64 protein-coding genes and 7 pseudogenes (1 of these 71 only partly in view) are annotated in these 55,494 nt (G+C 43.7%); 32 read left to right on the top strand and 39 right to left on the bottom strand.

Annotation, left to right across the window (positions count from 1 at the left end; genetic code table 11):
* Nucleotides 1-92: 92 nt before the first annotated feature.
* The 7 genes and pseudogenes from K6984_RS32790 to K6984_RS06835 all read right to left on the bottom strand — a co-directional run bounded on the left by K6984_RS32790 (nucleotide 93) and on the right by K6984_RS06835 (nucleotide 5,241).
* Nucleotides 93-221 (bottom strand): hypothetical protein, encoded by a 129-nt coding sequence (locus tag K6984_RS32790; protein ID WP_263458600.1) that lies wholly within the window; start codon nucleotides 219-221, stop codon nucleotides 93-95.
* A gap of 100 nt (nucleotides 222-321) precedes the next feature.
* A pseudogene (locus K6984_RS32795) lies at nucleotides 322-567 on the bottom strand (MATE family efflux transporter); the annotation flags it as partial.
* Nucleotides 568-923: 356 nt separating this feature from the next.
* Nucleotides 924-1,166 (bottom strand): hypothetical protein, encoded by a 243-nt coding sequence (locus tag K6984_RS06815; RefSeq protein ID WP_221894839.1) that lies wholly within the window; start codon nucleotides 1,164-1,166, stop codon nucleotides 924-926.
* Nucleotides 1,167-1,435: 269 nt separating this feature from the next.
* Nucleotides 1,436-2,563 carry a sodium ion-translocating decarboxylase subunit beta gene (locus tag K6984_RS06820; protein ID WP_221894840.1) on the bottom strand — a complete coding sequence of 376 codons (1,128 nt, stop codon included), beginning with the start codon at nucleotides 2,561-2,563 and terminating at the stop codon, nucleotides 1,436-1,438.
* 98 nt (nucleotides 2,564-2,661) lie between these two features.
* Nucleotides 2,662-4,455, bottom strand: a complete 1,794-nt coding sequence (gene oadA, locus K6984_RS06825; protein WP_221894841.1) for a sodium-extruding oxaloacetate decarboxylase subunit alpha — start codon at nucleotides 4,453-4,455, stop codon at nucleotides 2,662-2,664.
* A gap of 251 nt (nucleotides 4,456-4,706) precedes the next feature.
* Nucleotides 4,707-4,955 carry an OadG family protein gene (locus tag K6984_RS06830; RefSeq protein ID WP_221894842.1) on the bottom strand — a complete coding sequence of 83 codons (249 nt, stop codon included), beginning with the start codon at nucleotides 4,953-4,955 and terminating at the stop codon, nucleotides 4,707-4,709.
* Nucleotides 4,948-5,241 (bottom strand): hypothetical protein, encoded by a 294-nt coding sequence (locus tag K6984_RS06835; RefSeq protein WP_221894843.1) that lies wholly within the window; start codon nucleotides 5,239-5,241, stop codon nucleotides 4,948-4,950. Before K6984_RS06835 ends, K6984_RS06830 begins: the two co-directional genes overlap by 8 nt.
* Nucleotides 5,242-5,532: 291 nt before the next feature.
* On the opposite strand from K6984_RS06835, the gene K6984_RS06840 reads away from it, so the two are divergent.
* The 8 genes and pseudogenes from K6984_RS06840 to K6984_RS06875 all read left to right on the top strand — a co-directional run bounded on the left by K6984_RS06840 (nucleotide 5,533) and on the right by K6984_RS06875 (nucleotide 17,559).
* Entirely contained in the window at nucleotides 5,533-6,822 is a 1,290-nt protein-coding gene (locus tag K6984_RS06840) for an IS630 family transposase (protein ID WP_221894844.1), read from the top strand.
* Nucleotides 6,823-7,093: 271 nt separating this feature from the next.
* Entirely contained in the window at nucleotides 7,094-7,978 is an 885-nt protein-coding gene (locus tag K6984_RS06845; RefSeq protein WP_221894845.1) for an RnfABCDGE type electron transport complex subunit B, read from the top strand.
* A gap of 234 nt (nucleotides 7,979-8,212) precedes the next feature.
* The gene (locus K6984_RS06850; protein WP_221894846.1) at nucleotides 8,213-13,237 is read left to right on the top strand and encodes a 2-oxoacid:acceptor oxidoreductase family protein; all 5,025 of its coding nucleotides are present in this window, start codon (nucleotides 8,213-8,215) and stop codon (nucleotides 13,235-13,237) included.
* 202 nt (nucleotides 13,238-13,439) lie between these two features.
* Nucleotides 13,440-13,649, top strand: a pseudogene (tnpA, locus tag K6984_RS06855) (IS200/IS605 family transposase); the annotation flags it as partial.
* A 213-nt stretch (nucleotides 13,650-13,862) separates the two neighbouring features.
* Nucleotides 13,863-15,191: a cobyrinic acid a,c-diamide synthase CobB gene (locus tag K6984_RS06860; RefSeq protein ID WP_221894847.1), complete on the top strand. Its 1,329-nt coding sequence runs from the start codon at nucleotides 13,863-13,865 to the stop codon at nucleotides 15,189-15,191.
* A 133-nt stretch (nucleotides 15,192-15,324) separates the two neighbouring features.
* Entirely contained in the window at nucleotides 15,325-15,912 is a 588-nt protein-coding gene (gene cobO, locus K6984_RS06865) for a cob(I)yrinic acid a,c-diamide adenosyltransferase (protein ID WP_221895136.1), read from the top strand.
* A 130-nt stretch (nucleotides 15,913-16,042) separates the two neighbouring features.
* The gene (gene pip, locus K6984_RS06870; protein WP_221894848.1) at nucleotides 16,043-16,984 is read left to right on the top strand and encodes a prolyl aminopeptidase; all 942 of its coding nucleotides are present in this window, start codon (nucleotides 16,043-16,045) and stop codon (nucleotides 16,982-16,984) included.
* Entirely contained in the window at nucleotides 16,981-17,559 is a 579-nt protein-coding gene (locus K6984_RS06875; RefSeq protein ID WP_221894849.1) for a UbiX family flavin prenyltransferase, read from the top strand. The genes pip and K6984_RS06875 overlap by 4 nt, the downstream gene beginning before the upstream one ends.
* A gap of 110 nt (nucleotides 17,560-17,669) precedes the next feature.
* On the opposite strand, the pseudogene K6984_RS06880 reads toward K6984_RS06875, so the two are convergent.
* The 3 genes and pseudogenes from K6984_RS06880 to K6984_RS30740 form a co-directional block, all read right to left on the bottom strand.
* Nucleotides 17,670-18,219: pseudogene (locus K6984_RS06880) on the bottom strand (mechanosensitive ion channel family protein); the annotation flags it as partial.
* A 294-nt stretch (nucleotides 18,220-18,513) separates the two neighbouring features.
* Entirely contained in the window at nucleotides 18,514-18,645 is a 132-nt protein-coding gene (locus K6984_RS32800; RefSeq protein ID WP_263458670.1) for a hypothetical protein, read from the bottom strand.
* A 163-nt stretch (nucleotides 18,646-18,808) separates the two neighbouring features.
* Nucleotides 18,809-18,925 (bottom strand): annotated as a pseudogene (locus K6984_RS30740) (mechanosensitive ion channel family protein); the annotation flags it as partial.
* Nucleotides 18,926-19,098: 173 nt separating this feature from the next.
* Between K6984_RS30740 and K6984_RS06890 the strand changes: the two are divergent.
* A complete protein-coding gene (locus tag K6984_RS06890; RefSeq protein WP_221894851.1) occupies nucleotides 19,099-19,254 on the top strand; it encodes a hypothetical protein in 156 nt (51 codons plus the stop codon).
* 276 nt (nucleotides 19,255-19,530) lie between these two features.
* On the opposite strand, the pseudogene K6984_RS36045 reads toward K6984_RS06890, so the two are convergent.
* The 6 genes and pseudogenes from K6984_RS36045 to pqqA form a co-directional block, all read right to left on the bottom strand.
* A pseudogene (locus K6984_RS36045) lies at nucleotides 19,531-19,659 on the bottom strand (membrane protein); the annotation flags it as partial.
* Between the two features lie 105 nt (nucleotides 19,660-19,764).
* Complete coding sequence (gene pqqE / locus K6984_RS06900) at nucleotides 19,765-20,889, bottom strand: pyrroloquinoline quinone biosynthesis protein PqqE (protein ID WP_221894853.1); 1,125 nt, start codon at nucleotides 20,887-20,889, stop codon at nucleotides 19,765-19,767.
* On the bottom strand, nucleotides 20,867-21,139 hold the full coding sequence (pqqD, locus tag K6984_RS06905; RefSeq protein WP_221894854.1) for a pyrroloquinoline quinone biosynthesis peptide chaperone PqqD: 273 nt from the start codon (nucleotides 21,137-21,139) through the stop codon (nucleotides 20,867-20,869). Before pqqD ends, pqqE begins: the two co-directional genes overlap by 23 nt.
* Before the next feature lie 129 nt (nucleotides 21,140-21,268).
* Nucleotides 21,269-21,997: a pyrroloquinoline-quinone synthase PqqC gene (pqqC, locus tag K6984_RS06910; RefSeq protein ID WP_221894855.1), complete on the bottom strand. Its 729-nt coding sequence runs from the start codon at nucleotides 21,995-21,997 to the stop codon at nucleotides 21,269-21,271.
* Between the two features lie 2 nt (nucleotides 21,998-21,999).
* Nucleotides 22,000-22,908, bottom strand: a complete 909-nt coding sequence (pqqB, locus tag K6984_RS06915; protein WP_221894856.1) for a pyrroloquinoline quinone biosynthesis protein PqqB — start codon at nucleotides 22,906-22,908, stop codon at nucleotides 22,000-22,002.
* 83 nt (nucleotides 22,909-22,991) lie between these two features.
* A complete protein-coding gene (gene pqqA / locus K6984_RS06920) occupies nucleotides 22,992-23,066 on the bottom strand; it encodes a pyrroloquinoline quinone precursor peptide PqqA (RefSeq protein ID WP_080524503.1) in 75 nt (24 codons plus the stop codon).
* Between the two features lie 272 nt (nucleotides 23,067-23,338).
* On the opposite strand from pqqA, the gene K6984_RS06925 reads away from it, so the two are divergent.
* Nucleotides 23,339-23,566, top strand: coding sequence for a hypothetical protein (locus K6984_RS06925; RefSeq protein ID WP_221894857.1), 228 nt, complete (start codon nucleotides 23,339-23,341; stop codon nucleotides 23,564-23,566).
* 525 nt (nucleotides 23,567-24,091) lie between these two features.
* Here the strand turns inward: K6984_RS06925 and K6984_RS06930 are convergent.
* The 3 genes from K6984_RS06930 to K6984_RS06940 form a co-directional block, all read right to left on the bottom strand.
* Nucleotides 24,092-24,967, bottom strand: a complete 876-nt coding sequence (locus tag K6984_RS06930; protein ID WP_221894858.1) for an IS110 family RNA-guided transposase — start codon at nucleotides 24,965-24,967, stop codon at nucleotides 24,092-24,094.
* A gap of 134 nt (nucleotides 24,968-25,101) precedes the next feature.
* On the bottom strand, nucleotides 25,102-25,323 hold the full coding sequence (locus tag K6984_RS06935; RefSeq protein WP_221894859.1) for a hypothetical protein: 222 nt from the start codon (nucleotides 25,321-25,323) through the stop codon (nucleotides 25,102-25,104).
* 196 nt (nucleotides 25,324-25,519) lie between these two features.
* A complete protein-coding gene (locus K6984_RS06940; RefSeq protein ID WP_221894860.1) occupies nucleotides 25,520-26,278 on the bottom strand; it encodes a HesA/MoeB/ThiF family protein in 759 nt (252 codons plus the stop codon).
* Nucleotides 26,279-26,418: 140 nt separating this feature from the next.
* On the opposite strand from K6984_RS06940, the gene groES reads away from it, so the two are divergent.
* Both groES and groL read left to right on the top strand, forming a co-directional pair.
* The gene (gene groES / locus K6984_RS06945; RefSeq protein ID WP_221895137.1) at nucleotides 26,419-26,706 is read left to right on the top strand and encodes a co-chaperone GroES; all 288 of its coding nucleotides are present in this window, start codon (nucleotides 26,419-26,421) and stop codon (nucleotides 26,704-26,706) included.
* A gap of 54 nt (nucleotides 26,707-26,760) precedes the next feature.
* Nucleotides 26,761-28,410: a chaperonin GroEL gene (groL, locus tag K6984_RS06950; RefSeq protein ID WP_221894861.1), complete on the top strand. Its 1,650-nt coding sequence runs from the start codon at nucleotides 26,761-26,763 to the stop codon at nucleotides 28,408-28,410.
* A 322-nt stretch (nucleotides 28,411-28,732) separates the two neighbouring features.
* Here the strand turns inward: groL and K6984_RS06955 are convergent, their stop codons facing one another.
* The 4 genes from K6984_RS06955 to K6984_RS06975 all read right to left on the bottom strand — a co-directional run bounded on the left by K6984_RS06955 (nucleotide 28,733) and on the right by K6984_RS06975 (nucleotide 30,866).
* Complete coding sequence (locus K6984_RS06955) at nucleotides 28,733-29,110, bottom strand: toxin-antitoxin system YwqK family antitoxin (RefSeq protein WP_338024471.1); 378 nt, start codon at nucleotides 29,108-29,110, stop codon at nucleotides 28,733-28,735.
* A 43-nt stretch (nucleotides 29,111-29,153) separates the two neighbouring features.
* The gene (locus tag K6984_RS06965) at nucleotides 29,154-29,369 is read right to left on the bottom strand and encodes a hypothetical protein (RefSeq protein WP_221894862.1); all 216 of its coding nucleotides are present in this window, start codon (nucleotides 29,367-29,369) and stop codon (nucleotides 29,154-29,156) included.
* A gap of 889 nt (nucleotides 29,370-30,258) precedes the next feature.
* Complete coding sequence (locus K6984_RS06970) at nucleotides 30,259-30,489, bottom strand: hypothetical protein (RefSeq protein WP_221894863.1); 231 nt, start codon at nucleotides 30,487-30,489, stop codon at nucleotides 30,259-30,261.
* Nucleotides 30,490-30,656: 167 nt separating this feature from the next.
* Nucleotides 30,657-30,866: a hypothetical protein gene (locus tag K6984_RS06975; protein ID WP_221894864.1), complete on the bottom strand. Its 210-nt coding sequence runs from the start codon at nucleotides 30,864-30,866 to the stop codon at nucleotides 30,657-30,659.
* A 70-nt stretch (nucleotides 30,867-30,936) separates the two neighbouring features.
* Between K6984_RS06975 and tnpA (K6984_RS06980) the strand changes: the two genes are divergently transcribed.
* Nucleotides 30,937-31,278, top strand: coding sequence for an IS66 family insertion sequence element accessory protein TnpA (gene tnpA / locus K6984_RS06980; RefSeq protein WP_221894865.1), 342 nt, complete (start codon nucleotides 30,937-30,939; stop codon nucleotides 31,276-31,278).
* Between the two features lie 29 nt (nucleotides 31,279-31,307).
* Complete coding sequence (gene tnpB, locus K6984_RS06985; RefSeq protein WP_221894866.1) at nucleotides 31,308-31,565, top strand: IS66 family insertion sequence element accessory protein TnpB; 258 nt, start codon at nucleotides 31,308-31,310, stop codon at nucleotides 31,563-31,565.
* Here the strand turns inward: tnpB and K6984_RS06990 are convergent.
* Nucleotides 31,555-32,191, bottom strand: a pseudogene (locus K6984_RS06990) (IS30 family transposase); the annotation flags it as partial. The gene tnpB and the pseudogene K6984_RS06990 overlap by 11 nt on opposite strands.
* The gene (locus K6984_RS06995) at nucleotides 32,178-32,402 is read right to left on the bottom strand and encodes a hypothetical protein (protein WP_221894867.1); all 225 of its coding nucleotides are present in this window, start codon (nucleotides 32,400-32,402) and stop codon (nucleotides 32,178-32,180) included. The gene K6984_RS06995 and the pseudogene K6984_RS06990, both read right to left, overlap by 14 nt.
* On the opposite strand from K6984_RS06995, the gene K6984_RS07000 reads away from it, so the two are divergent.
* The gene (locus K6984_RS07000) at nucleotides 32,359-32,565 is read left to right on the top strand and encodes a hypothetical protein (protein ID WP_221894868.1); all 207 of its coding nucleotides are present in this window, start codon (nucleotides 32,359-32,361) and stop codon (nucleotides 32,563-32,565) included. The two genes, K6984_RS06995 and K6984_RS07000, sit on opposite strands and share 44 nt — an antisense overlap.
* On the opposite strand, the gene K6984_RS07005 is transcribed toward K6984_RS07000, so the two are convergent.
* Nucleotides 32,542-33,591 (bottom strand): transposase, encoded by a 1,050-nt coding sequence (locus tag K6984_RS07005; RefSeq protein ID WP_221894869.1) that lies wholly within the window; start codon nucleotides 33,589-33,591, stop codon nucleotides 32,542-32,544. The genes K6984_RS07000 and K6984_RS07005 overlap by 24 nt on opposite strands.
* A gap of 453 nt (nucleotides 33,592-34,044) precedes the next feature.
* On the opposite strand from K6984_RS07005, the gene K6984_RS07010 reads away from it, so the two are divergent.
* From K6984_RS07010 to K6984_RS07020, 3 genes are read left to right on the top strand one after another with little or no spacing between them, the layout of a single operon-like run.
* The gene (locus K6984_RS07010; RefSeq protein WP_221894870.1) at nucleotides 34,045-34,803 is read left to right on the top strand and encodes an IS66 family transposase; all 759 of its coding nucleotides are present in this window, start codon (nucleotides 34,045-34,047) and stop codon (nucleotides 34,801-34,803) included.
* Entirely contained in the window at nucleotides 34,775-35,056 is a 282-nt protein-coding gene (locus tag K6984_RS07015) for an IS66 family transposase (protein WP_221894871.1), read from the top strand. The genes K6984_RS07010 and K6984_RS07015 overlap by 29 nt, the downstream gene beginning before the upstream one ends.
* A gap of 18 nt (nucleotides 35,057-35,074) precedes the next feature.
* Entirely contained in the window at nucleotides 35,075-36,619 is a 1,545-nt protein-coding gene (locus K6984_RS07020) for a transposase (RefSeq protein ID WP_230987969.1), read from the top strand.
* Here the strand turns inward: K6984_RS07020 and K6984_RS07025 are convergent.
* A complete protein-coding gene (locus tag K6984_RS07025; protein WP_221894872.1) occupies nucleotides 36,551-36,727 on the bottom strand; it encodes a hypothetical protein in 177 nt (58 codons plus the stop codon). The two genes, K6984_RS07020 and K6984_RS07025, sit on opposite strands and share 69 nt — an antisense overlap.
* A gap of 786 nt (nucleotides 36,728-37,513) precedes the next feature.
* On the opposite strand from K6984_RS07025, the gene ffh reads away from it, so the two are divergent.
* From ffh to rplS, 5 genes are all read left to right on the top strand, one after another.
* Nucleotides 37,514-38,869 carry a signal recognition particle protein gene (gene ffh / locus K6984_RS07030; protein ID WP_221894873.1) on the top strand — a complete coding sequence of 452 codons (1,356 nt, stop codon included), beginning with the start codon at nucleotides 37,514-37,516 and terminating at the stop codon, nucleotides 38,867-38,869.
* Nucleotides 38,870-38,975: 106 nt separating this feature from the next.
* Nucleotides 38,976-39,233 (top strand): 30S ribosomal protein S16, encoded by a 258-nt coding sequence (gene rpsP, locus K6984_RS07035; RefSeq protein WP_221894874.1) that lies wholly within the window; start codon nucleotides 38,976-38,978, stop codon nucleotides 39,231-39,233.
* A 2-nt stretch (nucleotides 39,234-39,235) separates the two neighbouring features.
* Nucleotides 39,236-39,739 carry a ribosome maturation factor RimM gene (rimM, locus tag K6984_RS07040; RefSeq protein WP_230987970.1) on the top strand — a complete coding sequence of 168 codons (504 nt, stop codon included), beginning with the start codon at nucleotides 39,236-39,238 and terminating at the stop codon, nucleotides 39,737-39,739.
* Nucleotides 39,739-40,491, top strand: a complete 753-nt coding sequence (gene trmD, locus K6984_RS07045) for a tRNA (guanosine(37)-N1)-methyltransferase TrmD (protein WP_221894875.1) — start codon at nucleotides 39,739-39,741, stop codon at nucleotides 40,489-40,491. Before rimM ends, trmD begins: the two co-directional genes overlap by 1 nt.
* Nucleotides 40,492-40,493: 2 nt before the next feature.
* Nucleotides 40,494-40,838, top strand: coding sequence for a 50S ribosomal protein L19 (rplS, locus tag K6984_RS07050; RefSeq protein WP_221894876.1), 345 nt, complete (start codon nucleotides 40,494-40,496; stop codon nucleotides 40,836-40,838).
* A gap of 91 nt (nucleotides 40,839-40,929) precedes the next feature.
* Here rplS and K6984_RS07055 read toward each other — a convergent pair whose 3' ends face one another.
* Nucleotides 40,930-41,958, bottom strand: a complete 1,029-nt coding sequence (locus tag K6984_RS07055; protein ID WP_230987971.1) for an ExeA family protein — start codon at nucleotides 41,956-41,958, stop codon at nucleotides 40,930-40,932.
* A 129-nt stretch (nucleotides 41,959-42,087) separates the two neighbouring features.
* On the opposite strand from K6984_RS07055, the gene K6984_RS07060 reads away from it, so the two are divergent.
* The 6 genes from K6984_RS07060 (at nucleotide 42,088) to sodB (ending at nucleotide 48,390) form a co-directional block, all read left to right on the top strand.
* A complete protein-coding gene (locus K6984_RS07060) occupies nucleotides 42,088-42,726 on the top strand; it encodes a hypothetical protein (protein ID WP_221894877.1) in 639 nt (212 codons plus the stop codon).
* A complete protein-coding gene (locus K6984_RS32805) occupies nucleotides 42,675-42,803 on the top strand; it encodes a hypothetical protein (protein WP_263458596.1) in 129 nt (42 codons plus the stop codon). Before K6984_RS07060 ends, K6984_RS32805 begins: the two co-directional genes overlap by 52 nt.
* A gap of 244 nt (nucleotides 42,804-43,047) precedes the next feature.
* A complete protein-coding gene (locus tag K6984_RS07065) occupies nucleotides 43,048-43,680 on the top strand; it encodes a transposase (RefSeq protein ID WP_221894878.1) in 633 nt (210 codons plus the stop codon).
* Nucleotides 43,681-44,031: 351 nt separating this feature from the next.
* The gene (gene rapA / locus K6984_RS07070; RefSeq protein ID WP_221894879.1) at nucleotides 44,032-46,782 is read left to right on the top strand and encodes an RNA polymerase-associated protein RapA; all 2,751 of its coding nucleotides are present in this window, start codon (nucleotides 44,032-44,034) and stop codon (nucleotides 46,780-46,782) included.
* A gap of 96 nt (nucleotides 46,783-46,878) precedes the next feature.
* Nucleotides 46,879-47,607: a hypothetical protein gene (locus tag K6984_RS07075; protein ID WP_221894880.1), complete on the top strand. Its 729-nt coding sequence runs from the start codon at nucleotides 46,879-46,881 to the stop codon at nucleotides 47,605-47,607.
* A gap of 201 nt (nucleotides 47,608-47,808) precedes the next feature.
* On the top strand, nucleotides 47,809-48,390 hold the full coding sequence (gene sodB / locus K6984_RS07080) for a superoxide dismutase [Fe] (RefSeq protein WP_221894881.1): 582 nt from the start codon (nucleotides 47,809-47,811) through the stop codon (nucleotides 48,388-48,390).
* An 85-nt stretch (nucleotides 48,391-48,475) separates the two neighbouring features.
* Here the strand turns inward: sodB and K6984_RS07085 are convergent, their stop codons facing one another.
* From K6984_RS07085 to K6984_RS07095, 4 genes are all read right to left on the bottom strand, one after another.
* A complete protein-coding gene (locus tag K6984_RS07085; RefSeq protein ID WP_221894882.1) occupies nucleotides 48,476-48,850 on the bottom strand; it encodes a ClpXP protease specificity-enhancing factor in 375 nt (124 codons plus the stop codon).
* Nucleotides 48,847-49,488, bottom strand: coding sequence for a glutathione S-transferase N-terminal domain-containing protein (locus K6984_RS07090; RefSeq protein WP_263458671.1), 642 nt, complete (start codon nucleotides 49,486-49,488; stop codon nucleotides 48,847-48,849). Before K6984_RS07090 ends, K6984_RS07085 begins: the two co-directional genes overlap by 4 nt.
* Nucleotides 49,489-50,100: 612 nt before the next feature.
* Complete coding sequence (locus K6984_RS32810) at nucleotides 50,101-50,229, bottom strand: hypothetical protein (protein ID WP_263458596.1); 129 nt, start codon at nucleotides 50,227-50,229, stop codon at nucleotides 50,101-50,103.
* Between the two features lie 242 nt (nucleotides 50,230-50,471).
* Entirely contained in the window at nucleotides 50,472-50,930 is a 459-nt protein-coding gene (locus K6984_RS07095; RefSeq protein WP_221894883.1) for a hypothetical protein, read from the bottom strand.
* On the opposite strand from K6984_RS07095, the gene K6984_RS32815 reads away from it, so the two are divergent.
* Complete coding sequence (locus tag K6984_RS32815) at nucleotides 50,887-51,009, top strand: hypothetical protein (RefSeq protein ID WP_263458672.1); 123 nt, start codon at nucleotides 50,887-50,889, stop codon at nucleotides 51,007-51,009. The genes K6984_RS07095 and K6984_RS32815 overlap by 44 nt on opposite strands.
* 344 nt (nucleotides 51,010-51,353) lie before the next feature.
* Here K6984_RS32815 and K6984_RS07100 read toward each other — a convergent pair whose 3' ends face one another.
* Nucleotides 51,354-51,512 carry a hypothetical protein gene (locus K6984_RS07100; protein ID WP_221894884.1) on the bottom strand — a complete coding sequence of 53 codons (159 nt, stop codon included), beginning with the start codon at nucleotides 51,510-51,512 and terminating at the stop codon, nucleotides 51,354-51,356.
* Between the two features lie 12 nt (nucleotides 51,513-51,524).
* Here K6984_RS07100 and K6984_RS07105 point away from each other — a divergent pair, with 12 nt between their 5' ends.
* A complete protein-coding gene (locus tag K6984_RS07105) occupies nucleotides 51,525-51,737 on the top strand; it encodes a hypothetical protein (RefSeq protein WP_221894885.1) in 213 nt (70 codons plus the stop codon).
* Here K6984_RS07105 and K6984_RS07110 read toward each other — a convergent pair.
* The 3 genes from K6984_RS07110 to K6984_RS07115 all read right to left on the bottom strand — a co-directional run bounded on the left by K6984_RS07110 (nucleotide 51,667) and on the right by K6984_RS07115 (nucleotide 52,292).
* Complete coding sequence (locus K6984_RS07110; protein ID WP_221894886.1) at nucleotides 51,667-51,831, bottom strand: hypothetical protein; 165 nt, start codon at nucleotides 51,829-51,831, stop codon at nucleotides 51,667-51,669. The genes K6984_RS07105 and K6984_RS07110 overlap by 71 nt on opposite strands.
* Before the next feature lie 27 nt (nucleotides 51,832-51,858).
* Nucleotides 51,859-51,987, bottom strand: coding sequence for a hypothetical protein (locus tag K6984_RS32820; protein WP_263458596.1), 129 nt, complete (start codon nucleotides 51,985-51,987; stop codon nucleotides 51,859-51,861).
* A 134-nt stretch (nucleotides 51,988-52,121) separates the two neighbouring features.
* Nucleotides 52,122-52,292, bottom strand: coding sequence for a hypothetical protein (locus K6984_RS07115; protein WP_221894887.1), 171 nt, complete (start codon nucleotides 52,290-52,292; stop codon nucleotides 52,122-52,124).
* A 169-nt stretch (nucleotides 52,293-52,461) separates the two neighbouring features.
* Between K6984_RS07115 and K6984_RS07120 the strand changes: the two are divergent.
* Nucleotides 52,462-53,043: pseudogene (locus K6984_RS07120) on the top strand (transposase); the annotation flags it as partial.
* A gap of 166 nt (nucleotides 53,044-53,209) precedes the next feature.
* Here the strand turns inward: K6984_RS07120 and K6984_RS07125 are convergent.
* The 3 genes from K6984_RS07125 to K6984_RS07135 all read right to left on the bottom strand — a co-directional run.
* Nucleotides 53,210-53,785 (bottom strand): VCBS domain-containing protein, encoded by a 576-nt coding sequence (locus tag K6984_RS07125; protein ID WP_221894888.1) that lies wholly within the window; start codon nucleotides 53,783-53,785, stop codon nucleotides 53,210-53,212.
* Nucleotides 53,785-55,083: a transposase gene (locus tag K6984_RS07130; protein WP_221894889.1), complete on the bottom strand. Its 1,299-nt coding sequence runs from the start codon at nucleotides 55,081-55,083 to the stop codon at nucleotides 53,785-53,787. Before K6984_RS07130 ends, K6984_RS07125 begins: the two co-directional genes overlap by 1 nt.
* A gap of 199 nt (nucleotides 55,084-55,282) precedes the next feature.
* On the bottom strand, nucleotides 55,283-55,494 hold the 3' portion of the coding sequence (locus tag K6984_RS07135) for an Ig-like domain-containing protein (RefSeq protein ID WP_221894890.1). The gene runs 289 nt beyond the window's last position; only the last 212 of its 501 coding nucleotides appear in the window; its start codon lies off the right edge, out of view — the gene reads right to left on this strand; its stop codon occupies nucleotides 55,283-55,285.

Consider the following 55,494-nt stretch of genomic DNA (forward strand, 5'->3'; position numbering starts at 1 on the left):
CCGTAGGGCCGTTGTTTTGTCGGAGTCTGAGCGTTAGCGAAGGTGGAGACAAAATAAAAGGCCATCCGACACGGCGTCAAGTCATTTGGAGCCTATGTTCCGACCCCTTGTTGGGTCGGGACGAGGTGACGAGGACGAATCGGGGCCGCCGGAGGCATAAGTGGTCGCGTTAAGTTTTTGCCGCTTGCTTGGGCTGGGATGCCCAAAACAAGCTTTCGCAAAAATAGCGACTCCCCGCAGGGGCTCAATATTTGCGTGACTATTAATCAGATGAAAGCTAAGCGTAGCGATAGGCTGCTGGCAGGCTAATATAATCAAGGATATGCACAAGGCAAGCATCATAGCCCGTACTAAAATAGCCCGTAACTCTACCGGATCATCAGCGCCAAATGCTTGGGCGCTAAGACCTGACGTGCCCATGCGCAAAAAGCCGAAGCCCCAGAAAAGGAAATTGAATATCAACCCTGCAAGTGCAACGGCACCAAGGTAATTGGCATTATCCAGATGCCCCATCACCGCAGTATCGACCAAGCCTAATAATGGTGTAGAAATATTGGCAATTATCATCGGTAAGGCAAGTTGCCAAACCTGTCGATGATTAAAGCACTGCTTATTCAAAGATCGGACAAGTAGTTGTGAGCATATGTTGAGTTATGACAACTTAAACCATCAGTGTTCCCATTATCTGAAGTTTCCCAATAACTATTTATGGTAAAATTGAAACTATGCTACAACTATATGAAAAAAATAGTCTTTTCATTCGTTTCAAATGCTATTGCCTAAGGGGAATTAAGTAGGGGTTTGCTATAAACATGGCAAAACCACCTAAAATAAACCTCGATACACCAGCATTGTGTATTTCAGCTACTCAATAATTGGGAAACTTCAGCCCATTAAAAGAAGAAGCACCTAAACAAAGCAGCCTATAACCTACCTGAAGGTAGCACCACTCGAACGCTGAAAATCATGGAAACGGAGCTTAGCGAAGTGGTGATTTTTAGTCCCTGATAGGCGACAGGGCAATTCGCTGATTCGACGTGTGCTAGCAGCACGCGAGAGGAGCAAGAATTGCATTCCGAATAGCCGTCCAGCCAGTGAGGTAGTAATGACGAAGCGGCTTTTGTGCGTAGTCGTTGCGGACGCAGGGCGTTCAGGGCATCTCCCATCCGCTGCGTAGGTGAACGAATTATGGCGACAGGAGTCCCGGAATTTCGTGAGGTAGCATGGCGCGCCTGGTGATTCCTTATTTTAGTTAAATTAATTTACCTTTGGTACTTAGGTAACTCGCAACAAATAATCCACCTACCTTGCTTGTCTTTTTGTCCGTCTTCTGTGTTGTAGAAATAGTTACGTAGCCTGCTATGCGCCGTGCCTACGCCTTGAAGGCGAACAAAAATCCTGCGCAATATTGGTAGGTTATTTATTGCGTGTTACCTTACTTCACTAAACTTAGCAACACCCCGGCAGCAACCGCAGAACCAATAACTCCGGCCACATTAGGTCCCATCGCATGCATTAACAGGAAATTATGCGGGTTATTTTCCAGACCTACTTTATTTGCCACTCGTGCGGCCATCGGTACGGCTGAAACGCCTGCTGCTCCAATCAGTGGATTAATAGGCGTATCGCTAAATTTATTCATTACTTTAGCCATGATGACACCAGATGCAGTGCCTATACAAAATGCAATCGCGCCTAAGACTAGAATTCCTAAGGTTGTTTCCTGAAGAAATTTATCTGCACTCATCTTTGAGCCTACGGCTAGCCCTAAGAAAATAGTGACGATATTGATTAATTCATTTTGCGAAGTTTTGCTTAAACGCTCTACTACGCCGCAGACATTCATCAAGTTACCCAGACAAAACATGCCTACCAAGGGAGCCGCTGAAGGCAATAATAAAGTACATAGCGTAATCAGCATCAGTGGAAAGATAATCTTCTCGGTATTACTGACAAAACGTAATTGTTGCATTTCTATGCAACGTTCTTCTGGTGTTGTCAGTGCGCGCATGATAGGTGGCTGAATCAAAGGTACTAGTGCCATATATGAATAAGCCGCAACGGCAATGGCGCCGAGTAAATCAGGGGCTAATTTAGAGGCTACGTAAATTGCAGTTGGTCCATCAGCACCACCAATAATAGCAATGGCCGCAGCATCGGACATGGAAAACTCCATGCCCGGAACCATATTAAGGGCTAAAGCACCGAGTAGGGTCGTAAAAATACCAAATTGTGCTGCAGCACCTAATAATAAGGTCTTAGGGTTAGCCAGCATGGGACCAAAGTCAGTCATCGCACCAACGCCCATAAAGATCAATAAGGGAAAAACCCCAGATTTAATTCCTTCATATAGGTAATACAATATACCGCCAGGCTCGGCAATTCCAGCGACCGGAATATTACTTAGAATCGCCCCGAAACCAATAGGAACTAATAATAAAGGCTCAAAATCTTTTTTTATGGCGAGAAAAAGCAATAAGAAGCCTACCAGCATCATAACTAGTTGTGGCTCCTCAAAATTATAAATCCCCGTGCTTTGCCACAGGCGAGTGAGATTTTCCATAGAATGTCTCTATTTGTAGTGTGTTGTAAAAAGAATTAAGCCCTCATCAACGCAGGTTGACAAGGGCTTTTAAGGTGGGATTTTAAAGCGCAGCTAATCTATAAGGAAACTAGAATATCACCGACAGAAACAGTATCGCCTTCTTTAATATTTATCGCGCTAACGGTACCTGCAACTTTGGTGCGCACTTCGGTTTCCATTTTCATTGCTTCCATAATTAGTATCACATCGCCTTCTGCAACTGCAGCACCGATATTGACATTTATTTTCAGGATATTTCCAGCTAGCGGGGATTCGACTATAGCACCGGTTGCTGATGGAGCTTCAGCAACCGGGGTTGATCCTGCTCCTGCTGGCTGAGGCATCTCTGCCGTGGAAATTGCCAGACCAACGCCGCCTGGGCCAACAGCAACATCAAAGCTCTGACCATTAACATCAACGGTATAACGTTCTACTTCAGCTTTCGGTGCATTTTTCGCTGCAAAGGCTTCCGGATTAGGTGCTGGCTCAAAAGCGTCAGGATTACCGCGATTCGCAATAAATTTCCAGCCAACCTGTACAAACAGGCCATTAATCAGCGCATCTTCTTCAACGTTTTTTGCTAAAGTCACACCTTCTTGTTTTGCTTTTGCTTGCACTTCGGCAATCAAGGCATCCATTTCTGGCGAGATTAAATCAGCGGGGCGACAGGATATAACTTCGCCACCCTCTTCTAAGACCAGCGCCTGTAATTCTGCATTAACCGGTGCCGGCGTTTTACCGTATTCGCCTTTTAGTACGCCTGCGGTTTCCTTACTAATTGATTTATAACGCTCGCCGGTCATGACGTTTAATACCGCCTGGGTGCCTACTATTTGCGAAGTGGGTGTTACTAAAGGCAGAAAACCTAAATCTTCACGCACACGCGGAATTTCTTTCAGTACCTCATCAAACTTATCTGCCGCACCTTGCTGTTTAAGCTGGCTTTCCATATTGGTCAACATACCACCTGGTACTTGAGCTAATAGAATTCGACCATCTACGCCTTTTAAGCTACCTTCATGCTCGGCATATTTAAGGCGTACATTTCTGAAATACGCGGCAATATCTTCCAGCTTTTCTAAATCCAGACCGGTATCACGCTCTTGTCCAGCCATGGTGGCAACAATTGTCTCTGTAGGACTATGTCCATAGGTCATACTTAGGGATGAAATCGCGGTATCAACATTATCAATACCCGCTTCAATTGCCTTAATTAAAGTACCCACACTTAGCCCAGTTGTTGCATGGCAGTGTAAATGCACAGGAATATCCACCGCACTTTTAAGCTGTGACACTAAGTCATAAGCGGCATAAGGCGTTAGCAAACCGGCCATATCTTTAATGCAAATAGAGTGCGCACCCATATCTTCAATTTTTCTGCCTTGCTCTATCCATTTAGCAGTCGTATGTACCGGGCTCAAGGTATATGAAATAGTCCCTTGGGCATGTGCATCAGTATTTAATACCGCTTTGACTGCATGCTCGATATTGCGCATATCATTCATCGCATCAAAAATACGGAATACATCAATCCCGTTAACGACGCAGCGTTCGACAAATTTATCGACTACGTCATCCGCATAGTGCCGATAACCCAGTATATTTTGCCCGCGGAATAGCATCTGCTGCGGTGTCTTCGGCATTGCAGCTTTTAATAAACGTAGTCTTTCCCAGGGATCTTCGCCGAGATAACGAATACATGCATCAAAAGTTGCGCCCCCCCAGGATTCTATAGACCAATAGCCAACCTGATCTAATTTCTCACAGATAGGCAACATGTCTTCAATACGTAAACGCGTTGCCAAAATCGATTGATGCGCGTCTCTTAAGACGACTTCAGTTATGCCTACCGGCATGCTTGGTTGTGTCATGATGTAATTATTTCCTCTGCCTTTGCAGCCGTAGATTCTTCTTACCTTGTGGGTAATAGTTCAATCTTTTTACCTTTAATGAGTAATACTCGATGTTCAAGTTTTTTAACTGATTGATTTTATTGATAATTTTACTGACAAAGAAAGCATCAACATCATTGTAAATCAATCACTTATAAAACAAAGCCGGAAAAATTTACTTTTCTTAGCCCAGTTATAGCTGAAAACTTGAACATCGAGTAATAGAATATTTATTTATGCTTTGCTCTATGCTTATGCACGGCTGCTGTTATTGCCGCAGTGATATTTGGCGAGACTGCACCTGGAGAAACTACCTGACTGGGTGACGTGCTAACAGGCGCTGCTTTCTCTTCAGGAACAAAAGTCGCGACACAATAAGCTATTAATTTTACTACTGCAATCAACATTACAAGAAAAAGAAAAACAATGCCCATACCAGTGAGCATCAGCTCAACCCCTTGCGTCATCGATTCATTCATAAGCACTAACCATTATTATTAAATTTCCAGCATTATCGCTAAAAATTGAGTACTTAACAACTTTCTCTACACTTTCGCTGAAAATCATGGAAACGTAGCTTAGCGAAGTGGTGATTTTTAGTCCCTGATAGGCGACAGGGCAATTCGCTGATTCGACGTGTGCTAGCAGCACGCGAGAGGAGCAAGAATTGCATTCCGAATAGCCGTCCAGCCAGTGAGGTAGTAATGACGAAGCGGCTTTTGTGCGTAGTCGTTGCGGACGCAGGGCGTTCAGGGCATCTCCCATCCGCTGCGTAGGTGAACGAATTATGGCGACAGGAGTCCCGGAATTTCGTGAGGTAGCATGGCGCGCCTGAAAATCACTTAAAAAACATCATGTTTTAAGCTGACAGTCAAGTATTACTAGTTTAATCCAGCTATTTCCATGCTAGAATGCAATGCTTACTAACGACCTAATCAGCTAAGCTAATAATTATTAGCTATAGACTTTCAGAAAATTAATTTTCGAACAAACAAAAACGACAGAGGGGAAACTGGCTTATAATTTTCGTCCCAACACTAACGGAAACAGTCAAAAATGGTATCCCTCACTTTTTCAAAGTCAATTGTAGACCGACTAAAAAAAAATATGGCGACAGCTCTCAAGCTAAGTAATATTTGTTTATATCGATTAACTCAAGCTCTACTCTGGTTCAGTGAATGCATGGGAATCAAAGAAATAGCACGCCTAATGGGAGTCTGTGAAAAAACCATTATAAATTGGCTGAAAACATTCATGCATAAAGGTGTCGGTTGGTTAATAGGGCAACACTATCAAGGACGTGGTCGGAAGTCAAAGTTAACTAAAGACCAGAAAAATAGATTGGTTGAGTTGATAAAGAAAGGCCCAGAAGACAATGGATTTCATTGTGGAATATGGAATACTGCGATGATTGCCGAGCTTATTTGGTTAAAATTTGAAGTTCGTTATAACTTGAACTATTTATCAAGCCTAATGAAAAAACTGGGCTTCAGTTATCAAAAAGCTCGTTTTGTGACTGATCGCCAAGAAGAAGAAAAGTACGAGCTTGAAAGAAAAACGTGGCTGGAAGAAACATTGCCTGCCATTATGGAAAAGGCGGTAGAAGAAAAGAGTGTCGTTTTATTCGGTGATGAGGTGTCATTTGCTATGTGGGGTTCATTGGCACGAACCTGGGCTCCAATAGGAGAGCAACCCACAGTGAAAACATCAGGGATTCGAAAAGGGTTGAAAATGTTTGGTACGATCGAACTCGAAGGAGGGAGTTTTCAATACCGAGAATCATTGGCTTATGAGATAAAACCAAAGTCACTTAGACTTTTAAAAGAGGCTGGGCTGCCTCAAGAATTTTTAGCTATTCTTAAAAGCTTAAAAAATGAGAAATATCCAACACAGAAGCTTTTTATGGAAGCGATATATTCTATTGCCGACAACGTCTTAATCGAGAGTTATAAGCCAATGATATTACAACACGCTGAAACATCTGGGCGTTTTAATGGTGAAAGCTATGTTGAGTTTTTAACACAATTGCTGGCTTATTATAAAGGCAAGATTATTCTAATTGAAGATGGTGCCCCGTATCATGGAAGCGGTGTTATTAAGGAATTTAAGTTAGCTAATGTAGATCGTTTGACAGTAGAACGTCTCCCTGCGTTCTCGCCGGATTTTAATCCGATTGAGAAATTATGGAAAAATACGAAACGCGATTCGACTCATATGAAGTATTTTAAAACTTTTGAAGATCTTCATGATTCAGTTGTGCAAACTTTTAACACTTATATGCATGATGCCAGTAAAGTGATTTGTGTTATGCAAAAATTGCGGGAAGATTTCGTTGTTACCGCCTAAGTTTAAGCGCTCCAAATTTGGAAATTATTTATCTGAGAAACTATATATTGAGTTGCATGAATTAGTTGTAAAATCAGTGTTTCATAAATAATTTTTATCTCCGCCAAGGACTGAAATGGAATGAAAACAACCCTTTTTGTCAAAACTAGTGTTGCACTAGCAGCATATCCCTTAACAAGTATAATAGCGCGAAGAGTTGCTCTTTGCTTGGCACAAGGCTTGAAACCAGTCTAATAACCTAATCTTTACTACCTAAGTAAATACCACAAACATGATTTCAACCATAGTCACTGCCGCAGTATTTATGATTGCCCTCGGTGCGGTACTTGCAATCATTCTGGCAATAGCCAATAAAAAACTATTTGTTTACGAAGACCCGCGCATCGAAGAGGTTGACGATATGTTACCGCAAGCCCAATGCGGCGCGTGTGGCACACCAGGCTGTCGCCCATTTGCGGAGGCCGTAGTGGAAGGCACAAAAAATCCTTCTGCCTGCACCGTTAACTCTCCGGAAGGCAATGCTGAAATTGCAGCATATCTGGGCGTGGGTATGGGCGACCATGAAAAAGTGGTTGCCCGGCTAGCATGCGCTGGCGGCTCACATGTTGCCTACACCCGCGCAAAATATGAAGGCTTAAAATCCTGTCAGGCCGCATCGGTGGTTTCCGGGGGTGGTAAAGGCTGTAGCTGGGGCTGTTTAGGCCTGGGTGATTGTGCCGATGTCTGTGACTTTGATGCGATTTATATGGATGAGCACGGCTTGCCCATCGTCATTGAAGATAAGTGCACCGCCTGCAATGATTGTATTGTTGTTTGCCCAAAAGATTTGTTTTCGTTGATGGCGGTCAGCCAGAAACTTTATGTTGCCTGTAAAAGCCTAGATGAAGGCGATACTGCGCAACAAGAGTGCGAAGTGGCCTGTACTGCCTGTGAAAAATGCGTAGTAGATGCGCCCCCAGGCCTGATAGAAATTAAAAATAATCTGGCGGTGATTGATTATACAAAATATCAGGATATTGATGTAGACCGTACACCTATTGAGCGCTGCCCAACAGGGGCAATCGTCTGGCTAGATAGCAAACTCGGCTCGACTCATGGAAGTAAGGGTAAAGAAGGCATGAAGCCCCGGCGTGAAACTGCGCTGCCTGTTGGATAATTACGTTAAATTTTCGTATTCAAGCTAATATTAATATAATATCTGGGTTAACCCATACAAATTAAAACGTCACTATTCGAATACCTCAAACACAGGCGTAGAGCGTGGCTTTAGCCCGCTAGTTTAATAAATGCGGGCTAAAGTCACATTCTACAAGGAAGCAATATTTGCGGACTATCAAATCAGGGACTGATTACACACTAAGACTGCATACCATTTTCAGAAGGAAACCAAATGGCTATTTTTGGCAAAAAAGACAAACACAAAAAATTTAAATACCCCGGCATACGCATGGCAATGGATGGTAATGCGGCAGTCATTATGTGTGAGCGCGAAGCTAGCGATGCCGCTGGTGCCTTTCCAATTACCCCATCGACTGATATGGGTGAAGGCTGGGCAGAACAAAAAAGCAAGGGCCATATTAATATTTCCGAGCGCCCACTGATATTTGTTGAGCCCGAAGGCGAACATGCGGCTGCGGCAATTACCGCAGGTATGTCGATGACGGGCTTGCGTGCGACAAATTTTAGCTCATCGCAAGGTATCGCCTATATGCATGAGTCTTTATATACTGCTGTCGGCAAGCGCCTGCCTTATGTTCTGAATATTGCCTGTCGCGCCATTACAAAAGCAACATTAAACGTGCATTGTGGTCATGATGACTATCATTGCATGGACGATACCGGTTTTATCCAGATTTTTGCCAAAGATAATCAAGAAATTGCCGATCTGAATATTATTGGCCGTAAAATTGCCGAGCTGAGTCTAAATCCGGCTGCCGTGGCTCAGGATGGCTTTTTAACCTCACACTTAATCGAAGACTTGCAGTTACCTGAGCGCGAATTAATCGAGGAATTCCTGGGACTGCCTGACGATATTATTAACTGCCCAACACCAGCACAACGTATTTTATACGGCGAGAATCGGCGCAGAATCCCTGAACCCTGGGATGTTGATAAACCGATGATGTCAGGCGTAGTGCAGAATCAGGATTCATACATGCAGTCGGTTGCCGGACAGCGCCCGTACTTTTTTGACCATGTGCAGAAATTTGCAGATGAATGCATAGACGAATGGTATGAGCTCACCGGTAGACGCTATCACCGGATCGGCCAATATCGCTGCAAAGATGCGGAGTACCTGATTATTGCTCAGGGCAGCGTAATTCACACCGCACAGGCAACTGCCGATTATTTGCGCGAAAAGCGCAATATAAAAGTGGGTGTCGTGAATATGACCTTTTTCCGCCCATTTCCAGGTGACCTGATTTCTGCTGTTGCCAAGGGACGTAAAGGTATTACCGTAATGGAGCGTACCGACCAGCCCTTATCCGAGGATTTACCACTGATTTCGGAAATCCGTAATGCCATGGCCAAGGCCTTTGAAAATGGCCATGCCAAAGAAACGCCATTCCCGGAATATGCTTCCTATAATAAAGTCACCGATACCTCACCGCTTTACTCTGCCTGTTTTGGTCTGGGTAGTCGTGACCTGCAGCCTGAAGGTATTATAGCTGCCATAGAAAATATGCTACCCGAAGGCAAGCGCAAGAAGTTCTTTTACCTGGGTATAGATTTTGTACGTAGCCAGGCATTTTCACCTAAACAGGAATTACAACAACAAGCCGTTCTAGATGCATACCCTGCGATACGTGATTTAGCGCTAAAAGGTTCAGAAAATCCGAATCTTATGCCGAAAGACTCACTGACAGTACGTATGCATTCAGTCGGTGGCTGGGGAGCAATCACCACGGGTAAAAATCTGGCGATGACCTTATTTGATTTGCTGGATTACAATATCAAGGCTAATCCAAAATACGGCTCTGAGAAAAAAGGCCAGCCGACCACCTATTATTTATCTGCAGCACCAGAGCCTATTCGTATTACCTGCGAATATACCCATGTGGATGTGGTTATCGCACCTGACCCCAATGTATTCACTTACTCGAATCCGTTGGCGGGGCTGAATGAAAATGGCGTATTTATTATTCAAAGCGACCTGGAAACCGCCGAAGAAGTCTGGCGCACATTCCCCAGAGCCTCACAGCAATATATCGTAGATAAAAATATTAAGGTCGCTTATCTAGATGGTTTTAAAATTGCTCGCGAAGAAACTGATCACCCTGACTTACAATTCCGTATGCAGGGCATCGCATTTCAGGGTGCTTTTTTTGAGTCTTCACCTATTGCCGAAAATGCAGGCAAGAGCAAAGATGATATTCTGCAAGCTATTCATGAAACCATCAAAAACAAATTTGGCAGTAAAGGTGAGCAGGTCGTCGAAGACAATTTCCGCACTGTAAAGCGTGGCTTTAGCGAAACCAGGCACCTTGCTGTAGAAGATATGAAAGTGGGCGATGTTGCTCCCTGGGCAGTTAAAAAAGAACAAACAGCGCCATTGATGTTACTGCAAAAGCCTGCGAACGACGATCCTTTATCGGACATTCATCGCTTTTTTGCACAGACAGGCACCAACTATATTAATGGTCGCGCCAATGATAGTCTGGCCGATCCATTTATGGCGATGAGCATAATTCCGGCAGCTAGTGGCATATACCGGGACATGACCCAGGTGCGCTTCGAGCATCCGGTATGGATACCTGAAAATTGTACCGCTTGTGGTGATTGCTATACCGCTTGCCCTGACAGCGCCATTCCAGGCCTGATCAATAGTGTAAACGAAGTGTTTGAAACTAATATCAAACGTATCGAAAAAACCGGTAAAACGGTTAAGCACTTACGTCGCGCGATTCGTACTGTGGAGAAAAAATACCATGCCTTAACCGCGGATAAATCCGAAGGTACGGTGTTAGATCCAATCTTTAACAAGTCTATCGGCGAAACTATCAAGGAATACCCTGATACCGACCAGGCCGAAGTTAAACAGGAATTTGAATGGTTTAAAGAGGCGATGGGCGACTTTAAATTCGCTATTACCAAACCTTATCATGATGCAGCAAATAAGCGCACACCAAATAATGGCGGCCTATTCTCGATCACTATTAATCCAATGACCTGTAAAGGTTGCATGGAATGTGTCGAGGTCTGCCCGGACGAAGCCCTGGAACCGGCCCCGCAAACAGTTGAAAGCATACAAACGCTACGCAATGGCTGGGAATACTGGAACGACCTGCCTACTTCCAATCCTAAATACAAGCGTATTAATGACCTGGATGAAAAAGCCGGTGCATTGACCACTATGCTGCTGGATAAGCACACTTATGCGTCAATGAACTGTGGTGATGGCGCATGCCTGGGTTGCGGTGAAAAAACCATTGTGCATTTATTTACCGGCACGGTAACTGCATTGATGCAGCCACGTGCCAAAAAACAAGTGGCTAAAATTGACCAGTTAATTACAGATATGGAAAAACATATCCGTCTGAAATTATCTGAGAAACTGGATATTAGCGATATAGAAGCGGTAGAAACTGCGATCGATGCGAATAAAAATGTCGATCTAACCTTAAGCAAACTCAGTAGCTCTTTAAGCGTAGGCAAAGCCAGCGACCCAATTGATGCCAAATGGTTAAAATGGGCATCTCAGACCGTCGCCAAACTGAAGCACTTAAAATGGCAATATACAGAAGGCGTCACGGGTAATGGCCGTGTAGAAATGGGCATTACCAATAGCACTGGCTGCTCTTCAGTCTGGGGTTCCACATTTCCGTTTAATCCCTATCCTTTTCCCTGGGCGAATAACTTGTTCCAGGATGCACCGTCTTTAGCAATGGGTATTTTTGAAGGGCATATGGTTAAAATGGCAGATGGCTTTAAAGCCATTCGCATGGCTGAGCTAGAAATTGCGGGCAAATATGACAAGCAGGAAAGCGCGCATTTCTTTAAATACTTTGACTGGCATCAGTTCAGCGAAGAAGAATACCTGCTATGTCCCCCTGTGGTCACAATTGGTGGTGATGGTGCGATGTACGATATAGGTTTCCAGAATTTATCACGCAGCATTATGTCAGGTATGCCACTGAAAATATTAATTCTGGATACGCAAGTATATTCCAATACTGGCGGACAAGCCTGCACCTCTGGCTTTACCGGGCAAATATCTGATATGGCGCCGTATGGTAAAGAGTGGAAAGGCAAAACCGAGCGGCGTAAAGAAATGAGCCTGATTTCGATGGCGCATAGAACGACCTACACGCTACAAAGCTCTATTGCCCATCCGAACCACTTAATCGAAGGCTATATCGATGGCCTAAATTATCGCGGCCCGGCTATTTTTAATATCTATGCTGTCTGCCAACCGGAACACGGCGTGGCTGATGATGCTGCGGATATGCAAAGCCGGCTGGCTGTAGAAGCTCGTGCATACCCGTTAATGACTTACGACCCACGTGAAGATGATACCTGGGAAAAAAGTATGTCCTTAAAAGGCAACCCGGATCTGGATAAAGACTGGACTAGCTACGAGCTTCAGTTCGTGGATGAATACGGTATCGAAGACACCATGACCGTGCCTTTAACCTTTGCCGACTGGGCCATGACGGAAGGCCGTTTCCAGAAGCATTTTACATTTATCGCGCCGTCACAATGGAGCGATGATATGGTGCCTCTGCATGAATTTATTGATTTAGGTCATGATGAAATGGCAGAAAATACCGCTTATGTGCATGCGGTGCATCCAGAGTCCAATACCCTGGTTCGCGTAGTCGTTGATCCTGAGATCGTGCATGCTACCATCGAGCGGCGTAATTTCTGGCGTACCTTAAAAGGCTTGGCTGGCGTAGATAAAATAGTGATTGATACCGATGCTATTGCTGCGCAGGCAAAAGCAGAAATGGCCTCTAGCATTGCCTCTAACTTAATGAATATGGTTGGCGAAGGCACATCCGATGGAAATGCTGATATCAGTGCACTTGCTGCAGTTTTAGCAGCACCACCGGCTGCAAATGCACCGCAAGTTCCAGTTCCTGCAGCTGCCAGTGCGACACAGGCCAGTGCAGCGCCACAAGCAGCAGCAAGCTCTGCTAAAGAAGAAGCACCAGCAGCCGGCGGACATGAGGCAGTCTGGATAGAAACACCAGATTGCACCACTTGTGATGAATGCGTGGAAATCAATCCTAAAATTTTCAAATACAATGAAGATAAAAAAGCCATCATCGTAGACCCGACTGCAGGGACATTTGAAGATATCGTCAAAGCAGCTGAAAAATGTACTGCAGTGATTATTCACCCTGGTACCCCATGGAACCCTAATGAAAAGAACCTGGAGAAATTAATCAAACGGGCGGAGAAGTTTCAATAGCTGAAGTTTCCCAATTATTGAGTAGCTGAAATACACAATGCTGGTGTATCGAGGTTTATTTTAGGTGGTTTTGCCATGTTTATAGCAAACCCCTACTTAATTCCCCTTAGGCAATAGCATTTGAAACGAATGAAAAGACTATTTTTTCATATAGTTGTAGCATAGTTTCAATTTTACCATAAATAATTATTGGGAAACTTCAGTTGTAAAAATACCCCCCAAGGTTTCAGTATCAGATTTAGTTGGAAGAGTAAAAGGAAAAACTGCAATTCAAGCTTTCCAGAAATTCCGGAGCTTGCGAACAAAGAAGTATTGGGGGAATCATTTTTGGTCGGCTGGTTACTGTGTTGATACCGTAGGTATGGATGCAGAAATGATAAGAAAGTATGTAAAGTTCCAAGAAAATAAATAACCACTAAAATATTGGGAACAACTTGATCTTATTTCAGCAAGGCCCCATAGGGGTTTTGCTGAGAACGGCCTTTTAGGTCGAATTTAAACCACGTTTTATAAGCGTGGTAGTTAATTTATCGACTTTAATGTTTTGCAGGCGGATAATATTTTGCTGAAACTGGAAAACTTACAAGCTGATTAACAATAGATGAATAAAAGGAACGGAAATGCAATGTTAAGTCAGCCGCTTGAGCAAGGCAGCGTGCCGTCGAGTGACGTAGGTGCGGCTCTGGCGCTGTTGGCTGGTACTCAGTCCGGCTGTGGCAAAACTACGATTATGCTGGCTTTATTGCAGTATTTAAGATCCCGGCAGCTGGATGTGCTATCTTTCAAGTCGGGGCCTGATTTTCTGGATCCATTATGGCATCAAGCTGTTACAGGTCGCTTATCTTATAATCTCGATACGCGTATGGTCGGTACGCAACACTCTAAGCAGATAATTGCCGAGCAGTCAGGCTCAGTTGATATTGCCTTGATAGAAGGCGTGATGGGCTTGTTTGATGGCCGTTCAGGAGTGGGTGGTAGTGGTTCTAGTGCTGAACTGGCTAAAGAATTGCAATTGCATGTGTTTTTAGTGGTTGATGCTAAAGGCATGAGTGGCTCGATTGTTCCTTTGGTCAGTGGCTTTGTCAGCTATGCATTGCAAATGGGGGTGACGATTGCCGGAGTCATTGCTAACCGGGTAGGCAGTCAACATCATGCAAGGTTATTGCGTGATGCATTGCAACAGCATCAACTGCCTCCGCTGATCTCCTGGATGGAAAAATCTGCACCTGGTTTACCCGAACGTCACCTGGGTTTAGTGCAGCCAGGTGAAGTGTCTGTGCCCGATTTTTTGCCTTATCTGCATATTGAAGTTGCTCACTTGCCCGACTTGTTTTCCAGGCTTTCGTTTACCCTGCCTAAAAAGCCAGTGCAAGGTTTATTGGTCAATAAGAAAATAGCAGTGGCACAGGACGCAGCCTGTTGCTTTATATATCCAGCCAATATAGATTTTTTATATCAGCAAGGTGCAGAGGTATTATATTTCTCGCCTATGGCGGGTGAACCAGTTCCAGACAAAGCCGACGGAGTCTGGTTGCCTGGTGGGTATCCAGAGTTGTACGCTGAATCACTCGCGCAATCAAAAACCTGGCAGTCACTTAAGCAATTTGTTGAGACAAGTAGGCCTGTGCTGGCTGAATGCGGGGGAGCAATGTTGTTGGGAGCAACCTTAATTGATCATGCAGGTACGGAATGGTCTATGGCAAATATATTACCCTATCGCTCGATAATGCAAACGAAACTGGCTGCTTTAGGTTATCGTGAAGAAGCATCGGGGATAAGAGGGCATGAGTTTCATCATTCAGTGCGTAAAACAGAACAGGTGTTTGAGCCGTGCGTTGATATAGAACGGGGTGATAAAGGAGTACGTTATAAAAATTTACGCGCATCTTATGTACACTGGTATTTTCCCAGTGCGCCAGATGTGATAGCGGAATGGTTTAGTGCAAACTGGTAGAGCGGACTTCAGTCCGCTAGTACAGTACCCCTTTATTTTTAAAACATCATTAAGCGATTGTTTAAATAAGCTAATAATCTTATTGTTTTATTGCTTACTTCGGGGGGGGGGCTGTACTAGTTTGTCAGAAATAATGGTGATTAGCGGACTGAAGTCTGCTCTACAAAGAAACAAGCAGGATATAATGAAACAAAGAGATCGTCGACAGGGTATTGTTCTGGTTAATACGGGTGAGGGTAAGGGTAAGTCGTCTAGTGCATTTGGCATGGTATTTCGTGCTGCTGGCTGGGGCATGAATGTTTGTGTGATTCAATATATTAAAGGTAAGTGGCAGACCGGTGAGCAGAAAGCATCGGAGCGCTTTGATAATATCGAGTGGCATGTATTGGGCGATGGCTTTACCTGGGACACCAAGAATCCGGAACAGGATATTAAAACCAGCCGGGAGATATGGGAGTTTAGTAAACAGAAAATTCTCTCAGAAGAGTATGATTTTGTTTTACTGGATGAGGTTAATTATTGCTGTGGCTATCACTGGATTTCAGGACAGGAAATTGCGGATTTTATCAGCAATGAAAAGCCACCCTGGATGCATTTAGTCTTAACCGGGCGTAATGCCGCACCTGAAGTAATTGCGGTTGCCCATACCGTGACTGAAATGACTAAGATAAAACATGCTTATGCTCAAGGTATTAAGGCAACGCAAGGGGTGGAGTTTTAAGCGATTTTTGAAACGATAATGGTAGGGCGTGGCTTTAGCCCGCCAGGCGTAATAAAATTAGACAATGCTGCACAATCTATAAAGCGGGCTAAAGCTATGCTCTATCAAGTGTGTACACGGCAGGAACTGAATGAAACCACTTTTTCCTGAAATAGAACCGTTTAATACTTTTTTTCTTGCAACGCATAGCCAGCATCAGGTGTATGTAGAGCAATCGGGCAACCCAAATGGCATTCCCGTAGTTTTTCTGCATGGTGGCCCTTGTTCAGGTACGCGACCAGAACAGCGCTGTTTTTTTGATCCAGGGCTATACCATATTATCTTGTTCGACCAGCGGGGTAGTGGTCAGTCTTTGCCCTTTGGCGAATTAGAAAACAATACCACGCAGGACTTAATAGACGATATGGAGCGAATTCGTACACAGCTATATATTAAGCAATGGTTATTATTTAGTGGCTCCTGGGGCAGTGCTTTAGCGCTACTATACGCCCAGCAGCATACAGCAGCAGTGGTAGGGGTGATTATTCGCGGGGTGTTTTTGGCACGGCAACAAGACCTAGACTGGTTTGTGCGCGAGGGAGCTAGTCGTATTTATCCCGAGCAATATCAATGTTTGCTGGATGCATTGCCAGACGGGGATATTGATTTGCTGTATTCCAGCCTATGGTCTGATGATGAAGAACAGGTACGACGCATAACAGCAGCATGGATGCAATGGAGTAGCCAGGTAGCCGTAGGCGCGGATTATCAAAAACCAGGGCAGGTGCAAGAAGTTACTCCTGAAATGGTGTTGCAAGTTAGAATGGAATTGAATTATGCGCGTAATCATTATTTTATTCGGGAAAATCAGATCCTAGAAAATTGTTCTCGATTACAAGGTATACCCTGCATTATTGTGCATGGACGCCATGATTTTGTTTGTCCTATGGCGGCGGGATATAGTTTATCCCGCGCTTTACCCCATGCTGAATATCGTGTGCTGGAACATGCCGGGCATATTGCTCAGGGTGAAGAAATGGTTGATGCGTTGGTTAATGCGAGTGATCAAATGGCTGTAAGGTTAGCGTTATGAGTGAGCAAAAGAAACGCCTGGTGATCGCGATGACTGGAGCAACCGGAGCCATTTATGGGGTTAGAATGTTACAGGTGCTACGCCAGCAGCCTGACTGGGAGTCACACCTGCTCATATCCAGTGCGGGTTTGTTAAATTTAAAATATGAGCAGCAGATGAAACGTAGCGAGCTTTATGCTTTAGCGGATGTAACACATGGCGTTAATGATATTGCAGCAAGCATTGCCAGTGGCTCATTTAAAACCGAGGGTGTGGTCGTTGCCCCATGCTCTATGAAAACACTCGCAGCTATTGCGCATGGCTTTGGGGATAACTTGATTTCCCGTTCTGCAGATGTGGCTTTAAAAGAACGCCGCCGAGTGGTAATTATGCCGCGTGAAACGCCGTTAAATCTAGCGCATATTCGTAATATGGCCAGCGTAACTGAAATGGGTGGAATCATCTTTCCACCGATGCCGGCATTTTATAATAAGGCTAATTCTATTGCCACCATGGTCGATGAAGGGGTAGGGCGTGTGCTGAATTTATTTGGGGTAAATGTTGACGGCTTATATACGCCCTGGGAAGGCTTGTAGCACTGATAGCTATCAGCAGAGATGGAGCCAGGAGCTGCTAACAATACATGCTTTTGTCTGGCAAGATTTTGACAGGGTGGCGGAGAATATCAGCCACCCTGTCAGCAGAACTATTGCTGTGCCTGCTGGTGCAAATGCACATCCATCTGCGGATAAGGAATATTCAAGCCTGCTTTATTGAAAGTGTTGTAAACATTCTCATTCATATCAAAGTATACGCCCCAGAAATCAGTAGCATTCACCCAGGCTCTAACCGTAAAGTTCACTGAACTGTCCGCCAATTCGGAGACTGCAATGAATACTTCCGGGTCTTTTAAGATTCTCGAATCGGCATCGCTCAACTCCCTGATAATTTGCCTTGGCTAAATCATCGCCATAACCCACACCTATAGTCCAGTCGACTCTTCTCTGGGCTTCAGTGGAAAAGTTAGTCATAGAAGACGTTGATAAACCGCCATTAGGGATAATAATGGTTTTATTATCAGGTGTTTTTAAAATAGTGTTGAATATCTGGATTTCCTTTACAGTACCGATAAACCCTTGAGCATCGATAACATCGCCTATCTTAAATGGCTTGAAGATTAAGATCATGACCCCGCCGGCAAAGTTCTGTAGTGTTCCGGATAACGCCATACCTACTGCCAAACCAGCCGCACCTAACCCATCTTCGTCACTCGCTGAAAATCATGGAAACGGAGCTTAGCGAAGTGGTGATTTTTAGTCCCTGATAGGCGACAGGGCAATTCGCTGATTCGACGTGTGCTAGTAGCACGCGAGAGGAGCAAGAATTGCATTCCGAATAGCCGTCCAGCCAGTGAGGTAGTAATGACGAAGCGGCTTTTGTGCGTAGTCGTTGCGGACGCAGGGCGTTCAGGGCCGCTGCGTAGGTGAACGAATTATGGCGACAGGAGTCCCGGAATTTCGTGAGGTAGCATGGCGCGCCTGTTTATCTTTCTAAGCTATTGATTCATCGGTTTGAGCGATTTTTTGTCGAAAAATTCTCTTTAAAATCAATGGTGTTTTTTTTGAAAGTTTTATAGTGCTATTTATATTATTTTTGTCGATAAATTCATTGACTTTTGTCAAAAAACCATCATTATTTGAGTGTAATTTACATGCGACAAAAATACTCTAAAAAATTCAACGTTTTATACAAAAACACAAAATCTGTAGTGCCAACTGGCTACTTTTCAAAATTTCAACCAATTGATTTATAACAACTACATCATCAATAGTGACGAAGATGGGCTAAGATAGCAATGAACGAGGTCATTTGTATGCCCAGCATACCTAGTACGCTGATTATTAGCATGACTTTCAGTAAGATGCGCACTATTCCGAGTAAGAACGGCTTTAGCGATGGGTCCGCAGACGCTGAAAATCATGGAAACGGAGCTTAGCGAAGTGATGATTTTTAGTCCCTGATAGGCGACAGGGCAATTCGCTGATTCGACGTGTGCTAGCAGCACGCGAGAGGAGCAAGAATTGCATTCCGAATAGCCGTCCAGCCAGTGAGGTAGTAATGACGAAGCGGCTTTTGTGCGTAGTCGTTGCGGACGCAGGGCGTTCAGGGCATCTCCCATCCGCTGCGTAGGTGAACGAATTATGGCGACAGGAGTCCCGGAATTTCGTGAGGTAGCATGGCGCGCCTGGCCTTCGCTGCCAGCCATGGAGAGCGAAAGCGAGGGCTGGTAGTCCCCAGAAGGCGTAGGGCCGTTGTTTTGTCGGAATCGTAGCGCTAGCGTAGGTGTAGACAAAATAAAAGGCATTCCGAAACGCCGTCCAGTCATTTGAGGGAGTGTTACGAAGCCAGCACCGAGTTTACGATGGTAATGGCGAAGTGGCACGTACGCAGGACGTCTGGGGCGCCGAAGGCATTAGTGGTCGCGTTAAGTTTTTGCCGCTTGCTTGGGCTGGGATGCCCAAAACAAGCTTTCGCAAAAATAGCGACTCCCCGTTGTCTAATGTTTTCGCGACACCCTTTCCTATAATCTTGATAACCCATGAACCGATAATCCAGACAGCAATTGCCCCGAGTACTTTGGGGCCATATTCCATGCCTAAATCTGTCATTTGTGAAATAAGTTCTTCTGTAGTCATAATGTTTCCTTTTTTAGTTGGCTTGCATTAAATTAGAGCAAGCGTCTATTTAATTTAAACACTTACCTTGATGGTTTTGTATGATGCGTAGAGTCATGCGTTTGACTAAAAGGTCTTTGAATTCTTGCTATTGCGGAATAGTAGTGGTTTTTCATCCGTGGATAAAGCACTGTCCCTAGCTGCGTCTATTGCGTCCTGAACAACTTGTCTGTCAGGTGATTTTCTACATACCGGGTCAGTTTTATACATATCACCCGTCAGCAAATAGGCCTGACAGCGACAGCCACCAAAATCTTTGTCTTTCTCATCGCAACTTCTGCAGGTTTCTTGCATCCATTCATTGCCACGGAAGAAATTAAAGGCTTTTGATTCGTGCCAGATATCAGTAACGCTGTAATCATTGATATTAGGACAATCCATGCCGGGTAAATCGCGTGCTGAGTGACAAGGTAGCGCAACTCCATCCGGGGCTATGGTTAGAAAGGTGGTTCCCCAGCCATTCATGCAGGCTTTCGGGCGGTCTTCGTAAAAATCAGGCACGACGTAATAGATTTTCATCTTGCCTTCTACTTTCTTTTTAAAATCTTGGGCAATTTTCTCTGCCTTTTCGAATTGCTCCCGGGTAGGCAATAACAAATCGCGGTTGGCATGCGCCCAGCCGTAATACTGGGTATTGGCAAGCTCTAGATAGTCAGCGCCCAGCTCTTCGGCCATGGCTAGAATCTCGGCCATCTGATGAATGTTTTTGCGATGAATAACTACACATAACACCATTGGGTAATTATGTTTTTTAACTAATCGGGCAGCTTCTTTTTTATGCTGAAAGGACTCGGTACCGGCAAGATGGTCATTCAGGTCTTTGCTGCTGGCCTGAATGCTCACCTGAATATGATCCAGCCCTGCTTGTTTAAGCTGGATGATTTTAGCTTCATTTAGGCCGTAGCCTGAGGTGATCAGGTTGGTGTAATAGCCCAGCTCTCGGGCATGTTTAACTAGTTCGGGCAGGTCTGGACGGGTTAAGGGTTCTCCGCCAGAAAAGCCGAGTTGTACTGCGCCCATTTTGCGCGCCTCAGACAGCACTCGCTTCCAGTCATCGGTGCTGATTTCACTGCTATTGTGTGCGTAATCCAGGGGATTAGAGCAGTAGGGGCATTGCAGTGGGCATTTATAGGTTAGCTCTGCAAGTAACCAGCGGGGAGGGGTGATGTTAGTTTTGTTGAATCCAGCCATTATTGAGTGCTACCTCTAAGAAACCCGTAATATCATTTTTTAAATCGGTGGTGGAGAACTTTTCCTCCAGATCGGCAACAATCTGATCCAGATTTCGTGTACCATCGCAGAGTTTTAAAATTTCCGCCGAACTCTGGTTTAGTTCAACCATACCTTCAGGGTAGAGTATAACATCTTTTTGCTGGGCTTCTTCCCATTGCAGACGGTGCATGGGAGAGAAGTTGATGGGTAATGCAGTGTTTATGGTCATATGTGCTTAGTGTAGGCAGGGTGGATTTTTGAACGTAGTGAAGAAGCGTAACCCGACAATATGCAGGATATCGGTCAATGGCGGGTTACGTTATCTCGCAATGCCCGATAATCTAACCCAGTCTACATTTTAGTTATTTTCAATATTAAAATAAGGAGGCATATCATTAATATAAGCTATATAGATAGCGTCAGCCATAGACCATAAAACATTTAATTTGAATCTTAAAATCTCTAGCATGCGCTCTTGTTGCTCGCGTGTTTTATAATAATCCAGAGTGATCTCCAGGCCATGTTCTACATCACGGCGCGCTTCTGAAAGACGTTTACGAAAATAGATATAACCTTCTTGTGTAATCCACGGGTAAAGTTCAGGCCAGTTATCTAGCCGTTGCTGGTGGATTTTAGGGGCAAATAACTCGGTTAAAGATGAGCTGGCGGCTTCATGCCAGTTTGAGTTGCGGGCAAAATTCACATAGGCATCCACGGCGAATTTTACGCCTGGTAATACATGTTCTAAAGAAATGACTTCTTCGCGACTCATACCCACCGCGATACCCAGTTGCACCCAGGCTTCGATGCCGCCGGGTTCGCCAGGTTGCCCATCGTGGTCAAGGATGCGCTGTGTCCAGATGGCACGAGTTTCACGATCCGGACAGTTAGCCAGTATATTGGCGTCTTTAATCGGGATCATAATCTGATAATAAAACCGGTTGGCTACCCAGCCCTGTAATTGTTTCTGCGTCAGCTTGCCTTCATTCATTAAGGTATGCATGGGGTGGTGGATATGGTAATACTTTTCCATGCCACGTAACTGCGCTTCAAATTCTTCTCGAGACCAGGGTGTTTGTTCAGTCATTTTTACAGCTCTATATTCATGTTATCGAACGATACTTCTATATCATGCTGGTTTAGTATATCGCGCTCTTTAGAATTATCGTCCAGAATTGGATTGGTGTTATTGATATGGATCAATATTTTACGAGGTTTTGGCAGAGTATCTAAAAATCCGATCATGCCGCCTTCACCTGACTGCGGTAAATGGCCAATTTTTCTGGCCAATAATGGCCGCCCGACCGAGGCAAGTTCATCGTCTGTCCAGAAGGTGCCGTCGACTAATACGCAGTCAGCAGTGGCCATTGCTTTTTCTACGTGGGGTTCTATCAGACCTAAGCCGGGTGCGTAAAAAACCGTTTTTCCGGTTGAAATCTGACGTATTACCATGCCTATATTATCACCTTCGTGAGGATCATCGCGGTGGGGTGAGTAGGGAGGTGCTTTGCTTTTAAGCGCCAGGGCAGTGAATTCCAGATCGCTAATATTAGGTATGCTAAATGAGTCACCATTGACTGGGATAGGGAAGTCATTCACGCCGCAGAAGTGCTGCAGAATATTAAAAATAGGGAAGCCAGTACTAAGATCCTGCTTGACCATTTCCGTGCAGTAAATATTTAGTGGATCGCCTTCGCGCAAAATAAGTAGGCCCGTAGCATGATCAATTTGCGAGTCGATCATGACAATTGCCTCGATACCTGTCCCTCGTACTTTATTTTTAGGGTGAATTTCGGGGAAATTTTCTAATTGCGCGCGCACATCAGGCGAGGCATTGAATAACACCCAGTGATCACCGTCTGATGAAATGGCAATTGAGGACTGGTTGCGTTTGCTTGCTTTAATGGAATTTGATCTGACGGCTTTGCAATTCGGGCAACTACAGTTCCATTGTGGAAAGCCTCCGCCAGCGCCTGAACCGAGAACTCTTATTTTCATTGTTTTAGTCTGTTAGCAAATAAATAGGCAAAAAAAAGGCTCTTAATTTTAATTAAGAGCCTTTTTTCATCAGAACCGAACGATTAACGGTTGTAGATGTACATAGTTACTTCAAAACCAAAACGTAGGTCTGTGTATGCTGGTGTTTCCCATTTCATATTATATCCTCCGGAGTTATATTTAATTCTTATTTATGTTTATGCTAGCTTGATCAAGTAAGCTACATCAAAGTATACGATGAACTGTTTTGTAGCACAACATAATTATTATAAGCCATTTGCTTCTGTCTGGTAAATATGTACATTGTCGTCAGAAATACAGAATAATGGTCTGTTGCATAATATTAAGCGCCTGTGTAGGTATTTGATAGATTTGCACTTGTATGCAGACGAATACAGGGTTATATTAACTCCTGGTAACAATAAAAACATTGGGGGGAAATACTATGATCGTTGATATATTTTTAGTTACTTTTTTTATGTGGGTAGTTGCAGTATGCGCATTCGCTCCATTGGGATATTTTATTTATATGTACACGATGAAAAGTGGCGAGCCCTTTGGTGATACCGAGCCTCATGGAGATAGTGAGTCTAAGGTACTTGAAGTGGTTGGGCTAGCAATCCATGCACTAAAAAAAGGTCTGATCGGAGGAAAATAACGGATTTTTGGGAGCTGGAAATAATCGTCTGATATTGGGTGGGAAAAAGACCAACAAGATTGGATGATTATTTATTTCCACCTCCCTTAGCTTGCATTTTCACGAATATACTAGGCTTTGCTGGGTTACGTTTTTATTGCTTCGCAAAAAAATCTAACCCTTATATGGACTCCTCGTTTATTGCAAGCCAAGTTTTACATAATTGATGCTAATAACAGTGAACAAGATTGCAGCCATATATTGGGTCTCTAACAGAGGCTTTTTTGCCTCAGAACTCCTGATGAATCTATTCGCATACTTTTTGCCCCTACCAGCCTAACGGTCTCGCAATGGACTCTCTGGGTTGCAAGGGTTCTGTAAAAGTATCGGTCTGACCTGTTGTTGTCATCAATATTGGTTAACTTGCCTCCGCAATCTTGGTTACTCGGTTATCTCAGGGTTATCCACGCTTTGTCCACAGACGAAGAGCCCTCCTAGCTCGCAGTCGGTGGGCAAAGGGTGGGTAACCCTGCTTATGCACTCTAACTATGTCAGAGCTGCATCATATTCTTTATCCTGACTCGCCATCGCCCACAGTATTCGGGCATTTTCATTGGCCAGCGCAACGGCGGCTTTATTAAATCCACGCCGCTCAATGAGTGCTTGTAGCCATAGGCTTAATTTGTCTTTTTTACCACTACAGTGCTTTAACACCGATCGTGCTCCATGAATTAACATCGTACGAATATAGCGGTTACCTCGCTTACTAATTCCTAAATAAACCTGATTATCACCACTGCTATGTTGTCTCGGAACAATCCCTAAGCTGGCTGCATAATCTCGGCTACTCTGATAGCTTTTACCTGTCCCTATGTCTGAGGCAATGATGGTGGCTGTTATTGCCCCAATACCTGGCACATCAAGAAAACGCTGGCTTAACTGATTGCTATTACATAGCCGGCTAATACGTCTGTCCTGTTGTTTAATCTCTTCATCTAGTGCAACTAGTTTTTCATATTGCTCAGCAAACATTTCCCGACTTAAATCAGTCAAATCATTGTCGCTATCTTCTAAAATCAACGGTAATTCTACTCTTACTTTCTTTATACCTTTAGGAATAACAATGCCTCTTTCACTGAGTAGCCCTCGCACTTGATTAACCAGCGCAGTACGTTTGTCAACAAGGCCTTCACGTATTCTATGAACGAGTTGAATGTCTTGCTGTTCAATCGTTTTTATCGACACTGTGCGCTTATTTGGACGGGTAACCGCATCAAATATAGCAGCGGCATCATTAAAGTCATTTTTGTTCCCCACAACAAAACCCTTTACATAACGGGCATTAAGAAAAATGACTTCATGCCCTTGTTTAGCTGAAGTTTCCCAATAATTATTTATGGTAAAATTGAAACTATGCTGCAACTATATGAAAAAAATAGTCTTTTCATTCGTTTCAAATGCTATTGCCTAAGGGGAATTAAGTAGGGGTTTGCTATAAACATGGCAAAACCACCTAAAATAAACCTCGATACACCAGCATTGTGTATTTCAGCTACTCAATAATTGGGAAACTTCAGTTGTTTAGTTAACTCTCTTGCCCAGTGATGAGCTCCGCCACAGGCTTCTATTCCAATTAAGCTCACTGGATAATTTGCAAAAAATATTAAAAGCTCAGCTCGTTTTAGCTTTTTCTTAACAGGTTGTGATTTTTTTTCATCAAATGTATACATGTGAAAAATATTTTTTGCTATATCCAATCCAATTACGCTATTATTCATGTCGGGCTCCTCTTTGCTCCGTTATTACTCTTAGGTGCATTATGGCACTGTTGGTGGGAGAGGAGTCCATATCATCAGCCTACAAAGTAATTAATGGATTATTAATTTAATAAGCCCTTAACTCAATAGCAGTGGTGCTCTGCGTTGTGGAACATTCCTGTATGAATTTCCACGCGGGCATGAGGAGTATGCAACACTAGAAGGTCTTAGCTTGCTCATTGCTACAGGTAGGGCACTGCAAATTTTTACGTAATTTCATTTCATTCCATTGCATGGATAACCCATCTAGCAATAATAATCTGCCGGATAATGGCTCACCTATTTTCATTATCAATTTCATTGCTTCCATGGCCTGAATACTACCAATAATGCCGGTAATGGGTGAAATTACTCCATTGGTTGCGCAATTCTGTAATTCTTCTCCATTTTCTGCATATAGACAGTTGTAACAAGGGCTGTCATTATTTGCTGCAAATACACTGACCTGGCCTTCAAAGCGAATTGCTGCCCCGGAAACCAGTGGTTTTTTATGTTTTACACAAGCCTGGTTAATTGCAAACCGGGTGCTGAAGTTATCAGAGCAATCCAGTATCACATCGGCCTTCAATACTTCTTTTTCTAACTGTCCTCCTTGCAGACGCTGCTTAACAGCAATGACATGCGTGTCAGGATTTATTTTATTTAATGTTTGCCGGGTTGAAATGACCTTATCAGCCCCAATATCGTCTGTGTAATGAGCAATCTGTCTTTGCAAATTGGATAAATCTACTTGGTCATCATCATAAATAGTGATTGTGCCTATGCCTGCTGCTGCAAGATAAAGTGCTGCGGGAGAGCCGAGGCCTCCAGCGCCAATAATGAGTATGTGGGCGTCAAGCAGTAACTCTTGCCCGGCTATATCAACCTGGGGAAGCATGATCTGGCGGCTATAGCGTAGTAATTGTTGGTCGTTCATATGTGATAGTTTTCGATAAGTAATCTGTAAATGATGCCACAAACTTGACATGCTGCAAAAGCGGATTATTATTAGCACTCATATTAGGTGAGTGCTAGTAACTTTTATTTTATAATTTTATTTTTTATCAGGAGATATTGATGAATATACGTCCTTTACACGATCGTGTGATTGTTAAACGTGTTGAAGAAGAAACTACATCGGCAGGGGGTATTGTTTTACCTGGTTCTGCTACCGAAAAGCCGAGTGAAGGTGAAGTATTGGCAGTTGGTAGTGGTAAGCAACTAGATAACGGTGAAGTTCGTGCGTTAGAAGTAAAAGTGGGTGATAAAGTGCTATTCGGCAAATATTCTGGTTCAGAAGTTAAAGTTGATGGCGAAGAGGTTATCGTTATGCGTGAAGAAGACATCATGGGTATTTTAGGCTAAGCCAGAATACATTTGAAATTCATATAAGCACATACAAATATTTTAGGAGTTAACATGGCGGAAAAAGAAGTAAAATTTGGAGATGAAGCGCGATCATTAATGGTCAATGGCGTAAATATTTTAGCAAACGCAGTAAAGGCGACTTTGGGTCCTAAAGGACGTAATGCAGTACTAGATAAAAGCTTTGGCGCACCAACAATCACTAAAGATGGTGTGTCGGTTGCTAAAGAAATCGAATTAGCAGATAAATTCGAAAATATGGGCGCTCAAATGGTGAAAGAAGTTGCCTCGCAAACATCTGATGTTGCTGGTGACGGAACAACGACGGCCACCGTATTAGCGCAATCGATTGTTAATGAAGGCTTAAAGTCAGTTGCAGCGGGCATGAACCCAATGGACTTAAAGCGCGGTATTGATTTAGCTGTAAGCAAGTCAGTTGAAGCAATTATTGCTTCTGCTACACCTTGCACTGATAATAAAGCAATTGCGCAAGTAGGTACAATTTCTGCAAACTCTGATGAGTCTGTGGGTGAAATCATTGCAAAAGCAATGGAAAAAGTGGGTAAAGAAGGCGTTATCACAGTTGAAGAAGGCTCTGGTTTAGACAATGAATTAGACGTTGTTGAAGGTATGCAGTTTGACCGTGGTTATCTGTCTCCTTATTTCATCAACAATCAGGATAGCATGAGTGTTGAATTAGATGAGCCGTTCATCTTGTTATTCGACAAAAAAATCTCTAATATCCGCGATTTACTACCGACACTTGAAGGCGTAGCGAAAGCAGGTCGTCCGTTGCTAATTGTTGCTGAAGATGTAGAAGGCGAAGCATTAGGTACTTTGGTTCTTAACAATATGCGCGGTATCGTTAAAGTGGCTGCTGTAAAAGCACCTGGTTTTGGTGATCGTCGTAAAGCAATGCTAGAAGATATTGCAGTATTAACCAATGCGACAGTTATCTCGGAAGAAATTGGCTTATCCCTAGAGAAAGTTGAAATGGACCAGCTGGGTACAGCTAAGAAAATTCAAATCAGCAAAGAAAATACTGTGATTGTTGATGGTGCAGGTTCTGAAGACAATATTAAAGGCCGTGTTGCACAAATTCGTGCACAAGCTGACGAAGCAACGTCTGATTACGACAAAGAAAAACTACAAGAGCGTCTGGCTAAACTAGCAGGCGGTGTTGCAGTGATTAAAGTCGGCGCAGCAACTGAAGTTGAAATGAAAGAGAAAAAAGCGCGCGTAGAAGATGCATTACATTCGACACGTGCAGCGGTTGAAGAAGGCGTAGTTGCCGGTGGTGGTGTTGCTCTGGTCCGTGCTCTAAGCGCATTAGACGGTGTTGAAGGTGCTAACCATGACCAAAAGGTGGGTGTGGATATTCTACGCCGCGCCATGTCAGCGCCATTGCGTCAAATTGTTGCTAATGCGGGTGACGAAGCCTCTGTAGTGCTTAACCAAGTAGCAAATGGCGAAGGTAACTATGGTTATAACGCAGCCACAGGTGAGTACGGCGATATGATTGAAATGGGTATTCTTGATCCAGCAAAAGTAACTCGTGCAGCATTGCAAAATGCAGCGTCTGTTGCTAGCTTAATGATCACCACCGAAGTGATGGTTGCTGATGCACCATCTGATGAAAGCGCTCCTGCAATGCCTGATATGGGTGGCATGGGCGGAATGGGTGGTATGGGCGGCATGATGTAAACTAGTCCATTTAAACCTAGCTTTATAAAAAGCCCCGCTAACGAAAGTTAGCGGGGCTTTTTATATGCTCTAATCCGTGTGTAGAGAGGAATTTAGTCCGCTAAGAAGCCATTTTACAATCGGGTAAATAATAAGTGGGTTCAGCTAACTGGACTCGTTGCTACCGGAGCATAGAGAACGTTTATTTCCACCAGTGGAAACGTTGTCGATGTTTTTAGCTCAAGCCTTAAGTTCTAACAGCTGAGTTTTGTCGTGTAATACATGCGTAACAGTGACTGCACGAAGTAAAAAGGCAGAGCTTTCACATTAGGAATCAAGATTATTAAGGCATGCAATTACCTACCTCTACGCCATTATTATAAAGGCTACACCCAATTAGCGTTCCATCTAAAGCATAGGATTTCATAGTCATTATTTCACCTTCTTCAGTGAGTTCATACTGAAGTTGCCCGGTTTCATAGTAGCCCAGAATAGTACCAACCTGGTCGCCGTTTACATAAGGCATTTCTCTCATAAGGGCTCCTGATTCATAATACTCTCTTATGATGCCATGTCGTTCACCGTTAACATATGGGAGCTCTATAGCAAGTTGCCCGGATTCGTAATAGCCTATTGCAAGCCCGTTGGAATAGCCATCCGTTACAGGAGTTTCCGCTTTAAGCTGTCCCGATTCATAGTATTCTTTGACAATTCCGTGTATTTTGTCGTTAACATAAGGGACTGCCTCTCCGAGTTGACCGGATTCATACGCTGAAAATCATGGAAACGGAGCTTAGCGAAGTGGTGATTTTTAGTCCCTGATAGGCGACAGGGCAATTCGCTGATTCGACGTGTGCTAGCAGCACGCGAGAGGAGCAAGAATTGCATTCCGAATAGCCGTTCAGCCAGTGAGGTAGTAATGACGAAGCTGCTTTTGTGCGTAGTCGTTGCGGACGCAGGGCGTTCAGGGCATCTCCCATCCGCTGCGTAGGTGAACGAATTATGGCGACAGGAGTCCCGGAATTTCGTGAGGTAGCATGGCGCGCCTGATAGCCTTTTTCTATACCATGCTTATCGCCACCTACATAAGGAGTTTCTCCCCTGAGCCGGTCAGACTCATAGTATCTTTTTTGCGTACCATGCATGATTCCATCTATATAGGGCGTTTCTTCTCTAAGCTGACTGGAATCGTAGTAATATTTTTCTAGCCCATTTAACTGCTTGTCAATATAGGGCGCGTCAATAAAAAGATGGCCATCATTGTCGTACCCACAATAAATATAGTCCTCAAACATAACATCACCATCCTTATCGCGAAGATTAAGTTTGATCGAGTGATCAGTAGAGTCATTATCAAGCGCCGGGTCATAAGTCACTGGACACGTAGTAGCGGGGAGCGGTGGTGGAGTTATATCTGATGGGTAATATATATATTCAGCATCTTCTGAGTCATAATTGATCCCATCCACTACAACCCTGGCAAATGCATATACATAAATATTTGCATATTCCGAGTCTTCAATTTTGAGAGTGGTCGGGCCAGTGTACCTAAATTCAGGGCTTGAATAATATTCATCAAGTCGATAATAGAGGTCGCCTTCACCCTCAACTGAAAGGGTCAGGATGGCACTAAATTCAAATGTACTACTCTCTGGGCTTGCCGTCGGTTTATTAGGCACTTTGGGCATGATTAGTTCGTTACTTATCGCGCCGTCTTTAAGTTCGGCAACAATGCGTACTGGTCCTGCTGCTAATCCATCTGGTACACCAGTCGATAAACCCGCATCGCTAACCCTGCTGGCAATTCCCTCTATCCTGTTATTTTTATAATCGATAAAATAGATATGTGCCAGTTCACTAAGTCCATCATCAGTGTTCCCCTATCAATTGAGGCCGTGAAACTAACCTCGCCACAAGAGAGCTCATAAAGCACTGTAAAGACATTCCTGTTATTATTGCGTTTTGAACTGCTCGAATGGTATACGAGCTGATACGAGATATTCTTGCCTGGAAAATAATGGATTCACAAAACGATCTCGTTTTTGAGTATAATGATCCCCAAAAACTAGACCAGCATTTAAGATAGAATCTTGCCCTCAAAACTGAGGATTAAGAAATGACCATAAATCGTAAGAAGCATAGTACGCAAACCAAAGTAAAAGTGGTATTAGACGTACTAAAAGGGGAAAAGACAAGAGCTGAAATTACCGCGAAATATGGTATTCATGCAACACAAATCAACAATTGGAAAAAAGCTGTATTAGACATCAGTGTTCCCCTATCAATTGAGGCGGTAAAACTAACCTCGCCACAAGAGGGCTCATAAAGCACTGTAAAGACATTCCTGTTATTATTGCGTTTTGAACTGCCCGAATGGTATACGAGCTGATATGAGATATTCTTGCCTGGAAAAATAATGGATTCACAAAACGATCTCGTTTTTGAGCCTGTTGCTGCCTAATTTCCGTAAGCGTCAATTAAAGTACGCATTCTAAACCAATATAAAAAATGGCAGACTAATACCTCCAATTAACTCAGGAGGAATTTATGAGTCCATCTCAAAATAAAGCGGCTATGCAAAATCATATACCGCAATGGCAAGCCAGTCGTTTAACTCAGGTCGGGTATTGCAAAGCCCATGATATCAAGCCGCATATCTTCAGTTATTACAAAAAGCAATTCAGTTCGCTCGCTCCACCAGTGTTACAAGCCAAGCAATTGGTTCCGGTAACACTGGTTGCAGAGGACATGTTGAACGGATCAGGCGTACCTGCTGATTCATCAGTTATCAAAGTGACTCATTCTAATGGCTTCAGTCTGGAAATTTGTGTCAGTACAGAACTTGCATCATTAAAGCCGCTTCTGAAACTGGTTAGGCCTATCTCATGATAAACGGGCTTGTTGTTAATCAAGTGTTTTTGGCGACCGGCGTTACTGATATGCGTAAATCTATCAATGGTCTGTCACTGATTGTTTCGGAACAGTTTGGCCATGATCCCTTTGCCGGAAGTATTTTTGTCTTTTGTAACCGCTCTCGCGATAAACTGAAAATACTCTATTGGGAGTGTAATGGGTTCTGGCTTTATTATCGGCGCCTGGATAAGGGGAAGTTTCAGTGGCCAACCGAGTTAAACGAACATCCGTTATCATTAGCCTTACCTGAATTCAAGTCATAAGTACATAACCCAATAAATTTTTCATATCTATCCCAGTCAGCTCTTCAAATACCTCATAAGGTGTTTTGTAATTGAGACACTTTATTAGGGCGACTATTTAGCTTATCAACGGCTATAAAAACCTCTTTTATCGTAACATCAATCAACTCCATTACTTTAGGGAAATACTGTCTTAATAAGCCATTAGCATTCTCATTTTGCCCTCTTTCCCAAGAGCTGTATGGAGTCGAAAAATACGTATCACAACCTAGTGCTTCTGCTATTTTTTCATGCAGGGTAAACTCTTTCCCGTTATCAAAAGTAATTGTTTTAACAAAGCTTTTTATAGGATCAAGCATTAAAATAGTTGCGTCTAATACATATTGAGCCTTTTTCCCCGCTAAAGGGAAGGCCAACCGTAATTTAGAGACTCGCTCATCCAACGTTACAATCGCCCCTTTGTGATTTTTCCCAATGATTGTATCTGCCTCCCAATCACCTATACGCTTACGGTTGTTGACCTCTTCAGGACGCTCATCTATATCGACTCTATTAGGGATTCCTGTCCTATTATGGGCTGACCCATACCGCTTGCGATAGGTTTTGTTCTGATGCCGAAGATGCTTGTATAGTTCACCCCCTGCCTTCGCTGAAAATCATGGAAACGGAGCTTAGCGAAGTGGTGATTTTTAGTCCCTGATAGGCGACAGGGCAATTCGCTGATTCGACGTGTGCTAGCAGCACGCGAGAGGAGCAAGAATTGCATTCCGAATAGCCGTCCAGCCAGTGAGGTAGTAATGACGAAGCGGCTTTTGTGCGTAGTCGTTGCGGACGCAGGGCGTTCAGGGCATCTCCCATCCGCTGCGTAGGTGAACGAATTATGGCGACAGGAGTCCCGGGATTTCGTGAGGTAGCATGGCGCGCCTGTTTGTCCGCCAGAATATGCTGGTACTCGATGTTCAAGTTTTTCCATCCCATTGCCATCAAACTCTTACCTTCACCCAGCAGAACAATACTTTAATGATGGTGTTGGCTCTAAGCGCCCTAAATCTCTGCCAATCATATGTTTTCCTGATGGCATCAGTTGAAACACATCCTTTATTAATTCACCTAACTCTTTCAGCTTATCACCAGGATCTGGAAACTCTAGCAATGACGTGATGAACTCAAGCAGTACATCCATTTGAGACTTGCGCTGTAAGCTTCCTACGGTATACGCAGTCTGATCAATGCCTTTGTTAATCGAATTAAAGTAGCTCTCGACTGACCTTATTCTACCTCTATATTCAATATTTTGGTTTTTACGTAATTGGCTAATCACCTGCGAGCCTCCAGATTCTTTAGCGGCTTCGTCCATAAAGGCTTTTTCACCATACAGCGCATCAGCCAGTACGCCTTTAATTTTAATAAGGCTATGCGCAACTTTAAACTCTTTTAATAAGCCTAATGCAATCTCTGTTTTGGTCGGGTAGGCACTGTCACGTTCAGGCTTAATAGGCCGATCTTTTTTTGCTATACCGCTCTTTTTCAACCGTTTATCTTCTTTATCCCACTGCTTTAAGGCTGGATCCGGCATATAAAAGAAAAAACCGACAGGCACTGTAATGGATGAGGTAACTAGCAGCAATAATACTATCGTTTGTCCATTAACATACCCGCCGGAGCCTTTGTGTTTCTGCTTGTAAACCTTATAAATACGTTTTGTAGACTTAGATCGTGCTCGGTCTGATTCATCAAAGGCCAACACACCTTCAGTAATGCCATAACGTTTTAAAATTAAGACCACACTCACCCGTAGCAACCAGTCCCAGGGTATACTTGCTTTACGAAACACCCAGGATAATGCGGCTACTTTGCAATCTCCAAGGCTTGCTCGCTCAAACTTAGCCCAGCAAACAGAGTTCATTAGCAGTATGCCCGTTAAACAAGTGCCCAACCAAGCGGCTTGAATCCGTGTCAAAGCGGCTCCGGGTTTTAGCTGATTGAGCGCATCATTTAAATCGTCAATATAGCTTTGGATAAAGGTGGCTGGGGCATTCATTAACATGGGCTTACACCGATAAAATTACAACAACCTCAGAATACCTGATTTTACCTTCTCAATATCAAAAACTTGAACATCGAGTGAAAGTCTATAGGTGTGTATAGCTCATTTGTAGCCTCTGTAAATTGTTTGGTAGCTGTTTACTTTACACCTATGTCTTGTCTTAATTCAACAGGTGTTAGTCTAGCCAATACTTGCAGAGGGTTATGCACTTATTATACGAATTCAGGTTACGTGAATTACACTGGTTACTGGAGGGTTTATCCTATCGGCAAGCGCAAGCTCATGCCGCTATTTCTGGCTTAATAAACAATTGATTTGTTGCCGTTATTTTACGTTGAAAATATCTAATAAAACAGCCAGTTAAATGATTATTTAACCCTGTTTGGTGGTATAATAAACACCATGAGATCACTTCCTGAAACACTGCCAGACGAGACGAATGTACTGCACAAAATGGTGCTGGACTATCAGTCGACAGTGGATCAATTACAGGAAAAACTGACATGGTATGAGGAGCAGTTTCGTCTGTTGCAACATAAGCGTTTTGGCACCTCCAGTGAGAAATGTCCGGGTCAAATGGAGTTGTTTAATGAAGCAGAGTCCATTCTTGATAGCTTAAAGCAGGATGATTCCGACCCTGAAGAAACCCTAAGCTATCAGCGTAAAAAGCCAGGCCGCAAGCCATTATCCAGAGATATCCCGCGCGAAGTTATCCGTTATGAATTACCTGAAGCAGAGCGTGTTTATGCCTGCGGTCATGCATTGCATGAGGCTGGCGAAGACAAGTCAGAGCAGTTAGAAATCATTCCTGCCCAGATCAAAGTCATTGAACATATACAGATCAAGTATGGCTGCCGCGCCTGTGAAAATGGCATTATCAGTGCACCAAAACCCGCACAGCCCATTCCTCGTAGTTTTGCCTCGGCAAGTTTATTAGCTTACATTATTGTCGCCAAGTTCATGGATAGCCTGCCACTTTACCGGCAGGAAACCATTTTCAAGCGCTTAAGTGTTGACCTTTATCGTGCCACGCTATCTAACTGGGTATTAAAGTCCGCTGAATTGCTCCAGCCCTTTTATGATCGACTGCATGCTCTGCTGATTCTACAGAAGATCCTCCAGGCCGATGAAACAACCTTAAATGTGATTCGGGATGGTCGAGAGACGAAATCGAAAATCCTATATGTGGCTCTATCAGAGTGGTGGGCATGAATCCGAGCACCCGATCGTTTTGCATGATTATCAGTCAACGTGGGCAGGAGCGCATGCTGAAAGCTTCTTGCGGGCCTTTTCAGGTCACTTGCAAGTAGATGGCTATGCAGGCTATCATGCACTGGCATCAGATGATTGTATCCTCGTGGGGTGTATGGCACATGCGCGGCGTAAATTCGATGAAGCGCTAAAACTCGATGTTCAAGTTTTTGATATTGAGAAGGTAAAATCAGGTATTCTGAGGTTGTTGTAATTTTATCGGTGTAAGCCCATGTTAATGAATGCCCCAGCCACCTTTATCCAAAGCTATATTGACGATTTAAATGATGCGCTCAATCAGCTAAAACCCGGAGCCGCTTTGACACGGATTCAAGCCGCTTGGTTGGGCACTTGTTTAACGGGCATACTGCTAATGAACTCTGTTTGCTGGGCTAAGTTTGAGCGAGCAAGCCTTGGAGATTGCAAAGTAGCCGCATTATCCTGGGTGTTTCGTAAAGCAAGTATACCCTGGGACTGGTTGCTATGGGTGAGTGTGGTCTTAATTTTAAAACGTTATGGCATTACTGAAGGTGTGTTGGCCTTTGATGAATCAGACCGAGCACGATCTAAGTCTACAAAACGTATTTATAAGGTTTACAAGCAGAAACACAAAGGCTCCGGCGGGTATGTTAATGGACAAACGATAGTATTATTGCTGCTAGTTACCTCATCCATTACAGTGCCTGTCGGTTTTTTCTTTTATATGCCGGGTCCAGCCTTAAAGCAGTGGGATAAAGAAGATAAACGGTTGAAAAAGAGCGGTATAGCAAAAAAAGATCGGCCTATTAAGCCTGAACGTGACAGTGCCTACCCGACCAAAACAGAGATTGCATTAGGCTTATTAAAAGAGTTTAAAGTTGCGCATAGCCTGATTAAAATTAAAGGCGTACTGGCTGATGCGCTGTATGGTGAAAAAGCCTTTATGGACGAAGCCGCTAAAGAATCTGGAGGCTCGCAGGTGATTAGCCAATTACGTAAAAACCAAAATATTGAATATAGAGGTAGAATAAGGTCAGTCGAGAGCTACTTTAATTCGATTAACAAAGGCATTGATCAGATAATACGTGTACGTGGCGGCAAAGAGATTAAAGTGACTGTCAGCAGTGCACGATTAAAGGTGAGTTCTCACAGTAAAAAACGCTTTGTCATTGCCTTAAAATATGACGGTGAAAACGACTATCGCTATTTAGTGGCGACAGACCTGACTTGGCGCACACAAGATATTATTCAAGCCTATACGTTGAGATGGCTGATTGAGGTTTTCTTTGAGGACTGGAAGCTTTATGAAGGATGGGGGCGTGAGGCCAAACAATTAGATGAAGAGGGATCAAGCCGTGGCCTGATTCTGAGTCTTTTGTTTGACCATTGCCTTCTCCTTCACCCAGAGCAAATAGCCCGCATTGAAAGCAAACTACCTGCGTATACCGTAGGAAGCTTACAGCGCAAGTCTCAAATGGATGTACTGCTTGAGTTCATCACGTCATTGCTAGAGTTTCCAGATCCTGGTGATAAGCTGAAAGAGTTAGGTGAATTAATAAAGGATGTGTTTCAACTGATGCCATCAGGAAAACATATGATTGGCAGAGATTTAGGGCGCTTAGGGCCAACAGCATCATTAAAGTATTGTTCTGCTGGGGAAGGTAAGAGTTTGATGGCAATGGGATGGAAAAACTTGAACATCGAGTGTAATGAGGACGAGTATGCCAATTTACCACCGAGTCAAATCGTCCCTATCCTGGCAGACAAAGGCATCCGCTGTCAGCCCCGGACGGGCTGATAGTCTCCAGAAGGCGCAGGGAAATTTGCCAATCCGAAGTGCGCGATAGCGCGCGAGGGAGGCTAAAATTTTATCCCGAATAGCCGTAGAGCCATTTGTGGTAGCCATGACTGAGCTGCTTTGTGCTCAGTCTGTGGCGGACGCAGGGCGGCTGGAGCATCTCCTATTCGCTGCGTAGGTGAACGAATTACGGCGACAGGAGTCCCGGAATTTCGTGAGGTAGCATGGCGCGCCTGAGCCCTTTGGGCCAATTAATTTGCCACCATCTGTAACAACAGCATCCTGAACATGTCTATAGTTATTAACTATCTGATTATTTTCTTTATCTTTAACCTCAACACTAAGGTAGACTGAAGATTCCCAATAATTATTTATGGTAAAATTGAAACTATGCTACAACTATATGAAAAAATAGTCTTTTCATTCGTTTCAAATGCTATTGCCTAAGGGGAATTAAGTAGGGGTTTGCTATAAACATGGCAAAACCACCTAAAATAAACCTCGATACACCAGCATTGTGTATTTCAGCTACTCAATAATTGGGAAACTTCAGTCAATATAGTTTGCGAAGGCCTGAGCTTTGGCATTAGCAGAAATTTATTGCTTCGACGAAAACCTGGTTTTCGCAGTGCGTGGTTTTGAATCAGCATTAGCGAGTCCTTTTCAGACGGTAAGAGGTATTCCGGCTGAACTAAGTATTGTCGCCTAAATTCGAGAGGTGTTTGTTGAGCTTTAGGAGTATTTGCATAGCAAATCATGAAAGTTAAAAGTTTAGTTGTTTACCATTGCAAAGATATTTAGGATAATATCCTGTTAATGTGATTTTATGCTGTAATGCGAAGCGCGACAATAAGTAAATCTTCGTCAGCCTTTTTGTGAGATCTAGTACTGATTATGTTTGATAATTTAACCGACCGTTTAGGTAAAACCCTAAAAAATCTTCGCGGCCAGGGGCGGCTGACAGAAGATAATATTAAAGATGCAATGCGTGAAGTGCGGATGGCTTTGCTGGAAGCCGATGTTGCGCTTCCAGTAGTTACTGCATTTATTGATAATGTAAAAGTAGCAGCTCTAGGCAAGGAAGTTCAAACTAGCCTGTCACCCGGACAGGCGCTGATAAAAGTTGTGCAGTCTGAGCTTGAAAAAGTAATGGGCGAGCGCAATGAAGAGCTGGATTTAAAAGCTAATCCGCCTGCAGTTATCCTTATGGCGGGTCTGCAGGGGGCAGGTAAAACAACGACAGTTGCCAAGTTAGGTCGCTGGTTGCAAGAAACAAAAAAGAAGTCAGTTGGGGTAGTCAGTGCCGATATTTATCGCCCGGCCGCGATTAAGCAACTGGAAACGCTTGCTAGTGATGTGTCGCTTACTTTTTTTGATACTGATGTAAGTAAAAGTGCGGCCGATATTGCACTAAATGCCATAGAGCAGGCTAAAAAGAAATTTCTGGATGTCGTGATTGTCGATACGGCAGGTCGTCTGCATATCGATGATGAAATGATGACTGAGATTAAGCAATTACATGCTGCGATTAATCCGGTTGAAACTTTATTTGTGGTCGATAGCATGACCGGGCAGGATGCTGCGAAAACCGCAAAGGCATTTGATGATGCACTGCCATTAACCGGTGTGGTTTTGACCAAGACCGATGGTGATGCGCGTGGCGGAGCCGCTTTATCTATTCGGCATATTACCGGTAAGCCTATTAAGTTTGTCGGGGTAGGTGAGGCGACAGATGCGCTGGAGCCATTTCATCCTGATCGGATGGCTTCAAGAATCCTGGGTATGGGAGATATGCTCAGCCTGATTGAGGATATTGAGCAGAAGGTCGATAAAAAGAAAGCCGATAAGCTAGCTAGAAAATTACATAAGGGCAAAGGATTTGATCTGGCTGATTTTGTAGAGCAATTAGAGCAGATGCAGAATATGGGTGGTATGGGGGCAATGATGGATAAATTTCCGGGCATGAATGAAGTGCCGCAGGACATGAAAGATCAAGTAAATGATCAGCAATTAGCGCGACAAATTGCGGTGATTCGCTCTATGACCAAGCAGGAAAAACGTTATCCTGATCTGATTAAGGGTAATCGTAAGAAACGTATTGCCAAGGGTTGCGGGCAAGAATTGCAGGATGTGAATCGTGTTTTGAAGCAATTTAAGATGATGCAGAAAATGATGAAGCGCTTCAAGAAAGGTAATATGGCAAATATGGTGCGTGGAATTAAAGGCAATATGCGCGGAATGCGGATGTAAATTCGATTTACTTGCGATGTTTTTTGGAATTTTTCTTCACATAATAATTAAAACGCGTAGAATAGTTGGATTAAATTTGGTTAAATGTAATTTTTGAGGAAGTTAGATGGTAGTTATTCGTCTTGCCAGAGGTGGGCAAAAAAATCGTCCTTTTTATCATGTAGTTGTGACAGATAGCAGAAACAGCCGTGATGGACGTTATATTGAGCGCTTAGGTTTTTTTAATCCTTTAGCTAAAGGATCTGAAGAAAGATTAAGACTTGATGAAGAGCGCATTGCGCATTGGCAGTCAAAAGGTGCACAACCTTCTGATCGCGTTGCTAAATTATTAAAAGACGCTAAAAAACAAGCAGCTGCAGCATAGGTTTGGCAGAGCAATTTGTTAGTATTGGGAAAGTTTCGGGTCTGTTTGGGGTCAGAGGCTGGATAAAGGTCTTTTCATATACTGAAGTACGTGAAAATATACTGAGCTATTCGCCCTGGACTTTACGCAAAGGCAAGGAAAGCAAAGAAGTTCAAGTGATTGATGGTCGGCGGCACGGAAAAACAGTCGTGGCTCGTCTGCAAGATGTAGATGATCGAGATCAAGCGGCTGAATTAAATGGCTGGGAAATCCTGATTCATGCGCATCAATTGCCAGCAGCAAAGCATGGTGAATATTACTGGGCTGATTTAGTCGGTTTACAAGTTAAAACGGTCGATGGTGTGGATTTCGGGACTGTTGAACAGATGCTTGAGACAGGTGCTAATGATGTTGTTGTTGTCTCGGGTGACCGGGAGCGCTTAATTCCTTTTTTACAGGGACAGACTATTATCAATATTGATCTGGCCGCTGGCGAGATGCTGGTAGACTGGGATGCTGATTTTTAATGCGCTTTGATGTGCTGACAATATTTCCGCAAATGGTGCTCGATAGTGCGATGAACGGAGTGACAGGACGTGCGATAAAACAGGGATTGGTTGGCTTGTCGGTGTGGGATCCGAGGAATTATACATCGGATAGGCATCGAACAGTGGATGACCGGCCTTATGGTGGTGGTCCTGGGATGGTGATGAAGTACCAGCCCTTAAAGGATGCTATCGCAAGTGCTAAAAATTCAGCGGGTAAAGAGATTGTTAAAGTTGTTTACTTGAGTCCGCAAGGCAAGCCTATTACGCAGCAGATGCTGAATGACTGTGTCGCATTGGATCAATTGATCCTGGTAGCAGGGCGCTATGAAGGAATAGATGAGCGCTTTATTGAGAACGAATGTCAGGAAGAATGGTCGTTGGGTGATTTTGTTATTAGCGGCGGCGAGTTAGCTGCTTTAGTCGTTATTGATGGTGTATCAAGACTATTACCTGGGGTATTGGGTGATGATGAGTCTGCTCGGCAAGACTCACATGTGGACGGGCTGTTGGACTGCCCTCACTATACCCGACCGGAAGTAATCGCAGGACAAAAAGTGCCTGATATTTTGCTGAGTGGTAATCATAAGGCCATTGAACAATGGCGGTTACAGCAGTCGCTGGGGAAAACCTGGTTGAAAAGGCCAGGTTTATTGTTAGATAAAGAATTAACAGCACAGCAGCAGGCGTTGTTAGAAGAATTTAAAATTGAATTGAAGTATAAAAAGGTGTAGTAATGAGTAATATTATTAGTCAATTGGAAGCAGAGCAGCTGAAAAAAGATATGTCGGTTTTTAACCCTGGTGATACAGTTGTTGTGCAGGTCAAAGTAAAAGAAGGAACTCGTGAGAGATTGCAGGCTTTTGAAGGTGTTGTGATTGCAAAGCGTAACCGTGGGTTAAATTCAGCGTTTACGGTTAGAAAAATTTCTCATGGTATTGGTGTAGAGCGTGTTTTTCAAACACATAGCCCGCTGGTTGGAGATATTCAGGTGAAACGTCGTGGTGCAGTACGTAGAGCCAAGTTATACTATTTGCGTGAGCTATCAGGTCGAGCAGCACGTATTAAAGAAAAGCTATAAGCAACGCTTGTTGTTGCGAGTAGATAAAAGGTGTCTTCGGGCGCCTTTTTTTATGCTTGCTAACTTAAAACATCAATTTTTACTTTGGGATTTATAAGTCCCTGGATATGTCAACTCCAGTTTCCTCAAGTAAGGCGCGGCGTAGTTTTTCTGCTTCTGCGGCACGCTCAATGATATTAGGGGTTAGGCAGACTTTGCCTTCAAAGCGCTTAATGCCGCCTGTTGTGCGTTCGCTGACAACATCAACAATAATTTTCCAGTTAATTTTCTTTTTGTCGGCAGCAAAAGCAAAAACCAGCGCCAGGTCACCCAGGTTATTGATTAGTCGAGGGATTCCGCCAGAGTAATAATACAAAGCTGCACAGGCAGAGGGGTGAAAAATAATTTCTTCACTGCCGGCAACTTTTAAACGGTAATGGATATATTCCTCAGTTTCCTGATAACTTAATGGCTGTAGATGATATTCAATGGAAATACGTTGCGAGAACTGTATCAGTTCCGGTCGATTTAATTTTTCAACTAACTCAGGCTGACCCACCAGCACTAGTTGCAGCATGATATCCTGGTTAACATTGATATTAGATAGCAGGCGTAGTTCTTCCCGTGTCTGTATGTCCATATTCTGGGCTTCGTCTACAATTAAAACGACGCGCTTGCTGGCGCCGCTTTTTTCGGTAATAAAGTTAACAAAGGCTTGATAGCGCTCGGCTTTATTACTAGCCGTAGATTCAATTTTGAATGCAGCTAAAACCCAGGTTAATAGATCGCCGAATGCACTATGGGTATTGGTGATTAAGCCCACCTCGCAGTCTGCGCGTAGTTCATCAAGCAAGCTACGTACCAGGGTGGTTTTTCCAGAGCCAATTTTCCCCGTAATCACAGTAAAGCCCGCCTGACTAACAAGACCATATTGTAAGGTTGTTAACGCTTTTTTGTGTTTAGCACTTAAATGGAGAAAGCTTGGGTCAGGAATCAACGAAAAGGCTTTTTTGTGAGACCGAAAAACTTTGTATACATCATCAGTGTTCCCATTGAAAGAAGAAGTACCTAAACAAAGCAGCCTATAACCTACCTGAAGGTAGCACCACTCGAATATCTCCATCTTTTTGATTTTAATCACTTATAACAGCAAATAGACACTCTGTAGGCACCGTAAAAAAACAACAAATAATTTCAAATAAAGCTTGCAATTGCCGAAAAAATTTTCTAAAAATTTCCGTTTTAATCACCTCATAAACGGATATCACCCATGCTTAAAGACCTACCACTCTCTGAACATATTCACCAACACTGCAATGAAAGTATGGAACGTGCCCTGTTAGCAGAGCGTCATCCTTTGTGGGCTCGTTCATGCCCAGAGTTGAAGGATATCGACTTTATTCGCCTTGGGTTATTACGCTGTATCAGTGTAGTCGATAGTGGTCGCAATTTCCTCCAAACCAATGAACAGATTTATGGCCAGCTGCTTCCCCGCTCAACGTATTTTAAATCACTGAAGTCGCATAGACGAACAAGTATGCTTGAGGCATTTGAACAGCAGAGCTACCATCTTCACTCTGAAACACTGCTATCGCAAGACATTGATTATCTTAAAGCATTCCCGGAACTTGAGGAATACACCATAGAAGCAGCGGATGGACATTTTATTGATCATGCCTGCCATACTGAAAAAAACAGCAAGGGGAAGGTTTATGCGGCCGGGGGGATTTACGCGTTGAATCTCAGAAGTGGGTTGCTCAGATTTCTTTGTCTGGTGACAAACGGAACTCAGAGACATCAAGAAATACCTGTGTTACGAGATCATATTGAAAAGCAAAACACGGGGAGTCGCTATTTTTGCGAAAGCTTGTTTTGGGCATCCCAGCCCAAGCAAGCAGCAAAAACTTAACGCGACCACTTATGCCTCCGGCGGCCCCGATTCGTCCTCGTCACCTCGTCCCGACCCAACAAGGGGTCGGAACATAGGCTCCAAATGACTTGACGCCGTGTCGGATGGCCTTTTATTTTGTCTCCACCTTCGCTAACGCTCAGACTCCGACAAAATAACGGCCCTACGGCTATCGAGGACTAAAAATCATCACTTCGCTTAGGCTCCGTTTCCCTGATTTTCAGCGAGGGAAATAACAGCTCTCAGAAACATCTCTATGTCTACGATAAAGCCGTCACCGACTTTGTCTGGTGGGATCGGCAGAAACGAGATGCTAATTACATGATTTCAATGCTAAAAGAAAATTCAATTGCGACTCTGGTTGAGTCTATCCCTTTTGACTCCCGCCATGAGATCAATACAGGGGTTGAAGCATACAGTGTGTACGAAAACAAGGGCATCAAATTTAACGTGGTGGATTACCGTGATCCAGAAACCGGAAAACTTCACCGGTTTGTGACAACCTTGCCAATGACTATTAACCCTGGAACCATTGCCATGCTGTATTTCAAGCGATGGACGATTGAAAAGACATTCAATAACACTAAAAGTAATTTCAAGGAAACTAAAGCTTGGTCTTCCAGTACCCGCTCACTTGAAAATCAAATGCGCCTGACTGCAATGAGCTATAATTTAATGCGAGTGTTTGAAGAGATTTCAAAAACACAACAGCCAGAATTGATTCATCCATCGGATAAAAAATATAGCGAGGCTCTGGAGATTAGGCAGCAACAGGCCCAAAAACGAGATCGTTTTGTGAAATCATTATTTTTCCAGGCAAGAATATCTCGTATCAGCTCGTATACCATTCGAGCAGTTCAAAACGCAATAATAACAGGAATGTCTTTACAGTGCTTTATGAGCTCTCTTGTGGCGAGGTTAGTTTCACGGCCTCAATTGATAGGGGAACACTGATGGTATACATAGGTAAGTGCGGGCTGTTGTTTATTGGGACTACAATGAAAATTTTATTATACCGTAATTATTCTTTTTGTAGAGAGATTAACAAGGTAGTGCAGCAGCTATTTTAGCTTTGATGGATAGATAAGGCTTAATGTTGTTAATATTTCAATGGCATATTGACCCTTTTTCCGCCTATTAAGTATGCTGCAGTACTAGTATTTAAAATCAGTGGGCAGGAGGGGTTAAGGGGGGGGTGCTTTGGCGAGATAACTAAACACGATATAATACTGATACTGCCTGGCATAAGCGTTCAATATTAGAAAGATTTCCAGGCAGGTTTAAAACTAACCATTTGGAGAGCTTATGCAGGATTTTGTCGTCGGGCAGCGATGGATCAGTGCGTCAGAGCCGGAGCTGGGTCTGGGTATTGTGTCTAATGTGGCGATTAATCGAGTTACTATTTTATACTTAGCCAGTGATGAGCGTAGAGTTTATGCGCAAGACAATGCTCCTCTAACCCGGGTACGCTTCTCTGTGGGTGATGAAATTGAAGCTGAAGATGGGCTGCAAGGCGTAGTAACAGATGTTGGTGAGCGAGCAGGAATTGTTCATTATCAGATGCTGACTCAGCAGAGTGATACTGTATTAATTGATGAAATGGCTTTGAGCCATCATATCCAATTTAATAAGCCGCAAGATAAATTATTCATCGGTCAGGCCGAAGCTGGGCTCTGGTTTACCTTACGTTATCAAACCTGGGAGCATTTGCAGCGCTTGCATAAAAGTCAGGTGAAAGGGCTGCTGGGTGCGCGTGCTGCATTAATCCCTCATCAGCTCTATATCGCTCATGAAGTTGCTCAGCGAGATGCGGTCAGGGTGATGCTTGCTGACGAAGTAGGTTTGGGAAAGACTATTGAAGCGGGCTTGATTTTGCAGCATAGACTGCATATGGGGCTTTCCGAGCGAATAATGGTTCTGGTCCCTGAAAGCCTGCTGCATCAGTGGCTAGTAGAGATGCTACGACGATTTAATTTGCAATTTAGCCTTTTTGATGAGTCCCGTTGTGAGGTGTATGAGAATACTAACCCTTTTTTAAGCGAGCAGTTAATTTTATCTAGCCTGGACCTTTTTAATCAGAACCCGCAGAGAAAAGAGCAGGCTGCTCAGGCTGGCTGGGATATTATAGTGGTAGATGAAGCGCATCATTTACAGTGGTCAGAGCAGGGAGCCAGTGATGCCTACCTGTTTGTAGAGCAGTTGGCACAAAGTTCTGCTGGCTTGATTTTATTAACGGCAACTCCTGAGCAACTTGGCAAAGAAACGCATTTTGCGCAATTAATGCTATTAGATGCTGATCGGTTTTATAGTCTTGCGCAGTTTTTAGTAGAACAACAGGAATTTGAGCCAATTGCACGTTTGGCAGAAAAAATAGTGCATCAGTTGGCTCTGGATACTGCAGATAAGCAGCTCTTGACCAGCCTGGTCGATGAAAAATTAAGCGCTGATTTTTTGCGCAAGATGGACGATAAGCGGTTAAGGCAGGAAGTGATAGATCAGTTAATTGACCGGCACGGAACTGGACGTATTTTATTTAGAAATTCGCGGCAGGTGGTGCAGGGTTTTCCGCAGCGGGAATTTTATGCCTATCCCTTGCAACAGCAAGCTGGGAAGAGCGAGCATATTTACCTGCAATGGTTAGTGAAACAGTTAAAGGCGCTGCAAGGGTTTCAGGTTTTGCTGATTTGCAAACATGCGGATACAGTACTCAGCTTACATAAGCAGTTGCGTGATAAACATGCAATTAATGCAGCTGTGTTTCATGAGGGGATGAGTATTATTGAACGTGATCGAGCTGCAGCCTATTTTGCGGATCAAGATGCGCAGGTGCAAATTCTGCTATGCTCGGAAATTGGCAGCGAGGGGCGAAATTTTCAATTTGTGCAGCATTTGATTTTATTGGAATTACCCGCAAACCCAGACCTACTGCAACAAAGAATTGGTCGCCTGGATCGCATAGGTCAGCGACATATTATTAAAATTCACGTACCTTATATTATTGCAAGCAAGCAGCATAGTCTGTGTCTTTGGTATGGCGAAGGGTTAAAGTTATTTCAGCAAAACAGTAATGCAGCGAGTGAAGTCTATCGCTTGCAAAGGCAGGCATTAGAAGATGTTTGCTTAAGTGAACAGCAGCAAGGGTTAGACCAGCTTGTTACTACGGGAAAGGTTCTGCTTAACAAAATAGAAGCGCAAATGCACCAGACGAGAGACGTGCTGTTAGAGCTTAATTCCTGCCAGAAAAATGTTGCTGATGACATCATAGCGGGTATTGAAAACAGTATGCAAACCCGTGTGTTGTGGGAATATATGGAAAATGTATTTGATTGCTTTGGAGTGGAGTCAGAATTTCATTCAGAAAGCTGTGCTATTTTGCAGGCAGGGCAGTTGCAGCGCGTCAGCCATTTTCCAGGTGTGCCGGAAGACGGGGTTACGGTAACCATTGATAGAGCTATTGCGTTAGCGCGTGAAGATATGCAATATCTGAGTTGGGAGCACCCCATGCTAGTGTCGGCAATGGATTTAATATTATCCGGTGGTGTTGGTAGTGCGGCAGTAAGCGTGGTTAGACATGAGGAGCTAAGTGCCGGACAGTATTTTCTGGAGTGTCTTTTCCTGGTTGAATGTAGTGCGCCTTTGCCATTGCAATTAAGCCGGTTTTTGCCGGCGACGCCGATACGTATTTTTATAGATCAACAGCAACAAGATTTGACTATGCAATTTCAGCATGATGAGCTTGTGGAGGTGGATGAAAAAATAGAACTTGAACAAATTAGCGCGTTTATCAGTGCAGAACATAAGAATATCAATGCCATGATTGCCATTGCCGAGCAAAAATCTGCAACTATTATGCAGGATATTGTTACGCAGGCAAATGAAGAGATGCTTAAGGTGTTAGCCAAGGAAATAAAGCGCCTAGATGCGTTGATCCAGGTAAACGCAGCGATAAAACCAGACGAAATAAGTGCCTTAAAAGATAAGGCTGTTGCATCTCATGGATATATTAAGGGGGCTAAATTGCGCTTGGATGCAGTTCGTTTTATTATAAGCAGTTAGATAAAAATTGTCTGGTTGTTTGGGCATAAAAGCCGAGTATTGCTTTAAGTGCCTAGAATCAGTGGAAATTAAGATAATAAAATTATAGAGGAAAACATGGGCTTATTTGATTCGATTACTGGCAAATCAAAAGTTAAGGCAGCTAATAAAAAAGTACAGAAAGCACGCGCAAATGATGATGCTACGCAAGCTGAGCAACTGTTAGCAGAAGCAATGCTTGTATATGAGAGCATATCATCTGGAAACTCTGCTTTTAATGATGCGCTCTATAACTGGGGGATGGCACTATTATATCAAGCGCGATTAAAACAAGGTGCGGAAGCTGTGGCTCTTTACCGGCAGGCAGGTACAAAGTTCTCATATTGTCTAGTGGCAAAGCCTGAATACTTAGGTGCGGCTTTAGACTGGGGCGTTGCCTTAATGGAACAGGCTGCTTTGCAGGATGCTTCTGAAAAAGCCGCAAGTTATACTTTGGCAAAAGAGAAATTTGCTATCGCAGACGATATACAAGAAGGTGTAGCCAGTTATAACTTCGCATGTTTGCATGCGGTAGATAATGATTTTGATGCTTGTAAAAAGGCGATAGAGAGAGCTTTAGAGTATGGCAACCTGCCTGATGAAGAAGAGATCAAAAACGATGCTGATATGAGTATTGCTAAAACCAAGCCCTGGTTTAATGATTTTATTGCTTCTATTGATGCGCCGGAAAGTGATGAGGATTCTGAAGCAGATAACGCCGAGGATGATGCTAAAAATGTTGTCTATAGTAAGACTAAAGTGCGTACCGATGGCTATAAAGTTGAACACGATAAAAAAGACAAATAGCATATGCGAATAATGTAATTGTAGGTTAAATAGACAAAGTGAATGAGCTATAATACCGTAGTTAAATACTTGGTATTTACAAGATTAATAATTTATACTCTTTGCGCTCAGCAATTGGTATCAAGGGGTTTGCTATAATACAGCGGGCTACTGGTCTGATGCTGAGGCAACTTTATTTATAACTCTTTAGGAGAATGTTCAATGGCTTACGAATTGCCAGCTTTACCTTACGCAAAAGATGCTTTAGCACCCCATATCTCAGAAGAAACGTTAGAGTTTCACTATGGTAAGCATCATCAGACTTATGTGACCAATTTAAATAACCTGGTGCCGGGGACTGAATTCGAAGGAGCTTCTGTGGAAAGCCTGGTGATGCGAGCTTCTGGTGGTATTTTTAATAATGCAGCCCAGGTATGGAATCATACTTTTTACTGGAACAGCTTGTCGCCTAATGGCGGTGGTGAGCCTACGGGTGCCTTAGCCGATGCAATCAATGATTCTTTTGGTTCATTTGCTGAATTTAAAGACGCGTTTACTAAATGTGCGGTAACTACTTTCGGTTCTGGTTGGGCGTGGCTAGTAAAAAATGCTGATGGTAGTCTGGAGCTAGTCAGTACCAGCAATGCAGGTTGCCCGTTAACAGAAGGGCAAACGCCTTTATTGACTTGTGATGTTTGGGAGCATGCGTATTATATTGATTACCGAAATGCGCGCCCTAAGTATCTGGAAGCTTTTTGGGCCTTAGTGAATTGGGAATTTGCGGCGGAGAATTTTGCCGGCTAACTCTTGATGCCTGTAAGTAGGATTTTTTGCCTGCCTGCAGACCAAAAAAAGCCTGAGTTGTTAGCAGCTCAGGCTTTTTTTGCAGTTATTTTACTACTCGTAGATGTGGCCGGGTCGGAGGAGGGGCTTCTGGTGGAGTATGATCCTCCTCTTCATCAGGGTCAAATACCATGCCTTTGCCGTTTTCTTTCGCATAAATGGCCAAAACGGCTGGGACAGGGGCAATGATATGCAGGGCTTGTCCATTAAATCGAGCATTAAATTCAATGTTCGTATTTTCTAATGCCAGGCCCTGAATTGCTTCGGGGCGCATATTAAGGGCAATTTTGCCATCTTCTATGTAATCGTTGGGCAGTTCTGCGTGTGGGTGGGATGCGTCGACTAGTAAATGCGGTGTTAAATTATTATCAACAATCCACTCATATATGGAGCGGATAAGATAGGGCTTTAACGAGGTCATCGTTTGCTGAGCGGTTTAGTCATTTCCTGTTCTTCTTCGCTCAGGCTGGCCACAAATGCTTCGCGCTTGAATAGGCGTTGCGCATAAGCATCTATAGCGCCTTCACTTTCAGACAAGTTGATGCCTATATGTGGTAATCGCCATAGTAAAGGCGCTAGTGTACAGTCAATTAAAGAAAAATCTTCGCTCATAAAAAAATCGCTGGCTGCAAATAGTGGCGTTGCAGCAATCAGGCTTTCTTTAAGCATCTTTTTTGCACGCGCAGATTTTTTCTCACCCGAGTTAAGTACCTCGTCCAGTAAATGATACCAGTCCTGGTCGATGCGCTTGATAATCATGCGCGCATTAGCCCGGGAAACCGGATCCATTTGATGTAGTGGCGGGTGAGGAAAGCGCTCGTCAAGATATTCCATAATAATGCGCGAATCGTATAAGACCAGATCACGCTCGACTAATGTTGGCGAAGTACCGTTCGGGTTGAGTTCTAACAGGCTTTCTGGTGGATCGCTAGGGTCAAAATATTCAATTTCTGCAGTGACGCCTTTTTCATGCATGGCGAGTCTTGTGCAATGACTCATTGCGCAAGTTGGTGAAGAAAACAAGGTCATGACGGAACGACGAGTATTAACAGTTACCACGAATCATAACTCCCAATTAGTTAAAGATTAGACAAATAGGGTTATTGTAGCATATCTCGTTGTAACTAGGCGGAGCATATTTTATTTACTACCAGACGTAGGCCAGATTAGATTTTTTGTCGCGTAGCAAAAAGTGTTATCTGGCACAGGGCGTAAAGAAGATGGTATGTAAGAAAGTAGACTATGAGTAGTCACCATCCTGAGTGAAATCTATTGCACGGCGGGGGCTTTAGTGTGTGCCGGATAACGTTATCTGCGCTTATCTAGTGCAGCACTAGATAAGCTAATCCGGCCTACGGTGCTTTATTGGGTTGTGTAGTGTGGTTTTATTTAATCTCTACGATACTGATCACGTCAAACCAGTCTTGCGTATTTTCATTACTAGCGGCATGATATTGCAGGATAACAGAATAGCCGATGCCACTGCTGGAGTCAGTTACACGAGGAATAAGGACTTCGCCATCGCTGAAAATCAGGGAAACGGAGCCTAAGCGAAGTGATGATTTTTAGTCCGCGATAGCCGTAGGGCCGTTATTTTGTCGGAGTCTGAGCGTTAGCGAAGGTGGAGACAAAATAAAAGGCCATCCGACACGGCGTCAAGTCATTTGGAGCCTATGTTCCGACCCCTTGTTGGGTCGGGACGAGGTGACGAGGACGAATCGGGGCCGCCGGAGGCATAAGTGGTCGCGTTAAGTTTTTGCTGCTTGCTTGGGCTGGGATGCCCAAAACAAGCTTTCGCAAAAATAGCGACTCCCCAATTTCAGGGTTAAAGGTTGCGCGATAGGCGTCTACCACGTCTTCAACACTCAGCTCTTCTATAGCCGTCAAGATAAAATTAATGCCACCTTCTGAGCTACGAGCTTGTTGGGCTGGCGGATCTAACTCCGCCTCATACATCTTTTTACCAACGCGAACAATAGGGAGACGCAGTTTACCGGTAAGTGCTTCAAAAGTAGCTGCATTTCTGGCTGCTTGCTCAGTATTTAGAGGGTGTTGGTAATTTTGATTGCATATTGGTCGTCTCTGGTATGGAGAAGCCACAATATGTTCTTCACTGGTAGGATATGATTTTGGTTTTCCAGGTACTTCATTGCCATCTTGATCTTTAGTTGGAGCCCCATGGCCTGCTGCAGGACGAGTACCATTTTGTTTCTAACCAAAATAATGGACCCTTGAACACAGCTGTTTGGTTTGTCTTCATTCACTGGGGTATCTTTATTGTTTTTGCCTTCGCTGAAAATCATGGAAACGTAGCTTAGCGAAGTGGTCATTTTTAGTCCCTGATAGGCGACAGGGCAATTCGCTGATTCGACGTGTGCTAGCAGCACGCGAGAGGAGCAAGAATTGCATTCCGAATAGCCGTCCAGCCAGTGAGGTAGTAATGACGAAGCGGCTTTTGTGCGTAGTCGTTGCGGACGCAGGGCGTTCAGGGCATCTCCCATCCGCTGCGTAGGTGAACGAATTATGGCGACAGGAGTCCCGGAATTTCGTGAGGTAGCATGGCGCGCCTGTAAGCGGTGATGAAATGGCAATAAGATAGTTTATTGGCTTTGAAGTTGGCGGTACACCAATCTTGACGGAGTTCAATGAACCAAAACAAGGATCGACAACACCTATTAGTGCGCCTTCAAAATAACCTAAGTTATAAGAGAGCTGAAGTTTCCTAGTTTTTAAAGCATAAGAATATCAGCTAATGCTTATTTTTCTGAAATATTAGATATTACTAATATTAATGGCATTCCGTTGACTAAAAGCCTTGAATTCTTTTTAAAAACAACAGGTTAATCGTGAACGAGGCCTAGTTTTAGTGTATAATGAAAGTTTCTAACACATTGATTATACAAACAAACCGGCCTCATTCATGTTCATTTTACGCGATACTTTACTTCCGCCGCTGTCAGCCCCGGACGGGCTGATAGTCTCCAGAAGGCGCAGGGAAATTTGCCAATCCGAAGTGCGCGATAGCGCGCGAGGGAGGCTAAAATTTTATCCCGAATAGCCGTAGAGCCATTTGTGGTAGCCATGACTGAGCTGCTTTGTGCTCAGTCTGTGGCGGACGCAGGGCGGCTGAAGCATCTCCTGTTCGCTGCGTAGGTGAACGAATTACGGCGACAGGAGTCCCGGAATTTCGTGAGGTAGCATGGCGCGCCTGTTCAAGATCATTTTTCCAAAACCACTTTAGGCCGCGAACGAGCCTCTCTGTTTGTTTACACGATCCTGTCGCTGAAAATCAGGGAAACGTAGCCTAAGCGAAGTGATGATTTTTAGTCCGCGATAGCCGTAGGGCCGTTGTTTTGTCGGAGTCTGAGCGTTAGCGAAGGTGGAGACAAAATAAAAGGCCATCCGACACGGCGTCAAGTCATTTGGAGCCTATGTTCCGACCCCTTGTTGGGTCGGGACGAGGTGACGAGGACGAATCGGGGCCGCCGGAGGCATAAGTGGTCGCGTTAAGTTTTTGCTGCTTGCTTGGGCTGGGATGCCCAAAACAAGCTTTCGCAAAAATAGCGACTCCCCGATCAAAGCAAATATCCATGGGCACAAAACATTGTATCGGTAGGGTTGCTGAAACAGGTCAAAGGTCGCTGGGCGTGCTTATTTTTAGATTTCCGATTTTATCTCCCCTTAAAAACAATTCAGGCAAAAAAAGAAACCGCCACGATAAGAGGTGATGTCGTTCCTTTCCAGACCAAGCAGGCGCGCCATGCTACCTCACGAAATTCCGGGACTCCTGTCGCCATAATTCGTTCACCTACGCAGCGGATGGGAGATGCACTGAGCGCCCTGCGTCCGCAACGACTACGCACAAAAGCCGCTTCGTCATTACTACCTCACTGGCTGGACGGCTATTCGGAATGCAATTCTTGCTCCTCTCGCGTGCTGCTAGCACACGTCGAATCAGCGAATTGCCCTGTCGCCTATCAGGGACTAAAAATCACCACTTCGCTAAGCTCCGTTTCCATGATTTTCAGCGGGGGGCGGAATAAAAAGTACGGGCAGCGTCTGGGGTCAGCCACAGACATGGCAAAAACAGTACAACAAAAGGCCCGATCGTATACCGTGAATCTCTATGGAAAACAGCGTGAAGTCAGGGCTTATAGTCGCGTTGTCATGCTGAAAACATTGAAACGACCCGTTCAGGTTGTCTGGGTGTTTCGTCGCACACAGTGGATTGCTTTGTTTGCGACCGATCTAAGTTTATCCGTCACACAGATTATTGAGTATTATGGTGCGCGATGGAAAATCGAATCCGGGCTCAAAGAACTCAAGCAAGACATAGGGAGTCAGAAAAGTCAGTGTCGAAATACGCAGGCAGTGACCAACCATTTGAACTTCTGTATGATGGCAACAACGCTGACGTGGATTTACGCGGATCGTTTAAAAACCGATCCGGAACGTCGGCACAAAGTGAAGGGGCGAGCCAGTTTCGCCTTTTCAGATATCCGCCGCATCATTGCCGAAGCGGCTTTGGATCCGTATTTTGAAAGGGTTTGCCCCAAATACAGCAGCTCCCCTGTAAATTCGGTGGTAGCCGTTTTATTGCGAATGGTTGCTTGATGAATTTCTAAGAAACTTCAGTAAGAGAGGTACATGTGGTTAGAAATGCCAGCAGTACCAGATATAATTTTTTCTCCACTTTCATCGAAAGAAGAGCCAGTTTTATCGAGCCAACGTTTAAATGTATAAACCCCATTTTCTCCCCTTCCCTGCACATTTAAGTCAGTTAGGCAGTCAGGGTCAAACACATAAAGTACCCAGCTTTTTTGCCAAAGCAGTTTGTGCCTTTAGGACAAACCTCGAGAGTTATAATTTCATCGCCTGCACTTGTTAAAACGTACCAGTCCTTATCTTCTGAATCATATAAATGGCCTTGTATATTTTTACCTGAATTAAGTGGGGTTGCCTGGTTAGAGCGGTTATTAAATTCGACATCGACATTGTCGTAATCATCATCAGGTTGGTCAAATATAGTATCACCGTTACCATCCACTGGATTGCCGATAATAGTGATTGTTAATTTTGCTGTTGCACTTTCACCTGAAAGAGCAAAATATTGGTAATCAAATATATCCATAGAAACTTCACCTGCTTTTAAGGCGACAACACTAGGTGACGTTTGATATAAAGAATATGTATATGTACCATCTGCTGACAATATTAAAATGCCATACTCACTTGCAGGGGAGCGGCTTAGTTGTACATACTTACCATTGCTATCATTGGTTGTAAGGTCTCCACTTATTGATGTGATGAGTTTATTATCTGTATCAAACTGGTTTGGAATTGCTGTATTAGTCATCAGTGTTCCCCTATCAATTGAGGCCGTGAAACTAACCTCGCCACAAGAGAGCTCATAAAGCACTGTAAAGACATTCCTGTTATTATTGCGTTTTGAACTGCCCGAATGGTATACGAGCTGATACGAGATATTCTTGCCTGGAAAAATAATGGATTCACAAAACGATCTCGTTTTTGAGCCTGTTGCTGCCTTATCTCCAGAGCCTCGCTATATTTTTTATCCGATGGATGAATCAATTCTGGCTGTTGTGTTTTTGAAATCTCTTCAAACACGCGCATTAAATTATAGCTCATTGCAGTCAGGCGCATTTGATTTTCAAGTGAGCGGGTATTGGAAGACCAAGCTTTAGTTTCCTTGAAATTACTTTTAGTGTTATTGAATGTCTTTTCAATCGTCCATCGCTTGAAATACAGCATGGCAATGGTTCCAGGGTTAATAGTCATTGGCAAGGTTGTCACAAACCGGTGAAGTTTTCCGGTTTCTGGATCACGGTAATCCACCACGTTAAATTTGATGCCCTTGTTTTCGTACACACTGTATGCTTCAACCCCTGTATTGATCTCATGGCGGGAGTCAAAAGGGATAGACTCAACCAGAGTCGCAATTGAATTTTCTTTTAGCATTGAAATCATGTAATTAGCATGTCGTTTCTGCCGATCCCACCAGACAAAGTCGGTGACGGCTTTATCGTAGACATAGAGATGTTTCTGAGAGCTGTTATTTCCCTTGTTTTGCTTTTCAATATGATCTCGTAACACAGGTATTTCTTGATGTCTCTGAGTTCCGTTTGTCACCAGACAAAGAAATCTGAGCAACCCACTTCTGAGATTCAACGCGTAAATCCCCCCGGCCGCATAAACTTTCCCCTTGCTGTTTTTTTCAGTATGGCAGGCATGATCAATAAAATGTCCATCCGCTGCTTCTATGGTGTATTCGTCAAGTTCTGGGAATGCTTTAAGATAATCAATGCCTTGCGATAGAAGTGTTTCAGCGTGAAGATGATAGCTCTGCTGTTCAAATGCCTCAAGCATACTTGTTCGTCTATGCGACTTCAGTGATTTAAAATACGTTGAGTGGGGAAGTAGCTGGCCATAAATATGTTCATTGGTTTGGAGGAAATGGCGACCACTATCGACTACACTGATACAGCGTAATAACCCAAGGCGAATAAAGTCGATATCCTTCAACTCTGGGCATGAACGAGCCCACAAAGGATGACGCTCTGCTAACAGGGCACGTTCCATACTTTCATTGCAGTGTTGGTGAATATGTTCAGAGAGTGGTAGGTCTTTAAGCATGGGTGATATCCGTTTATGAGGTGATTAAAACGGAAATTTTTAGAAAATTTCTTTCGGTAATTGCAAGCTTTATTTGAAATTATTTGTTGTTTTTTTACGGTGCCTACAGAGTATCTATTTGCTGTTATACGTGATTAAAATCAAAAAGATGGAAATATTCGAGTGGTGCTACCTTCAGGTAGGTTATAGGCTGCTTTGTTTAGGCACTTCTTCTTTCAATGGGAACACTGATGGTATTAGTATCATTCCTGGCAATGGGGGCGCTAGATCCATCAGATAAGTTGGGATCAGCATTGACATCAATAATTAACCGGGCAGTATCTGTCTGGCCAGATTCATTTGCAAGGGTATAGGTAAAGCTATCAATACCTACTCCACTAGAGGGCCGGCTAGCATTAGTTGTACTATCGA

The organism is Bathymodiolus japonicus methanotrophic gill symbiont (assembly GCF_019721995.1).
Classification (GTDB): domain Bacteria; phylum Pseudomonadota; class Gammaproteobacteria; order Methylococcales; family Methylomonadaceae; genus Methyloprofundus.

Bases quoted from the DNA above. Each gene is read 5' to 3' on its own strand.
- K6984_RS06840 (WP_221894844.1), top strand. From the start codon at position 5,533: ATGGTATCCCTCACTTTTTCAAAGTCAATTGTAGACCGACTAAAAAAA.
- K6984_RS07015 (WP_221894871.1), top strand. From the start codon at position 34,775: ATGTGGCTCTATCAGAGTGGTGGGCATGAATCCGAGCACCCGATCGTT.
- groL (WP_221894861.1), top strand. From the start codon at position 26,761: ATGGCGGAAAAAGAAGTAAAATTTGGAGATGAAGCGCGATCATTAATG.
- K6984_RS07100 (WP_221894884.1), bottom strand. From the start codon at position 51,512: ATGGCTACCACAAATGGCTCTACGGCTATTCGGGATAAAATTTTAGCC.
- K6984_RS07005 (WP_221894869.1), bottom strand. From the start codon at position 33,591: ATGTTAATGAATGCCCCAGCCACCTTTATCCAAAGCTATATTGACGAT.
- K6984_RS07125 (WP_221894888.1), bottom strand. From the start codon at position 53,785: ATGACTAATACAGCAATTCCAAACCAGTTTGATACAGATAATAAACTC.
- K6984_RS07010 (WP_221894870.1), top strand. From the start codon at position 34,045: ATGGTGCTGGACTATCAGTCGACAGTGGATCAATTACAGGAAAAACTG.
- K6984_RS06830 (WP_221894842.1), bottom strand. From the start codon at position 4,955: ATGAATGAATCGATGACGCAAGGGGTTGAGCTGATGCTCACTGGTATG.
- K6984_RS06815 (WP_221894839.1), bottom strand. From the start codon at position 1,166: ATGGGAGATGCCCTGAACGCCCTGCGTCCGCAACGACTACGCACAAAA.
- pqqD (WP_221894854.1), bottom strand. From the start codon at position 21,139: ATGACCATAAACACTGCATTACCCATCAACTTCTCTCCCATGCACCGT.
- K6984_RS06860 (WP_221894847.1), top strand. From the start codon at position 13,863: ATGTTAAGTCAGCCGCTTGAGCAAGGCAGCGTGCCGTCGAGTGACGTA.
- cobO (WP_221895136.1), top strand. From the start codon at position 15,325: ATGGTGATTAGCGGACTGAAGTCTGCTCTACAAAGAAACAAGCAGGAT.
- K6984_RS07020 (WP_230987969.1), top strand. From the start codon at position 35,075: ATGTTAATGAATGCCCCAGCCACCTTTATCCAAAGCTATATTGACGAT.
- pqqC (WP_221894855.1), bottom strand. From the start codon at position 21,997: ATGACTGAACAAACACCCTGGTCTCGAGAAGAATTTGAAGCGCAGTTA.
- K6984_RS06850 (WP_221894846.1), top strand. From the start codon at position 8,213: ATGGCTATTTTTGGCAAAAAAGACAAACACAAAAAATTTAAATACCCC.
- K6984_RS06995 (WP_221894867.1), bottom strand. From the start codon at position 32,402: ATGGGAGATGCCCTGAACGCCCTGCGTCCGCAACGACTACGCACAAAA.
- tnpA (WP_221894865.1), top strand. From the start codon at position 30,937: ATGAGTCCATCTCAAAATAAAGCGGCTATGCAAAATCATATACCGCAA.
- K6984_RS07095 (WP_221894883.1), bottom strand. From the start codon at position 50,930: ATGGGAGATGCCCTGAACGCCCTGCGTCCGCAACGACTACGCACAAAA.
- K6984_RS07110 (WP_221894886.1), bottom strand. From the start codon at position 51,831: ATGGCCTTTTATTTTGTCTCCACCTTCGCTAACGCTCAGACTCCGACA.
- K6984_RS06875 (WP_221894849.1), top strand. From the start codon at position 16,981: ATGAGTGAGCAAAAGAAACGCCTGGTGATCGCGATGACTGGAGCAACC.
- K6984_RS07065 (WP_221894878.1), top strand. From the start codon at position 43,048: ATGATTTCAATGCTAAAAGAAAATTCAATTGCGACTCTGGTTGAGTCT.
- pqqE (WP_221894853.1), bottom strand. From the start codon at position 20,889: ATGGCTGGATTCAACAAAACTAACATCACCCCTCCCCGCTGGTTACTT.
- pip (WP_221894848.1), top strand. From the start codon at position 16,043: ATGAAACCACTTTTTCCTGAAATAGAACCGTTTAATACTTTTTTTCTT.
- sodB (WP_221894881.1), top strand. From the start codon at position 47,809: ATGGCTTACGAATTGCCAGCTTTACCTTACGCAAAAGATGCTTTAGCA.
- K6984_RS07075 (WP_221894880.1), top strand. From the start codon at position 46,879: ATGGGCTTATTTGATTCGATTACTGGCAAATCAAAAGTTAAGGCAGCT.
- K6984_RS06965 (WP_221894862.1), bottom strand. From the start codon at position 29,369: ATGGGAGATGCCCTGAACGCCCTGCGTCCGCAACGACTACGCACAAAA.
- K6984_RS06935 (WP_221894859.1), bottom strand. From the start codon at position 25,323: ATGAATAATAGCGTAATTGGATTGGATATAGCAAAAAATATTTTTCAC.
- rpsP (WP_221894874.1), top strand. From the start codon at position 38,976: ATGGTAGTTATTCGTCTTGCCAGAGGTGGGCAAAAAAATCGTCCTTTT.
- K6984_RS06835 (WP_221894843.1), bottom strand. From the start codon at position 5,241: ATGGGAGATGCCCTGAACGCCCTGCGTCCGCAACGACTACGCACAAAA.
- K6984_RS06820 (WP_221894840.1), bottom strand. From the start codon at position 2,563: ATGGAAAATCTCACTCGCCTGTGGCAAAGCACGGGGATTTATAATTTT.
- K6984_RS07025 (WP_221894872.1), bottom strand. From the start codon at position 36,727: ATGGCTACCACAAATGGCTCTACGGCTATTCGGGATAAAATTTTAGCC.
- groES (WP_221895137.1), top strand. From the start codon at position 26,419: ATGAATATACGTCCTTTACACGATCGTGTGATTGTTAAACGTGTTGAA.
- rplS (WP_221894876.1), top strand. From the start codon at position 40,494: ATGAGTAATATTATTAGTCAATTGGAAGCAGAGCAGCTGAAAAAAGAT.
- K6984_RS07060 (WP_221894877.1), top strand. From the start codon at position 42,088: ATGCTTAAAGACCTACCACTCTCTGAACATATTCACCAACACTGCAAT.
- K6984_RS06940 (WP_221894860.1), bottom strand. From the start codon at position 26,278: ATGAACGACCAACAATTACTACGCTATAGCCGCCAGATCATGCTTCCC.
- pqqB (WP_221894856.1), bottom strand. From the start codon at position 22,908: ATGAAAATAAGAGTTCTCGGTTCAGGCGCTGGCGGAGGCTTTCCACAA.
- K6984_RS07085 (WP_221894882.1), bottom strand. From the start codon at position 48,850: ATGACCTCGTTAAAGCCCTATCTTATCCGCTCCATATATGAGTGGATT.
- K6984_RS07130 (WP_221894889.1), bottom strand. From the start codon at position 55,083: ATGCTTAAAGACCTACCACTCTCTGAACATATTCACCAACACTGCAAT.
- ffh (WP_221894873.1), top strand. From the start codon at position 37,514: ATGTTTGATAATTTAACCGACCGTTTAGGTAAAACCCTAAAAAATCTT.
- rapA (WP_221894879.1), top strand. From the start codon at position 44,032: ATGCAGGATTTTGTCGTCGGGCAGCGATGGATCAGTGCGTCAGAGCCG.
- K6984_RS06845 (WP_221894845.1), top strand. From the start codon at position 7,094: ATGATTTCAACCATAGTCACTGCCGCAGTATTTATGATTGCCCTCGGT.
- oadA (WP_221894841.1), bottom strand. From the start codon at position 4,455: ATGACACAACCAAGCATGCCGGTAGGCATAACTGAAGTCGTCTTAAGA.
- trmD (WP_221894875.1), top strand. From the start codon at position 39,739: ATGCGCTTTGATGTGCTGACAATATTTCCGCAAATGGTGCTCGATAGT.